Here is a 57,336-nt window from a genome sequence, read left to right as displayed (position 1 = left end):
GAATGCTGTTGTGGCCGGGGCTAGCGCCCGGAGCCATTCACCAATGAGAACGGATGGAACCTACGAATAATTAGTCGGCAGCCTGAATCGTCAACGGGGCCGGGTGCCGCAAGCGGGTGCGTCAGCGTGTCGCAGTTCTCACTTTGCACTTTCGCGGATCATTAATTCTCTTTCTCAATTGACAATCATTATCATTCAACATAATTTGTCGCTCGATGTGTAGGACGCCTCAGCCCCCCGTGCCGTCCCACGACCCCATTTGCAGCAAGGTGATTTCCATGACGGAACAAGTATCCACAAGCAGGTGCGATTCACCGCTACTTCAGGCATTCGTCGACAATCGACTGATTCTGGTCAAGATTGCCGCGCGCATTACCGGTTGCCGGTCACGTGCCGAGGATGTGGTTCAGGATGCGTTCTTCCGCCTGCAATCGGCACCGCAGATCACGTCTTCGATCAAGGCTCAGTTGAGCTACCTGTTCCAGATCGTGCGCAACCTGGCGATCGATCACTACCGCAAACAGGCGCTGGAGCAGAAGTATTCGGGGCCTGAAGAGGAAGGGCTGAATGTGGTGATTCAGGGCGCTTCGCCGGAAACCTCGCATATCAATTTCTCGACCCTGGAACACATCGCCGACGCGCTCACCGAACTGCCCAGCCGCACCCGTTACGCCTTCGAGATGTACCGCCTGCATGGCGTGCCGCAAAAGGACATCGCCAAGGAGCTCGGCGTTTCACCGACCCTGGTGAACTTCATGATTCGCGATGCGCTGGTGCACTGCCGCAAAGTGTCGGGGAGTCGGGCGGATACGTTTGCCCGTCGCTAGGATCCGAAATGTCATTGCCCCTTTCGCGAGCAGGCTCGCTCCCACAGGTACAACGCTAACCCTGTGGGAGCGAGCCTGCTCGCGAACGCTTCACTCAAGGCAAGCACACACCTTGAGCCAAACTCGTTACGCCAACCCACACCGCTCAAAAAAGCGCTCGCGCCCCAGCACCATCAACGCCGCGCGCTTGTGCGGAAAGTCGAACTCTTTCTCGCAATGAAAACGCTGACCCTGCATGTACCCGATCATCTTCGCGTTGTCGGCGCGCGGCTCGGCGACGATGCGCTGAGTGCGTGGATCGTCCAGAAACAGGTAATGCGTCAACGCCGATAACCAGCTCGCCACCTTGTGCGGACCCCGATGGTTTTCTTCGCCGACCAGCATGTGAATGCCACGGTCGTAATCGCCCGCCTCATAGAACGGCGCGATGCGGTCTTCCTTGGCCCAGTAGGCTTCGAAATAAGCAAAAGGCTGATCATCGAAACAGCCGATCAGCGGCAGGGTGTGGGGATCGGCTTCCAGTTTGCCCAGGTACTCGCGATGCTGTTCGAGACTGCCCTCCTCCTGCCAGAAACGGGCGACCCGTGCGCTGTTCTGCCAGCGGTTGAACCGCGGCAGATCTTGCTCGATGTCCACGGTACGCAGGGAAATCCACGCGCCCAATTGCGCATCGAAACGCCGATACACTTCACCTTGGGGTTTCATCGCACGCAATGGATGACGCTTGCCGGCGCTGATCACCATTAGCTGAGGATAACTGCTGGTCAGCGACGCCCCCAGCCAAGGTTGCGGCAATTGCCAGAACAGCGTGCGCTCGCTGTGATACTGGCCGGCGATGTCGGTCGGGACGAGCAATCCGCTGAGCACCGCTTGCATTGGCACTTCTTCCAGGTACCAGGTCAGGCGTTGGCAATCCGCGTCTCGGGCGAACAGCCAATAAGCGGCGGCCCACAATGCCTGAGCGTCGTAACCCGGTTCGGCGCGCAACTGCAGTTGCGGTTCGCGCACCAGCTGCAGCGTAATCAGCGGCTGGGCGTCGAGGCTCAGGCTCAGTCGGCATTGAGTTTCATCAGCGACAAGGCGACTGCCGGTCGGCAATGCCAAGGCAGTCAGGTCATTCAGATTGGGCATGGGTCGGGCTCACGATAATCGTCGACAGTTCAACAATGTGACGTGAGTCAGCGCGGGAAATTTAACCGAATCGGCAAATGTGCGACCTGTGGCGCGAAGTCAGCTCCCCGGCACCGGTACTACCGCAATTTTGTAGGGATCGAAAATCTTCAGCATCTGCCCGTTGTCGCGCAACCTTTGCAGCAGCGTGCCGAATGCCTCGCCACTGATCGGCGCCGTGGGACGCAAGATGGCGTAGTGGTGATAGACCTGATCGATGCGCGCAGACACCAGCAACTGATCGGCGACTTTCTCGTTGCGCAGCAGGTAATCGCTCAGGTAGGAGCGGGTCACCAAGGCAATGTCGGCACGCCCGCGCAGCACCATCAGCAGGTTGCTGTCGTGGGAATAAGTCAGCGTGGCGTTGTAGTTTTGCGCGAGGAATTTCGGGTCGGCATTGAAGTTGGCGAATTCGTAGTGATAACCGCTGAACAGCGCCAGACGCTTGCCGACGAGCTCGGCGAAGTAATTCTGCTGACGGTTTGGCAGGCGTTGTGCGACAAAAATCTCGGCGTCTTCCAGGCCCATGTCGACGGTGGTGTGAGGGATGTCCTTCCAGCCCCAGTTCGGGTTCTCGAAAATCGCCATGTCCACCCGGGCCTGCTTGAAATCACCGAAGCGTCGCGGGATGGAAGTCGGCACCAGCACGAATTGGTAGTCGCTTTGCAAGGCATTGAGCGCTTCGACCAACTGCGGCAGCAAACCGGTGTCGGCCCCGGACTCCGGGCGCACGGTATAGGGCGGGAAATGCGCAGCACCGACCCGCACCAGTTGCGCGGCCGCAGACGGCAACACCCACAACGCCGCAAGTGCAGCCAGCAAAAGCCCCGAGGCCGTCCGAATTGGCGAAGACTTCAAAACCACCACTCCCCAGAAAGTACGCTTCAATCCATTCAAGCTAGGTGGTTTCGGCCACTTAGCCAGTTTCCTGCCACCATCGGCAAATTATTGTTTTTCTTCGAGCACCAGAATCAACGCCTCATCGGCCAATTGATCGAGACTCATGCTGCCACCGGGCCGAAACCAGGTGGTGGTCCAGGACAGCGCACCGGTCAGAAAACGCCGGGTCACAAAGACATCCCCGCGGATCAAACCGCCGTCCTTGGCCTCTCCCAGCACTTGCAGCCAGAGGTCTTCATAGATGTCACGCAATGCCAGGACCTGCGCCTGTCCCTCTTCGGACAGCGAACGCCACTCGTACACCAACACCGCCATGGCTTCGCCACTGCCGCCCATGATTGACTGCAATTCGCAGCGAATCAGCGCCAGCAACCGTTCGCGCACGTTGCCGGCCTCGGCCAATGCTGCACGCATTAACGCGGTGTTGTAACGAACAGTTTCCTCCATCACCGCCCGCAGGATCTCGTCCTTGCTTTTGAAGTGGTGAAAAATACTGCCCGACTGAATGCCCACGGCGCCCGCCAGATCGCGCACAGTGGTGCGTTCAAAGCCTTTATTGCGAAACAGGTGAGCGGCCACTTGCAGCAATTTGCCGCGAGCGCTGTCCGGGTCGGTCAACTGGCCGCTGTCGACCAGTTCGCGCATGACCTTCAGGGCTGTTTGCTCGTCCACCCGTTCTCTCCTACAGTCCAGTTCACCGCTGAAAACAGCGGGGTTGCGCGGGCAATTTAAGCTGGCGAAGGCAACCAAGCAAGCGCTCGGGAAGAAGTTATTCAAGGCATTTACAAACCAAGCGCTTGCTTGGTAGTCTCGACGCACTTCTGTCGGAGGTGGCTATGGACAAGGCTGTGCCTGAAACGATTCGCATCGGTTGCGCCAGCGCCTTCTGGGGCGACACTTCCACCGCCGCCGCGCAACTGGTGGAAGGCGGACGCCTGGACTACCTGGTGTTCGATTATCTGGCCGAGATCACGATGTCGATCATGGCCGGCGCACGGATGAAAGACCCGCAGGCCGGGTACGCCGGCGACTTCATTGAAGTCCTCAGCCCCCTGCTGGGGCAACTTGCCGAACAGAACATCCGCGTCATCAGCAATGCCGGCGGGATCAATCCACAGGCCTGCGCCGCCGCGCTGCAAGCCGCCTGCGACAAGGCCGGTGTGGCGCTGAAGATCGCCGTGTTGCTGGGCGATGATCTGCAACCGCAATTCAAACAGCTGAGCAGCCACGGCATCCACGAAATGTTCAGCGGCGCGCCTTTGCCGCCGATGTGCGTCTCCACCAACGCCTACCTCGGCGCACCGGGCATTGTCGAAGCATTGCGCCTGGGTGCGGACATCGTGATCACCGGCCGCGTGGTCGACAGCGCCGTGGTCAGCGCAGCGCTGGTGCACGAATTCGGCTGGTCCTGGCACGACTACGACAAACTCGCGCAAGCCGCCCTCGCCGGCCACATCATCGAATGCGGCGCCCAGTGCACGGGCGGTAACTTCACCGATTGGCGCGACGTGCCGGACTACGAGCACATCGGCTTTCCCATCGTCGAAGTCAGCGCCGACAGCCAATTCATCGTCAGCAAACCCGCAGGCTCCGGTGGCCTGATCACGCCACTGACCGTCGGCGAGCAGATGCTTTACGAAATCGGCAACCCGCAGGCCTATCTGCTGCCCGATGTGATCTGCGACTTCACTCAGGTCAAACTTCAACAACAAGGCAAGAACGCGGTGCAGGTGCATGGCGCCAGAGGCCTGCCGCCGACGGATCAATACAAGGTCAGCGCGACGTATCCAGACGGTTTCCGCTGCACCGCCAGTTGCCTGATCGCCGGGATCGACGCGCTGGACAAGGCGCGGCGCGTCAGCGAAGCGATCATCAACAAGACTTCTGAAATCTTCAGCCAGCGCGGCTGGCCACCCTACAGCGAAGTGAACATCGAACTGCTGGGCAGCGAGGCCACTTACGGCCCGCACGGGCAACGTCAGGACAGCCGCGAAGTGGTGATCAAGCTCGCCGTGCGGCATTCGAACAAGCAGGCGTTGATCCTGTTCTCCCGGGAAATTGCCCAGGCCGCCACCGGCATGGCGCCGGGGTTGACCGGGATCGTCGGCGGACGGCCGACGGTGTATCCGCTGATCCGGCTATTCTCGTTCCTCATCGACAAAAGCGCCTGCACGCTGGACATTGATTTCAAGGGCCAGCGCCATCCGTGCGCCCTGCCCGCCCTCGATACACTCGCCACCGCTGACCTGCCTGTACCGCTCGACCCACCAAAACCCACGGGCCGCGCCGATGCCAGCGTGGCGCTGATCAAACTGGCGGTCGCGCGCTCGGGCGACAAGGGCAATCACAGCAATATCGGCGTCATGGCACGCGATCCCGAGTACTTGCCGTGGATCGCCGAAGCCTTGACCCCGGAAGTGCTCGTCGACTGGATGCGCCATGTGCTCGACCCCATTCATGGCCGCGTCGAGCGCTGGTATTTGCCGGCCACCCACAGCCTGAATTTTCTACTGGAAAACGCCTTGGGCGGCGGCGGTATCGCCAGCCTGCGGATAGACCCGCAAGGCAAGGCTTTCGCCCAGCAACTGCTGGAGATCCAGATTCCGGTGCCACAGCGCATCGCCGACCAGGTCAACTAGAGGACTGCCGCCGTGGCCTACGACTCGATTTTCAAAACCGGTCTGTTTGCCGGTCAAAACATCATCGTCACCGGTGGCGGCAGCGGCATCGGTCGCTGCACCGCCCACGAACTGGCGGCCCTCGGCGCTCATGTCCTGCTGGTGGGCCGCAATGCCGACAAACTCAAAGCCGTGGCGGCCGAGATTGCCGAAGACGGCGGCAAGGCCGATTGGCAAACCTGCGATATTCGCGACGAAGAAGCGGTCAAGCACCTGGTCAGCGAACTGATCCGCAAACACGGGCCGATCAGCGCACTGGTGAACAATGCCGGCGGGCAATACCCGTCGGCGCTGGCCTCAATCAATCAGAAGGGGTTTGAAACCGTGATGCGCACCAACCTGGTCGGCGGTTTTCTGATGGCCCGGGAAGTGTTCAACCAGTCCATGAGCAAACACGGCGGCGCCATCGTCAACATGCTCGCCGACATGTGGGGCGGCATGCCCGGCATGGGCCATTCGGGCGCAGCGCGCTCGGGCATGGACAACCTGACCAAGACCGCCGCGTTCGAATGGGGTTACGCCGGGGTGCGGGTCAACGCGGTGGCGCCGGGATGGATCGCGTCCAGCGGAATGGACACTTACGAAGGCGCGTTCAAAGCGGTGATTCCGACCTTGCGCGAGCACGTGCCACTCAAACGCATCGGCACCGAATCGGAAGTCAGCGCGGCGATCGTGTTCCTGCTCAGCCCGGCGGCAGCGTTTGTCAGTGGCAGTACGCTGCGCATCGACGGGGCCGCCAGCCTTGGCGGGCGGGCGTGGCCGATTCACAAGGCGACGAACAGCGAGTCGTACAACGGTTTCCACCGCGCTTATCTCCCCGACGTCCTCAAGGACAAGGAATAAGCCATGCCGGTGATCCAGACGCAGATCGACCCTTCCAGCGAACAATTCGCCCAGAACCGTGCGGCGATGCTGGCCGGTATCGAGCACGTCCGTCAGCTCGAGCAAAACCTGCTGAACAAGGCCGCCGACGCCAAGCCGAAGTTCGACAAGCGCGGGCAATTGCTACCGCGTGAACGGCTCAATCTGTTGCTCGACCCGGGCGCGCCGTTTCTCGAACTGGCGAGCCTGGCCGGCTACAAGTTGCATGACGACAAGGACGGCAGTTCGGCGGGTGGCGGTTTAATCGCCGGGATCGGTTACGTATCGGGCGCGCGGGTATTGGTGGTGGCCAACAACAGCGCGATCAAGGGCGGGACGATTTCCCCCAGCGGCTTGAAAAAATCCCTGCGCCTGCAACAAATCGCCATGGAAAACAAACTGCCGGTGATCACCCTCGCCGAGAGCGGCGGCGCCAACCTGAATTACGCGGCGGAGATTTTCGTCGAAGGCGCGCGCAGCTTTGCCAATCAGGCGCGGATGTCGGCCATGGGTCTTCCGCAGATCACCGTGGTCCACGGGTCGGCCACGGCAGGCGGCGCTTATCAGCCGGGGCTGTCGGACTACGTGGTGGTCGTGCGCGGTAAAGCCAAGCTGTTTCTCGCCGGCCCACCGCTGCTCAAAGCCGCGACCGGCGAAGTCGCCACCGATGAAGAACTGGGTGGCGCCGAGATGCACGCGCAAACCGCCGGCACCGCCGAATACCTGGCCGAGAACGATGCCGATGGCGTGCGCCAGGTGCGGGAGATTGTCCGGATGCTGGCGTGGAATGATCAGCTGTCCTGGTTGCCCGAGCGCCACTGGGAAGAACCGCTCTACCCGATCGACGAGCTGCTGGGGTTGATTCCGGATGACCCGAAAAAGCCCTATGACGTGCGCGAAATCATCGCGCGGATCGCAGACGGTTCGAACTTTCTCGAATTCAAAAGTGAATTCGATCAACAGACCGTCTGCGGCCATGTGCAGATTCAGGGTCGCGCCTGCGGCTTCATCGGCAACAACGGTCCGATCACGCCCAAAGGTGCGAGCAAAGCCGCGCAGTTTATCCAACTGTGCGACCAGAGCCGCACGCCACTGCTGTTTTTCCACAACACCACTGGCTTCATGGTCGGCACCGAATCCGAGCAACAAGGCGTGATCAAACACGGCGCCAAGATGATTCAGGCGGTGGCCAATGCGCGGGTGCCGAAACTGACGATCGTCGTCGGAGGTTCTTATGGCGCCGGCAACTATGCCATGTGCGGCCGGGGCCTCGACCCGCGCTTCATTTTCGCCTGGCCCAACAGCCGGACCGCGGTGATGGGCGGCGCTCAGGCCGGCAAGGTGTTGCGCATCGTCACCGAGGCCAAACAGCTCAAGGACGGTCTGGTCCCCGACCCGAAAATGCTCGACATGCTCGAGCAGGTGACCGCGCAGAAACTCGACAGCCAGTCCACCGCGTTGTATGGCAGCGCCAGTCTGTGGGACGACGGTTTGATCGACCCGCGCGATACCCGGACCTTGCTCGGTTACTTACTGGACATCTGTCATGAGGCCGACGTGCGGCCGCTGCAAACCAACAGTTTTGGCGTAGCCCGGTTCTGAACCGGCCAGAGGAGAACAATAAAAATGATCTTCACCCAGGAACACGAAGCACTGCGCCGCACCGTCCACCAATTCGTCGATCACGAGATCAATCCGCACGTCGAGGCCTGGGAAAAAGCCGGGCGTTTTCCGATCCATGAAATCTTCCGCAAGGCCGGTGCACTGGGCCTGTTGGGGATATCCAAACCGGAGAAATTCGGCGGCATGGGTCTGGACTACAGCTATTCCATTGTCGCCGCCGAAGAATTCGGCACCATTCATTGCGGCGGCATTCCGATGTCCATCGGCGTGCAGACCGATATGTGCACCCCGGCGCTGGCGCGTTTCGGCTCTGATGAACTGCGCGAGGAATTTCTGCGGCCGGCGATCACCGGCGAGCAAGTCGGCTGCATTGGCGTCTCCGAAGTCGGCGCCGGTTCCGACGTGGCCGGTTTGAAAACCACGGCGCGCAAAGATGGCGATGACTACGTGATCAACGGCAGCAAGATGTGGATCACCAATTCACCGAGCGCCGACTTCATCTGCCTGCTGGCCAACACGTCGGACGACAAACCGCACATCAACAAGTCGCTGATCATGGTGCCGATGAACACGCCGGGCATCAGCCTCAGCTCGCACCTGGACAAGCTCGGCATGCGCAGTTCGGAAACCGCCCAGGTGTTTTTCGACAACGTGCGTGTCCCGCAGCGCAACCGCATCGGCCATGAAGGCGCGGGGTTCATGATGCAGATGCTGCAGTTCCAGGAGGAACGCCTGTTCGGCGCGGCCAACATGATCAAGGGCCTGGAATACTGCGTCGACAGCACCATCGAGTACTGCAAGGAGCGCAAAACCTTCGGCAATGCGCTGATCGACAATCAGGTCATTCACTTTCGTCTCGCCGAGTTGCAAACCGAAATCGAATGCCTGCGAGCGCTGGTTTACCAGGCGACCGAGCAATACATCAGAGGCCAGGACGTCACGCGCCTGGCGTCGATGGCCAAACTCAAGGCCGGGCGACTGGGCCGCGAGGTCAGCGACAGTTGCCTGCAATATTGGGGCGGCATGGGCTTCATGTGGGACAACCCGGTCGCCCGCGCTTACCGCGACGTGCGGCTGGTCTCGATCGGCGGCGGCGCCGACGAAATCATGCTGGGGATCATCTGCAAACTCATGGGCATCCTGCCGGGGAAAAAGAAATGAGCACCCTGCCGGTTTGCCAGACGCTATTGCTCGAAGCCCATAACGGCGTGCTGCACATCACCCTCAATCGACCGGAAAGCCGCAATGCCATGAGCTTGCAGATGGTCGCCGAATTGCGCTCGGTGCTGACGGCAGTGCGCGATGACCGACAGGTTCGCGCCTTGGTGATCGGCGGTGCCGGCGGGCATTTCTGCGCCGGTGGCGACATCAAGGACATGGCCAATGCCCGCGCGCAAGGACCCGCCGCCTACCGCGATTTGAATCGCGCATTCGGCGCGCTTCTGCAAGAGGTACAACACGCCCCGCAAGTGGTGATCACCGTGTTGCAAGGGGCGGTGCTCGGCGGCGGGCTGGGTTTGGCTTGCGTCAGCGACGTGGCGTTGGCGGATCACCAGGCGCAATTCGGTCTGCCGGAAACCAGCCTCGGATTGTTGCCCGCGCAGATCGCCCCGTTTGTGGTTCAGCGCATCGGCTTGACCCAGGCACGCCGACTGGCCCTGACCGCCGCTCGCTTTGATGGCACCCACGCGCGACGCATGGGGCTGGTGCATTTTGTCGAGCACGACGCGCAGGCGCTGGCCGAGCGCCTGGATGAAATCCTCGCGCATGTGCTGTGCTGCGCGCCGGGGGCGAATGCGATGACCAAAAAGCTGTTGCTGGCGAGTGCCGGGCAGCCGTCGGATGCATTGCTGGATGAGGCAGCCGAGTGGTTCAGCGAAGCGGTGACCGGGGCTGAAGGGGTCGAGGGAACCATGGCGTTCGTGCAAAAACGTAAACCGGGGTGGGCGCCTTAAAGCTTCTCGAACAAACCCGTTCTGCGTCGTTCACAAAACCTGTGGGAGCGAGCCTGCTCGCGAAGAGGCCATCACCTTCACCGCAAAAACAAGAGAACAACCCATGCCCGGACTCAGCAAAATCCTCATCGCCAACCGCGGTGAAATCGCCTGCCGCATCCAGCGCACCGCCCAGGCCCTGGGCTACCGCACCGTGGCCGTGTTCAGCGATGCCGACGCCGATGCCCTGCACGTGCAGATCGCCGACGAAGCCGTCAACATCGGTCCAGCCCCGGTGCAGCAGTCCTACTTGAACATCCCGGCCATCCTCGACGCCGCCCGCCGCACCGGCGCCGACGCGATCCACCCCGGTTATGGCTTCCTTTCGGAAAACGCCGAATTCGCCCGCGCCTGTCAGCACGCCGGCATCACCTTCATCGGCCCCAGCGCCGACGCCATCGAACTGATGGGCAGCAAACGCCTGTCAAAAATAGCCATGCTTGAGGCCGGTGTACCGTGCATCGAAGGCTATCAAGGCGCCGGGCAGGACGACGCCACGCTGAGCCGTGAAGCCGGGCGCATCGGCTATCCGCTGATGATCAAGGCGAGTGCTGGCGGTGGCGGGCGTGGCATGCGTCTGGTGCAGGATGCCGCTGATCTGTTGGCACAGATTCGCACCGCCCGCTCCGAAGCGTTGCACGGGTTTGGCAGCGACGAACTGATCCTCGAACAGGCGCTGATCGATCCGCGCCATGTCGAGGTGCAGTTGTTCGGCGACCAACACGGCAACCTGATCTACCTCGGCGAGCGCGACTGTTCGATCCAGCGCCGCCACCAGAAAGTCATCGAGGAGGCCCCCTGCCCGGTGATGACCGCCGAGTTGCGTCAGGCCATGGGCGAAGCGGCGCTCAAGGCCGGTCGAGCGGTGAACTACGTCGGCGCCGGCACCGTGGAATTTCTGCTGGATGCGCGCGGGCAGTTTTACTTTCTGGAAATGAACACCCGGTTGCAGGTTGAGCACCCGGTGACGGAACTGATCACTGGCCTCGATCTGGTGGCCTGGCAACTGCGCGTCGCCGAAGGGCTGCCGTTGCCGCTGCGCCAGGAACAGGTGCAACTCAACGGCCACGCCATGGAAGTGCGCTTGTATGCCGAAGACCCGAGCCAAACGTTTCTGCCACAAACCGGGCGGATCACTGCCTGGGAACCGGCCTCACAGGGCGGCGTTCGGATCGATCATGGCTTGATCGAAGGCCAGCACGTCAGCCCGTTCTACGACCCGCTGCTGGGCAAGATCATCGCCCACGGCGCCACTCGCGAAGAAGCCCGACGCAAATTACTGCGAGCGGTACAGGACAGCGTGCTACTGGGCCTGCCGAGCAATCAGCGCTTGCTCGCCAGCCTGCTCGAACATCCGCATTTCATCAGCGGCGACTTCAGCACCGGATTCATCCCCACGCATTTCGCCGACCACCCTTGCCTGCATACGCACATACCCAGCGCAGAAGAGCTGGCGATCGCCGCCGCGCTGTTCTATCAGGCTTCAGCGCAGGCTCATTCCGCCGCACTGGCCGGCTGGCGCAATAACGCAAGTGTGCCGCTGCACTTTCGCATCGGCCTGGAGGATCAGGACTGGCCGGTGCAATTGAACGCGGTGCCAGGCGAACCGTACCGAATCCAAGTCGCCGCGCAGCCTGTCGAACTGAAGGTCATCCAGTGCGACGGACGCTGGGCCACGCTGGAAATCGATGGCGTCCGCCAGCGTCACGCCTACCGCCTCGACGCCGGGCAACTGTGGCTGTTCACCCGTCCCGGCAGTGTGCGTCTGGTGGACCGTACTCAGGTGCCGGTCAGCGGCCAGGCCGCCGTCAGCTCCGGCACGTTGAAGGCACCGATGGACGGCGCGATCGTCGATGTGCTGGTCACTGAAGGCAGCCCGGTCAGCAAAGGTCAGCTGCTGGTGGTGCTGGAAGCGATGAAGATGGAGCACCCGCTGAAATCCGGCATAGACGGCGTGCTCAAACGTTTGCAGGTCCGGGTCGGCGATCAGGTGAAAAATCGTCAGATTCTGTTGGAAGTCGAATAAGCCGCTAGGCGGATCCGCCGGGTTTGGCTACGCTCAAGCCCTATCACGACGCGGATACCAGGAACCCTGCAATGCCTCATTGGCTGGTGATAGATCTGGAAGCCACCACCGATGAGGGTGGCTGGCCAGTGACGGAAATGGAGATCATCGAAATCGGCGCCACGCTGGTGGACCGGGCGGGTCGGGAACTGGACCATTTCCAGCGCTTCGTGCGACCGTTGCGACGGCCGCTGCTCACGCCGTTCTGCCGGGAACTGACGCACATAACCCAGGCCAATATCGATACCGCGCAACCGCTGACCGAGGTCTGGCCGGCCTTCGAACGCTGGCTCGGCCAGCATCATTCGCGACTGGAGGGCTGGGCCAGTTGGGGTGATTACGACCGTAAACAACTGCTTCAGGAATGGCAGCGTCTGCAACTCGACAGCCAACTGAGCCGCGTGCCGCACATGAACCTCAAGCAGCGTTTTGCCAAGGCCCGACGCCTGGAACGCCCGCTGGGACTCAATGGAGCGCTGCAACTGGCGGGCATGCAGTTCAGTGGCCAGCAGCACCGGGCGCTGGAAGATGCGCGAAATACAGCGCGTCTGTTACCGCTGGTTCTTCCGCTCTAGAAAGGTGACGACGACAAGGGCCTTGTGCATACTGGCCGGCCCTTTTCAGCCCTTTTCGAGGAATCGCCCATGTTTAAAGTCAACGAGTACTTCGACGGCACCGTCAAGTCGATCGCTTTCGGCACTGCTGAAGGTCCGGCGACCATTGGCGTCATGGCCCCGGGCGAATACGAATTCGGCACCAGCCAGCGTGAAATCATGCACGTAGTAACCGGCGCCCTGACCGTCAAACTGCCAGACAGCACCGACTGGGAAACCTTCGCTGCCGGCAGCCAGTTCAACGTGCCGGCGAACAGCAAGTTCCAGCTGAAAGTGGCCGTCGACACCGCTTACCTGTGCGAATACCGCGGCTAAAACCACGGGTTTTCACAGCGCAAAAAAATGCCCGTGTCCAAGGACACGGGCATTTTTCATTGTGGGTTCTTTACTCGAGGACCGTGACCGGCATGCCGATTTCGAGCTGGCCATAACCGTCATTGACCAGATTCTGTCCAAACATCGCACCCTCTTCCTGAGCGCGGTATTTCTGCAACGTCGCCAACGGTTCACGGTCGTCGCTGCGCAAACCGGTTTGCGGATCGACGGTGGTCAGGATGCAACGTGAGCATGGCTTGACCACGCGAAATTCGACGTCGCCGATCCGGATACGTTTCCACTGATCCTCGGCAAATGCTTCGCTGCCCTCGATCACCAGATTCGGCCGAAAACGCAACATTTCCAGGGGCCGGCCGACCTTTTGTGATAAATCCTGCAGCGACGCCTGGCCGATCAGCAGCAACGGGAAGCCATCGGCGAACGCTACCTGATCGTCATCCTTGCCGTAGCCGGCCTGAGTGGTGCGCGCACGATCCAGAGGGATCTGCACCAGTCGAGTCGGCTTGCCGATGAACTCACTGACCCAGGCACCCGCCTCGTCACCGGCATCGGGGACTCGCAAACTGTCCTTGAAGATGGTCACGCCGCGCAGTTCAGCGTCGCTGGCGGGCATGGCGACATCGACCGCCGCGTAGCCGGGGGCGCTGAGGGTCAAGCCACCGTCGGCATTCCACAACGCCGACAACTGACTCATCTTTCCCGCCACACGCTGGCTCAGGAAACGCCCGCTGGCCTCGTCCACCAGCATCCAGCGTCGGTCTCCGTCCAGCCCCAGTTTGTCGAGGCCGGCCTGCCGCAGCGGCTCGCCCTTGCAGGATTTCAACGGATAACGATAAAGCGCGCTCAGACGCAGCATGGACAGCTTCCTGATGGATAAAACGCCACCCTATACGAGCTTGTCCAGCGAATCAAAGATTGAGAACGGGACCGTATCCCGTGTGGGAGCGCGCCTGGGTGGCGAGGGGATTTATCCCCGTTGGGCAGCAGAGCTGCCCCCAGAGCGTTTGCGCTGACTATCAGTTGGGAATCATGTGCAGTTTTACGACTGCTTCGCAGCCGAACGGGGTGATGCGGCATTCCGATAAATCCCCTCGCCACACTGGCCCGCACAGGGTCTGCATCGTTATCAGGCAGGCACTTCGTCCAGCATCAAGCGCTGACGCACCACGTCCACCAGTTTGTCCGGCTGGAATTTGGAGAGGAAGTTGTCGCAGCCGACCTTCTTGACCATCGAGTCGTTGAAGCTCCCGGACAGCGAAGTGTGCAGCACCACATACAGCCCACGCAGACGCGGATCGTTGCGGATTTCGGTGGTGAGACGGTAGCCATCCATTTCCGGCATTTCCGCATCGGTGAACACCATCAGCAGTTTGTCGGTCATGTTCACGCCGGTATCGGCCCAGCCCTTGAGCATGTTCAGCGCCTTCAGGCCGTCGCTGGCGATGTGCATTTTCACCCCCAACTGGCCGAGGGTGTCGCGCAATTGCGAGAGGGCCACGTTGGAATCGTCTACCAGAAGCACTTCGCGGCCCCGGGCGCGCTCCAGCACCGGGTCGTCAAGTTTGTCGCGGGAGACCTTGGCGTTGTAAGGGACGATTTCCGCCAGGACTTTTTCGACGTCGATGATTTCCACCAACTGATCGTCGACCTTGCTGATAGCGGTCAGGTAGTGCTGGCGGCCGGCGCTGGCAGGCGGCGGCAAAATGGCTTCCCAGTTCATGTTGACGATGCGATCCACACCACCCACCAGGAACGCCTGCACCGAACGGTTGTATTCGGTGACGATGATCGTACTGGTCGGGCTTGGCACCAGCGGGCGCATGCCGATGGCCTGGGACAGATCGATCACCGGCAACGTCTGGCCGCGCAAGTTGACCACGCCGCAGACAAACGGATGGCGCTGAGGCATGAGAGTCAACTTCGGCAGTTGCAGCACTTCCTGCACCTTAAACACGTTGATCGCGAACAATTGACGTCCAGCCAGCCGGAACATGAGAATTTCCAGGCGATTCTCACCCACCAGTTGTGTGCGTTGGTCTACCGTGTCGAGAATGCCGGCCATCAATGACTCCTGTGCTTGTTCTGATGAATTCACTAAAGAGGGTTATCGGCGGTAATTGCCGGACCTTGACCCCCGGACAAAATGCAACGCTCAAGCATTGATGTCACATTAACATCATGCTTTACTGAACTACATCAGCCAATTTGATGTTTTCCGGCGGCGCGACCACAGTTCGCACGTTAGGTTCCCGCACGTAAGGGATTCCCCTAGTAACAATCAGGCCCAACCTGATATTCGCAATATCCAATAGCCATTAATGTGACGCCATTCTCATTGCATGAACGGAGTCAGGCTTTTGTGTGCGATCGCAGGTCAGTGGCCATCCACCCTCTCGAGTTCCCCCGCCTGCATCCGGGCGCGCCGGAGCGCGATCTCACCTCGGCATGGCAACGCCATGACGCAGAACATTCTCGCCGACACACACGACATTCCCTCATTTGACATGACGTTGTGGAGATAGACATGCCGTACGACCATAAGGATTGGGCCCAGCGGCTCCCGGAGTTTCTCGTCGAGGCTGAAACGCTCCTGGCCAAATCCGAGGAATGCCTGAGTCACTTGCAACTGATCAGCAATGACAGGGACGCCATCGACTGCATGCTGAGTTCCCTGCTCAAACTGGCCAGCAAGGCCGATGCTCTTGCGCTTGTCGCCGTGTCGGAGTTTTCGCTGCACATCCATGGCTTGCTTAACCATGCCCAAAACCGTGTCGACCTGCATGATCAGGCATTGGGCGCCTTAAAAGACTGTTTCACATTAATGGCCTGGCAGCTCGAGCTGATCGATCAGAGCACCGGGCAACTCGGTCTGGATAACACTGAACAGACCTCCCTGATCGAAGCTTTCGCCTACCAGGTCGGGCAAAGCCAGTTTCAGGCACCTGTTAATTCGAGACCGTTCAGGCTCGTACCCTTTTCCGAAAAGCAGGCTTGAGTCCCGTCTGAAAGCTATCCCGCGATTCATATTCTTACTGCCGCAAGGGCGTGCTGATAACTTGAGCACGCACATGTCGCAATTGAATACCTCATACCTGTCACCGACAGCTCTCTACAAATAACTTCATATCTCCGACTTTTTCCATTGTGGAACTAACGTCCAGAATCCCCATGTCTGCATGTATAGACATATATACCGAGCGCGACCGACGGTATGTTAGGTGTTAGTATGCCGACCATTAGTTGACGTCAATTAATACACAGTGACTCAGACAGAGACCCGTCGGCTTGACCGGTCTGCCCCCAGCGAACATCTATTGGCTCCATCCGCTATGTACGCCAGCCTCAAGTCAATCACCCTGTGGCCCCCCTCCCGAGAAAACGCGCGTCGGTTCACACTGTTGCTGTGTACCTGTTCGGCGCTGGGCAGCCTGCTGGTGTACAGCCTTTCGACTCATCTGCCACTCAGTCTGCTGCTGCTTAATATGGCCGCGCTGAGCTGTGTGTGGGCGCAGCATTGCCTTTCGCGCAAATCGATAAAGTTTGAGCCTCAAGAGCTGGCAGACCGACTATTGAAGGTTCAGGAAAACGAACGTCACCGGCTAAGTCGGGAATTGCATGACGATATCGGCCAATTACTGACCGCGGCAAAACTGCAAAGTGATTGGCTTAAACGCCGTATCCCCGAAGAGCTGCAAGAGCAATGCTCGGTCCTCTGCGCCACGCTCGAAGAGACCCTGGCCAAAGTGCGTGATGTATCGGCCATCCTCAATCCCCGGCAGTTGACAAGCCTGGGGTTGGAAGCCAGCTTGCGTGCGCACTTGCTCAAGACACTGAGTAACACACCGGTGCACTGGAGCCTTGAATGTCACTCACGCCTGACGGGAATCCCGGAAGAAATGGCGGTGGCGGCTTTTCGAATTACCCAGGAAGCGGTGACCAACATGCTGCGTCACGCCGAAGCGAAAAACCTGTTGGTCCGCCTGCAGCGACAGCCCGAGGGTCTCGCACTGTTGATCAGTGATGACGGCCTGGGATTCGCGCCGGCGACAGACCCTGGTCGGGAGGGCCAACGCGGTATGGCCGGGATGTCGGAACGCATCGATCAGTTGGACGGCACCCTCGTCGTGACCAGCGAACCGGGTAAAGGCACTCAAATCGAAGCTCTTTTCCCGTGGGCGCCGCGCGCGCTCGAGCGGGCCAGCACCCATAAGGTTATGCGTTGACTTGTAACTTACTTTTGGTGGATGACCACTCGCTTATCAGGGCTGGCGTACGCGCTCTGGTACTGGATATTCCAGGCTACGCCGTCGTGGGTGAAGCCAATGACGGCTCGCAGCTGCTCGAGATGGTCGAGCAACTGTCCCCGGATATCGTGCTGCTGGATATTTCAATGAAAGAAACCGGCGGGCTGGAAGCATTGCAGCGGCTCAAACGAGTACGCCCGCAAAGCAAAGTGCTGATCCTGTCGATGCACACCGACCCGGCGCTCATCATGCAGGCACTGGAATCCGGCGCCCACGGCTATCTGCTCAAGGACACTACGGCGACCGAGCTCGAACACGCCCTGGAGGCCCTGCGCAACAACGAGCGTTACCTGAGCCCGGCCATCGCCCATACGGTCATCACCCAGGCACTGACCCGAAATCAGAAACACCAGCCGGAACCCGCCGATTCGCACAACCTGACGGCACGCCAGCTGGAGATCCTTCGCCTGATTGTCCGCGGAAAATCCACCCGGGAAATCGCCAACGGCTTGGGGCTGAGTATCAAGACCGTCGAAACCCATCGCTCACAGATCATGAAACGCCTGCAAATCTACGACGTTGCAGGCCTGGTGCTGTTTGCCGTGCGTGAGCACATCATCAGTCTGGATGATTGATAGCAACTGTCGCGCTCAGCAACGGCGAGTTTTCGGGCAAATGCACCCGCAATGCCGCCGGCCGCGCCGAGAAACGCAAGTTGTCGCCCTCCATCGGCTCGCCATCGAGGTTGATGGAAAGGCCTTCAGACACCTTGATCTCGACCCATGGCAGGCGTGCGCGGACAAACATGTTGTCGATGCCGAAGCCATCCGTCAGCAGGCTCTTCAGCGTACCGACCACTTCCTGCGGTGCAGGCAGAATGCTGATATCCAGCAGACCGTCGTCAACCAGCGCCTGCGGACACAATAGTTGACCACCGCCCGCTTGCCGCCCATTGCCTATCCCCAGCGCCAGCAGGTCGCCGCTCCACTGAAAATCCGGTCCATGCAACTCCCCATAGGCCGCATGCAACTCGCTGAACCGTGTTAAACCGGTGAACAGGTAAGCCGCACCGCCGAGCACTTTCTTCAAGTCCTCCGAGGTATTTGCCGTGACCTGGCTACCGAAGCCGCCCGTGGCCATATTCAGAAACACTTGCCCGCCGACCTCACCCAGATCAATCGCCTTCGGTTCAACCTCCAGAAGATCCAAAGCCTGATCGGGTTCCAGAGGGACGCCCGCCGCCCGGGCGAAATCGTTGGCGGTGCCCAAAGGCATCAGCACGAGACTGGCTGGCGTCGAATGTGCAGCCATGGCCTCGGCAATATCGCGCAGCGTCCCGTCACCGCCGCCAGCAATAATCTGCTGATAGCCCGCAGCCAGTGCTTCACCTACCAGCCGTTGGGCGTCGCCGCCTTCCCAGGTCAGTCGCACCGCCAAGTCCCAACCCTGCGTGCGCTTGCCCTCAACGGCGGCCCGGACCTCATCGTTGAGCGCCTGCTTGCCATGCAGAATCAACAGCGCCTTGCGATCGCTCATTGTGGTCACTCCCATAAATGAATGCTTTCTGGGAGATGTGGACCTCGTGGCGCCCAATAAAAGTCGCAGGAAATTGAAATATTTCCGACGGCTGTGCGTTGGGGTCCTACAGGGTGGGATTTTTTCTTACAAAACGTGAGGAATCGGCTCAATTGACCCCTCCATGGGATTGGTACACCTTGGGGCTGCGGTTTATCAGCCATCCGCAGGATTACAGGGACGTACGATGCAAAGCCATGTCAGCAGAGCCCAACAGCACACCGAATTCAATAACAGCGCAACACCCACAGGAGCAGTTGAAATGGAACCTCGCGTCGTTGAACTGGAAACGCACCTCAAAAACATCCGCAGGGAAATGGAGGAAGTGCGCAGGGACGTCAAATCCATAAGACACAGGCTCGCCTACTCAGCAGGCGGAACAGCCGTGGTGCTTGGGCTTCTGGCGTGGATTTCCAATAGCCGGTTCGACCAGCTCGTGTCACTTCTTCTGCGTTGAGACGCTGCCCGTACTGTAACCCCGGTTCCATCAACCGGGTTTACGTGCCGACCGCGACGCAGGGATCAACCCAGGACTTCGCTCAACGGAATGAAGCTCACACTGTCACCTTCAATCAACGTGCGATCTTCCAGGACTTCGACCAGACCATCAGCCCAGGCGGCGCTGCGCAGGACACCCGAACTCTGGTTTTTGTAGATGATCGCCCGGCCATTCTCCAGACGGCCACGCAAATACTCGCGTCGATTGCCGGCTTTGCGCCAGGCAAACCCCGCCGGCACCTGAAACTTGAGGGGAGCAACCTCTTTTACGCCTTGGCGGCGCAAGAGATAGGGCCTTGCCAACAACGCAAAGGTCACCAGAGTCGATGCCGGATTACCCGGCAACCCAATCACTGGCACGCCTCGAAAATGCCCAAACGTCAGCGGCTTGCCCGGTTTGATCGCCAGTTTCCACAACGTGAGCTCGCCCTCCTCGCGCAGTGCAATGCCCAGGAAGTCAGCCTCCCCGACGGATACGCCACCCGTTGAAAGAATCAGGTCGACATCCTTGAGCTCACCCAGGCGGGCACGCGTGGTCTCAAGGTTATCCGCAAGAATACCGGCGTCGATCACCTCACAACCCAAGCGTTGCAACCAACTGCAGAGCAATACCCGATTACTGTTGTAGATCTGGCCTGGCCCCAGTGTTTGACCTGGCTCAACCAATTCGTCACCGGTGGACAGTACCGCGACGCGGACCTTGCGGATGACGTCCAGCTCCGCGCATCCCAGTGATGCAGCGAGGCCTTGCTCAATCGGCCCAAGGCGGGTGCCTGCCGGCAGAATCAGTTCACCCACCGTGGTTTCCTGTCCCTGCGTACGGATATTGTTTCCGGGCGTCAGGGTTTCAGTGAAACGCACGCGACCATCCGCCTGGACTTCGGCGTTTTCCTGCATCTCGACACAATCGGCCCCTGCGGGAACCGGAGCGCCAGTGAAAATTCGCGCACAGGTACCCGGCTTTAACGGATCGGGGGCGCTGCCGGCAAAAATCTTCTGACTGACCACCAACGGCTCACCCGTCCAGTCCGCCGTGCGCAAGGCGTAACCGTCCATTGCGCTGTTAGGCCACGGAGGCAGATCCAGCGTCGAGATCAGGTCGTCGGCCAGCACACGGCCCTCCACTTGCGCCAAGGGCAAGCGTTCTCGCTCAACTATGGGCGTCGCTTCGGCCATTTCCAGCAAGCGCGCCAGTGCTACCTCGACAGCCATCAGCGTGGATGTCTTGCCTGGCTTACCCGCGGGATTCACAGGGTGCCGCCTGTTTCAGGTGAGGTACGAAATTGCAGGGGCGGTGCCGTGAGTCCAGCTGTTCCGCCAAAATGCCATCCCAACCGGTGCGCACGGCATTGGTCGAACCCGGCAAGCAGCAGACCAAGGTGCCATTGGCGAGCCCCGCCAGGGCACGGGATTGAACGGTGGAAGTGCCGATATCGGCCACCGAAATCTGCCGGAACAGCTCACCAAAACCATCGACCTGCTTGTCCAGCAAGCAGCTCACCGCTTCGGGTGTGCTGTCACGTCCGGTAAACCCGGTGCCGCCGGTGATCAATACGACCTGCACCACATCATCGGCAATCCAGTTGGCGACTTGCGCGCGGATTTTGTAGAGGTCATCTTTGAGCAGAACCCGGGAGGCCAGGTTGTGCCCGGCCGCAGTCAGCCGGTCGACGAAGACCTGGCCTGATGTGTCGGTTTCCAGCGTACGGGTGTCACTGACAGTCAACACCGCAATGTTGAGCGGTGCGAAAGGTACATCAGCCTTGGCTTTCATAGGCTCGTCCAGTTGTAGGAGAAACAGCCCGGTGTTATATCACAGCGCCTGCTTTTTTCACCGCCCCCATGGAGACCGGCCATGACCTTGAATACACATTTGTCGCCCTGCTCGATTCTGCTGCTGGCGGGTGGTCGCGGCCAGCGCATGGGCGGTCAGGACAAAGGCTTGATCGAGTGGCACGGTGAACCGCTGATTGCGCATTTGCATCGAAAAACCCGCCCGCTGAGCGATGACTTGATCATCTCCTGCAACCGCAATCCGGAAAAATATGCACCCTATGCCGATCAACTGGTGCATGACGACGAAGGCGACTTCCCGGGCCCCCTGGCCGGTATGCGTGCGGGCCTGAAGGCGGCTCGGCACGCTTATTTGATGGTGTTGCCGTGTGATGTGCCGCGAGTCGATGCGGCACTGCTCCACAGCATGCGCGAAACCGCCAGCCAGCATCCGGACAAACCGCTGATGCTGCGCCACGATGAACACTGGGAACCCTTGCTGTGCATCATTCCCGTCGCCCTGCGTGAAGCATTCGACACTGCCTGGCATGAGGGTGAACGCAGTCCGGGTCGTCTGATGCGCAAACTGGGTGCAACCGCCCTGCAATGTCCCGACAACGACCCTCGACTGGCGAACCTCAATACCCCGGAGCTGTTGAACATTCACCCGCATGTGTCAGAGTGACACTAGCCAAGGAACTTGCGCGCGTTGTATACGTCTCACGCTCAGTAACTAAAAGAATTTCTATTCGGAGACACACTCATGACTCAACGGACCCTCGCCACTCTCATGCTCGCACTGGGCCTCGCTACCCTCGCCGGTTGCTCGTCGCCTACAGTGATCACCTTGAATGACGGTCGCGAAATCCAGGCCGTCGACACCCCAAAATATGACGACGAAGCTGGCTTCTACGAGTTTGAACAGCTGGATGGCAAGCAAACACGCGTCAACAAGGATCAGGTTCGTACCGTTAAAGAGCTGTAATTCTTGCGGCGACACCGGATACGAAAAAGCCCGCTTTAAGCGGGCTTTTTCGTGGCTAAAAAACGACGGCTACCATTGCAGGGTGATAGCGCTTTCAAAGTTTCTGTCCTCCCCGGTGACGGGGTCCACAAACCGCAGCCCTTGCGCGAGTAACTTCAAGGGATTGGCGTAGTCATCCTCAACATCCTTGAGCACGTGGGGATAAAACGGGTCATTGCAGATACTGGCGCCCAATGCGGTCATGTGCACGCGCAACTGGTGCTTTTTGCCGGTTACCGGGTAGAGCGCATAGCGCCAGAGCTCACCGTTTTTCTCCCGGACTTCGACCGCCGTCTCGGTATTGCTGACGCCAGGCCCTTCCTGCATGCGGAAGAAAGGTTCGCCATCAACAAGTCGACTCTTATGGACCAGGGGAAAGGCCAGATCTGGCAGTGCCCGGGCGATGGCCTCGTAGCGTTTTTCTATCTGACGCGTGGGAAATAACGACTGATACGCCGAACGGCTTTGAGGGTTGGCTGAAAACAACACCAGCCCCGCCGTATGCCGGTCGATACGATGCAGAGGCACCAGGTGCGGGTTATCCAGCCTGCGGATCAATCGCCGCAGCAGCGTCTGCTCTACGTACTCACCGGCGGGTGTCACGGGCAGGAAATGCGGCTTGTCCGCCACCACCAGATGCTCGTCCGCATACAGAATCGATTCGGTCACCGGAATCGGCTTTTCATCCGGCACTTCGCGGAAATAGTGAATTCGCAGACCTTCCTTGTAGGCAAGATCAAGGGTGATGGGCACGCCGTGCCCGTCAAGAACGCGGCCACGAGCGATTCTGTCCAGCCATTGTTCACGATCGATAGCGCTGAAATGTTCACACAGGCAATCGAGTACCGTTTGCCACGGGCCAGGTGGCAGGTAAAGCGTGCTGGCCTGGCTGTGTGCAGCAGAAAAAGATGAAGTGGACATACGAAGCTCTGACTCTTGATACAGGGCGGCATTATCAAGCAGCGGCCGGAACGAACCTAGCAGAGAATCCTCAAGCCGGTATCGACTGCGCACGCGCCGCGGCTTCGGTGAACTCCTTGAGCCAGCGCAACACATCGACGGCTTCCCAGCGCCCCGGATCATAAAGTGCGTATAACAACCCCTGATAACCCACCACATCCAGTTGCCGGTGATAACCCGCGCGCTGGAACAGTGCTTCAATCTCGGCAAAGCAGGTATTGAAATGCAGTTTGTTGAAGGGGGTTTTTCCTTCCGTGACCAGGCCATCCAGACGCAACTCGGTGACGGCCTCACGTACCACGTCCACCGACATCCGGTTCACGCTGTTTTTTAATTGTTCGACATTGACCAATGGTTCATCCCTCTGACTTTCGGGATACCCTGCCCAACCCCGAGCGAAGGGGAAAGCATGACAGGCAATCCGGGAAACTGTATGAACATACAGTAACCGAATAACCTGTGTTTCGCCAATGGATGAAACTTACACCGCGACGGGTGGAGCCTCGGGTCAGCGCAAGAACGCCACAACCTGGTCCGCATCGAAAGGCCAGTCCAGCTCGGCGCCGGTGTCCAGACGCCGTAGAACCGGTATGCGTAAACCGTAGTCTTCGACCCAGTCCTCGCTTTCTGCGATATCGACCAGCTCCACCATCAAACCGTGCTCGACAAACTCCATCAGCATGGCTTCGGCCACTTCACAAAGATGGCACCCAAGGGTGCCGAACAGCTGACATTCAGGAGGCATGAGCACAGGATCCGGCAAAGTAGGCGTACATTCTAGGCCCACGATCCGAAGCAGTCGAGCCACTGAACCGGCGGAAAGACGAGGGTGCAATTCAAAATATTTGCGCAAACTCCTGACTCAAATCATTCGCGCTTAATGACATTTGCCCGATGCTCGCGGCTTTTTTGCTTCTACGCTTGAGTAGTTCGCCCCATCACCGGAGTTTTCAGTGTTCGCCAACCTGTTGATCATTCTCGCCTCCTCCCTGGTGGTGATTGCACTGTTCCAGCGCCTGCGTCTGCCGCCCGTGCTGGGCTACCTGTGCGTGGGTCTGATGATCGGGCCGACGGCCTTCAACTGGGTGAATGAAAACGAAGATTTGCCTGACCTTGCCGAACTTGGGGTGGTGTTTCTGCTGTTCTCGCTGGGTCTCGAGTTTTCCCTGACGAAAATGATCGCGTTGCGCAAAGTGGTGTTCAGGCTGGGAGGCCTGCAAGTGCTGCTCACCGCGATCCTGCTGGGCAGTCTGTTGATGCTGTCTGGCATGGCCACCACGCCTGCGTTGCTGCTCGGCGCCGGTCTGTCACTGTCTTCGACTGCGATTGTCAGCAAGGAACTGGGCAGCCTTGGGGAAATTTTCAGCAGCCACGGCCAGAATGCAATTGCCGTGCTGCTGTTCCAGGACGTCGTTGCGGTGTTGCTGCTGACCTTGGTGCCGGTGTTCGCCGGCAGCAGCGATCAGGCCTGGTATTGGGCGCTGCCCTTGACGCTCGGCAAGACCGTTGTGTTGTTCGTCGGCCTGCTGTTGGCCAGTCGCTTCTTGCTGCCGCGTTTGTTTCATGAAGTGGCTGCCGCCCGCTCCCCGGAACTGTTTGTCCTGCTGGCGCTGGTGATCGTTTTACTGACGGCCTGGCTGACTCATCTGCTGGGACTGTCCCCTGCCCTGGGTGCCTTTCTCGCCGGCATGCTGCTTGGAGAAAGCCACTATCGCCATCAGATTGAAGCGGACATTCGCCCGTTTCGCGACATCCTGCTCGGGGTGTTCTTTGTCAGTATCGGCATGCTTATCGACTTGCAACTGTTCGTCAGCCACGGGGTGCTGATCGTCGGCCTGACCTTGGGGTTACTGTTGATCAAGGGTTGCGTGGTCGCGTTGCTGGTGAAATGGCGCGGCAGTGATGGCGAAACTGCCTGGCGCAGCGGTCTGGCATTGGCTCAGGGCGGGGAATTCTGCTTTGCGCTGATGGCGCTGATGCAGCAAAACAAACTGATGCCCGCAGACGTCGGCGGACTGCTGCTGGCAGCGACCTTCTGTTCGATGTTGGTGACACCGCTGCTGCTACGCGCGGCACCGCGCATCGCGGCCCGGTTGCATCGCAAGCCAAACGAAGAAGCGAAACTCGAGGAAATCAGCGCCCTTAATGCCGGCCTGCACGGCCACGTGGTGATTTGCGGCTACGGCCGCGTCGGTCAGTCTATCGGCCGCTTTCTACAGCGCGCGCAGCAAGCCTATGTTGCTCTGGACAGCGATCCGGTGAGGGTTCAGGAGGCCGCCGTCGGTGAAACCTGCGTGCATTACGGTGACTCCCGGCGTGGTGAATTGCTGGTCGCCGTAGGACTGGAGCGCGCCAGGCTGCTGGTGATCGCCGTGGACCAGACGGACATTGCCCTGGTGATCCTCAAGGAAGCACGCCGGTTCAACCCGGGCGTGCCGATCCTGGTTCGTACCCGGGACGACAGCCAATTGGCCGAGTTGAAAGCGGCAGGAGCCAATGAAGTGGTACCCGAGGTGCTGGAGTCCAGTCTCATGCTCGCCTCTCACGCGCTGATCATGCTGGGCTTCCCCGGGCAGCAGGTGCAAGACCGTGTCGATCTGGTGCGACGCGACCGCTACCGCTTGCTGCACGACTTTTACCCGGGTGCCGACGATGAGGAAAAGTGATCTAGTCCTGGCTCACGGCGCCAATCTTGTGCACCGACAGGTCTGCACCGTAATACTCTTCTTCCTGACTCAGGCGCAGACCATGCAGCGCCTTGATCGAGCCATACACCGCGAAGCCACCGACCAGCGCCACGACCACGCCCAGCGCGGTCCCGATCAACTGGCTGATCAAGCTCACACCCCCCAGGCCGCCCATTGCACTCTGGCCGAAGATGCCGCAGGCAATTCCCCCCCAGACGCCGCACAGGCCGTGCAATGGCCAGACACCCAGGACGTCGTCGATGTGCCATTTGCCTTGAGCGGCGGTAAAGCACCAGACAAACAGTGCCCCGGCGATTGCGCCGGTCGCCAGCGCGCCGACCGGATGCATCAGATCAGAGCCGGCGCAGATCGCCACCAACCCGGCCAGCGGACCGTTATGCAGGAATCCTGGGTCGTTGCGCCCGACGATCAGCGCCGCCACCGTGCCACCCACCATGGCCATCAACGAGTTAATCGCGACCAGTCCGCTGACACCCTGCAAGGTTTGCGCACTCATCACGTTGAAACCGAACCAACCCACGATCAGGATCCACGACCCCAGCGCCAGAAACGGGATGCTCGACGGGGCGAACGCCACCAGCTTTCCTTCGCGATAACGACCTTGCCTCGGCCCGAGCAACAACACCGCCGCCAGCGCCAGCCAGCCGCCCATGGCATGCACCACTACCGAGCCTGCGAAGTCGTGGAAACTGGCGCCAAAGCGCTCGAGGAGCCAGGCTTGCAGGCCAAAATTGCCGTTCCAGACCACGCCTTCGAAGAACGGGTAGATGAACGCGACGATAAACGCCGTCGCGCACAACTGCGGAACGAACCGCGCACGCTCGGCGATGCCGCCGGAAATGATCGCCGGGATCGCCGCCGCGAACGTGAGCAGGAAGAAAAATTTCACCAGACCATAGCCGTGATCGGCGTTGATCACCGCTGCCGGTTGCATGAACGTGACGCCGTAGGAAATCCAGTAGCCGATAAAAAAATAGGCGAGGGTCGAAATCGCGAAGTCGCTGAGGATCTTCGACAACGCGTTCACCTGGTTCTTTTGTCGCACCGTGCCGACTTCGAGAAAGGCAAAACCGGCGTGCATCGCCAGTACCATGACCGCGCCGATCAAAATAAACAGCGTATTGGAGCTGTGGACCAGACTGTCCACAGCGCTTTGCAGATTTTCCATGGAGTGGCAGACCTGAAGGCTGAAAAAGCACCAAAGCAGTTCGCGGAGGCGATTCACGCACCAAATTGCGCCTCGTCAGGATCAACATGCTGATCACCTGGAGCCACTTTGGCGCACAGGTTTGAACCTTCGCGCGGGTTTTCATTATTTGAGATAAGGTTTCGCTCGATTCATGCCCGGCTACAGCGCATAAACCCGGGATGACGCACCACGACATAGCAAAAGTTGTACCAGTCATTTGTACTGAACCTTCGCGCAAGGCTCATACTCGAATGCAACAGAAGCCACTTACGGAGATCACCAATGGCCAGCATCAAGGCAAAGACTGCTCAAGAAATCCTGATGAACGACTTCCAGACCCTGGTCAGCGATACCGAAAGATTGCTGGAGCACACGGCAACATTGGCCGGTGATCAGGCCGACGAGTTGCGTGAACAAATTCACGACAGTCTGCTGCGTGCACGGGAAACCTTGAAGCTGACCGAAGACTCCCTGCGTGAACGCGGCCAGGCCGCCGTTACCGCTACCGAAGACTATGTGCAGGCCAACCCATGGCAATCGGTCGGGATCGCGGCCGGCGTGGGTTTCCTGATCGGTCTGCTGGCAACCCGGCGCTGATTATGGCGATCGGTGAATCCGGCTCGGGCCCAAGCTCCTCACCGCGGCGCCTGGGTGCCGCTTTCCTTGGACTGTTGCACAGCCACGTCGAACTGTTCGGCATCGAGTTGCAGGAACAAAAAGCCCGCACCGTAAGCCTGCTGCTGTTTGCAGGCCTGGCGTTGGTGTTTGCCTTGCTGCTGCTGGTGGGATTGTCGACGCTGGTGCTCATCCTGTTTTGGGACACCTATCGCCTGCCCGCGATCATCGGCCTCTGTGTCTTCTACACCCTCGCGGCAATCTTCTGCGCGATGCGTTTGAAAGCGGCGATTTTTGATGAGTCCTCGCCCTTCCATGGCACCCTGGAAGAATTGGCCAATGACCGGGAGCGCCTGCTGCCATGAGCCTGCCTGAACTGCCCCACAACAGCTCGCGCGCGGAAATGCGCAAGGCGTTGATCCGCCTGCGCATGGAAATGCATCGTCAGGAAATTCGCCAGGAATCCGCGCAACTGCTGCAACCCTTGCAACGGATGCGCGGAATGTCACAGAACCTGCATGATGGGTTCGGCATCAAGCATGCCCCGCTCTGGGGCATGGCAGCCGTGACCTTGCTGGGCTTTCTGACCGGCAAGGGTGCCAAGAGCGGCGGCGTCAGCAGCGTGACTCGACTGGTCAGACTAGGCACCACACTGGGCCCGTTGATCAAACTGGTGATGCAAGGCTCTTCGCGCAAGCACTAAGCCACTATCTGGCTGCATTCTTGCAATATCCCCGGGATGAACCTCTTTATCGAGAGGTTCAAACCTGCGTGCCTACCCGGCTTCAGGTTTTTCCAAAAACAAGACCTAACTAAGGAGGCCTCGTGATCGAGGGGCAACCGCTCGCCTGCTTTCAACCTTTCATCGATACCGCCACCGGCCGTATCGCCGGGGTCGAAGCATTGGGCCGACTGCGTCAGGCCGACGGTCAATTGACCTCAGTGGGGCCGCTGTTCGCCGACCCGAGAACGCCCGCTGTCGCGCTGCGGCGTCTGGACCGGCAGATCCGTGACAATGCCATCAGCCGTTTACATGAAGCGCCCCAGGACTGGTTTCTCAGCCTGAACATTTCACCGCGCTGGATCAGTCGCTTGCGCGCGGATCAGGCCTTGCCCAGTCTCAAGCAACTCAGCCGGCATGGCGTCGACCCGCAGCGAATCGTTTTCGAGATCACCGAACTGGGCGGCGACATTCAGCGTCTGGCAGACGTGGTGGCGCGATATCGGCAAGCCGGCGCGCGGATCGCCATTGATGATTTTGGCGCTGGTTACTCCCAGCTCGATCGCGTGCTCGCGCTGCAACCGGACATTCTCAAGCTTGATATGCGCCTGTTTCAGGCCGCCGCACTGGGCGGGCCGAGCAGCGATGTGGTCAAGGCCCTCGCGCAAATGGCAGAAAAAACCGGATGCTGGATTATTGCCGAAGGCGTGGAAACCGACGCCCAACTGAATTTTGCCCTGGAGTGCGGTTCGCGCTATGTGCAGGGCTTCCTGTTCGCCCGGGCACAAGCGCAGTTTTTTGCGGGTGACGCGTTCGTCGAGCGCTTCGCCGAACTTCGCCAGCGCTATGTCCGGCAAAAACTCGCCGATCGCGGGCGCCTGATGATCATGCGCCAGCAACTCTGCGAACTGATGGCCATCCTGCAATCCTGGGCTCAGGCACGCGCGCCGCTCAGCGCCTTGCCGCAACTGGACGCGTTCCCCTGGTTGCTGCGCTTCTATCAGTGCGACCGCCACGGCACGCAATTGACGCCCAACCTTGAATGGCGCAATAACCGCTGGGAGGCCGACGATCGCTACCTGGGTCACAACTGGTCATGGCGTCCATACTTCTATCACCTGCTGGCGGAAGGCTGGGAGGAACGCCGGCTGACCCTTTCCAACACCTACCGCGATGCCACCAGCAACCAGTATTGCCTGACCGCCGGGCAGTTCTTTGATAGCGGCGAACGACTGCTGCTCATCGATATCGACGCCGCCGGGCTCTAGTAGCGCTTGCAGGTCCGGACGCGAACCGGGAAGCTTGGGGAATCAGTCACCAGACGGAGAGAATCAGCCTTGGATTGGCAAACCCTGCTTACTCGCGAACGCCTCGGAAAGCCGCTGCACAGCCCGGAAGAACTCGGCCGCAGCCCTTTCCACAAAGACCACGACCGCATTATTTTCTCGGGCGCCTTTCGTCGCCTCGGGCGCAAGACCCAGGTTCATCCGGTCACCAGCAACGACCACATCCACACGCGCCTGACCCACTCGCTGGAAGTCAGTTGCGTCGGCCGTTCGCTGGGCATGCGCGTCGGCGAAACGATCCGCGGCGCCCTGCCCGACTGGTGCGAACCCAGTGACTTGGGGATGGTGGTGCAATCGGCCTGCCTGGCCCACGACATTGGCAATCCACCCTTTGGCCACTCGGGCGAGGACGCGATTCGGCACTGGTTCCAGCAAGCCGCCGGGCGTGGCTGGCTCGACGCGATGAGCGAAGTCGAACGCAATGACTTCCTCAATTTCGAAGGCAATGCCCAAGGCTTTCGAGTCCTCACTCAGCTTGAATACCATCAGTTCGACGGCGGCACCCGACTGACGTACGCGACCTTGGGGACTTATCTGAAATACCCGTGGACGGCCAAGCATGCCGACTCACTGGGCTACAAAAAGCACAAGTTTGGCTGTTATCAGAGCGAGCTGCCGTTGCTGGAGCAGATCGCCCATAAACTCGGGCTGCCGCAACTTGAAGAGCAGCGCTGGGCGCGTCATCCACTGGTGTATCTGATGGAAGCCGCCGACGACATCTGTTATGCGCTGATCGACCTGGAAGACGGCCTGGAAATGGAGTTGCTCGAGTACGCCGAAGTCGAGTCGTTGCTGCTGGACCTGGTGGGCGACGATCTGCCGGAGACCTACCGTCAGCTCGGCCCGCTGGATTCGCGTCGACGCAAACTGGCGATCCTGCGCGGCAAAGCTATTGAACACCTGACCAACGCCGCCGCCCGCGCCTTTGTCGAGCAACAGGACGCGTTGCTGGCGGGCACACTGCCCGGCGATCTGGTGGAACACATGCACGGTCCCGCCAAGCGCTGCGTTTTGAATGCCAAGGACATGGCGCGCAAAAAGATCTTTCAGGACAAGCGCAAGACCTTGCACGAAATCGGCGCCTACACCACGCTGGAAATCCTGCTCAACGCCTTCTGCGGTGCGGCGCTGGAACAGCACAACGGTCGCACGCCGTCCTTCAAAAGCCGGCGCATTCTGGACCTGTTGGGTAACAACGCGCCCGACCCTCACGGCCCGCTACACAATTCATTCCTGCGCATGATCGACTTCATTGCCGGCATGACCGACAGCTACGCCAGTGAAATGGCACTGGAAATGACCGGCCGGTCAAGCCACTGATAGTCCCTGGCTACTCAGTCATTACGCCGTCTGTAATGGCTGAACAGCCTCAGAGTGCCCAAGTACATTCAACCCTCGCGGAAATCCCCTACATGTCACGCTGAGCAAACTGATCGATTGTTCGCAATGCTCGCGAAATAATCACCAATTCCTCGGTTCGAGATCAGAAACGTGAGCAATCCTGAATTCAAAGATGATATGCGCATTTTGCTGGTGGAAGATCACCCCTTTCAACTTTGGGCTACTCAGTATCTGCTGGAAAGTTACGGCTTCACTCAACTGACCACTTCCGACAGCGCCAAAAGCGCGATGCAACATATGCTTACTTCGGCACAACCGTTTGACATTCTATTATGCGATCAATGTCTACCTGACCTTCCTGGACTTGATCTGGTCCGACTCGCCAGTCAGCGCGGGATGTTCCGCCAGGCAATATTGCTGAGTAGCCTGACCAGACCAGAACTTGACCGACTTGAAAAAATCGCTAATACACATGGTTTACCCTTATTGGGCTACCTGACAAAACCGCTGCAACAATCCGAATTTAGAAGTCTGTTGACCTCTATATAAATAGACAAAACAAATCTCCACACCCGCCATCCACACATAATTCGAAACTTGTAAATCCGGACCTTAAAATAAGGACAAACCACCCACAAACTTCATCCTTCCTCATGCAAAACCTAGTTGATTCGTAGTCCCATTCTTCTTCGGTTGTAGGAGTATTCCTATATTGCTGCTAGAGGTCGGTGAGTTCATGCGTCCCGTCAGCTATCTAAGCTAAGGTGCGCGCTTTATTTGAGCTCGCATGGGATTTGATTATGAACTCCGTTTTTATTGTCGACGATCACCCTGTCATCCGCCTTGCCGTGCGAATGTTGCTGGAGCACGAGGGCTACAAAGTAGTTGGCGAGACCGATAATGGCGTCGATGCCATGCAAATGGTTCGGGAATGCATGCCCGATCTGGTCATTCTCGATATCAGCATTCCCAAACTGGATGGCCTCGAAGTGCTCGCACGGTTCAACGCCATGAGCACACCGCTGAAAACATTAGTATTGACTGCACAATGCCCGACACTTTTCGGCATACGCTGCATGCAATCTGGCGCGTCAGGATATGTATGTAAACAAGAAGACCTGAGTGAACTGGTCAGCGCAATCAAAGCGGTTTTATCAGGTTACAACTACTTTCCCAGCCAGGCCTTGAACCCTGTCCGCGGTGACGATGTTCGTTACGCAGAATTAGAATTGTTCAAATCGGTTAACGATAGAGAACTGATGGTCTTGCAACTTTTTGCACAGGGCCGTACCAACAAGGAAATTGCCAAAGGCATGTTTCTAAGCAACAAAACAGTCAGCACTTATAAAAAACGACTCATGCAGAAACTAAAAGCCCAGTCCCTGGTTGAACTTATCGAGATGGCAAAACGTAACGCATTGGTGTGAGGCTCAGGATGCCCCGTCATTTAAAGGATTATCTGATACTCATGGCTGCCGGTTTATGCCTGAGCACCACCGCGCCGGCTGCGCATACCGACAGCGAGCACTACGCCCTGCTCAGTCGTTCAACCGCCGGACATCTGGACGTCCATTTGACCCCATCGCAACACCAATGGATCTCAAGTAAAAGAGAGCTGATCCTCGGCACGTCAGCGCCGGATTATCCGCCGTTCGACCTGACTGTCAGTGGTCGGGATTACGAAGGCTTCACTGCCGACTACGCGGGTCTTCTCGGCGAAACCGTCGGTTTACCGGTGCGGGTTCACCGCTTCGCATCCCGTGGGGCTGCGATCAAGGCGCTCGAAAGGGGCGAGGTTGATCTGCTCGGCACGGCCAACGGGTTTGAGGCTCACAACGCCGCCATCGTGCTGTCGACACCCTATGCCGTGGACCAGCCGGTTCTGGTGACACGCGAAGGAGAAACCCGATCCCTGACCGAAGGCCTCGCCGGGTTGCGACTGAGCATGGTGTATCACTATCTGCCACTGGATGAAGTCAGGGCCCTGTACCCCAAAGCGACCATTACGTCTTATCCGTCTTACCAGAACGCGATCAACGCCGTGGCTTTCGATCAGGCCGACGTGTTCCTCGGCGACACCATTTCCACCCATTACATGATCAACAAGGGCTACCTGAACAACATCCGCATGGCCAACTTCGGTAAACACGAGGCCCACGGTTTCAGTTTTGCCGTGCACAAGAACAACCCGCAATTGCTCGGCATCATCAATGCCATGCTCGAGGCCATCCCGGCCAGCGAACGACAGAACATCGCCGAGCGCTGGAGTGCCGGCAGCGACATTCTGCTCACCGATCAAAAACTGCAACTCACCGATCCTGAGGAACAGTGGCTGGCACGCCATCCGGTGGTGCGCGTGGTGGTCAATGAAGCGCTTGCGCCGTTATCGTTTTTCGACAGCAACGGCAACTTTCGCGGCGTTACTGCCGATCTGCTTGAACTGATCAGACTGCGTACCGGTTTACGGTTCGACATCCATCGCAGCCGCAGTGACGACGAGATGATCGCCCAGGTCAAGGAAGACAAGATCGACGTGATCGTTGCCCTGCTCCCCAGTGCCGAGCGTGAAACTACGCTGACCTTTACACGTCCCTTTCTGCAAAACTCCTTTGTCCTGTTGACTCGCAAAGGCGCCAACAGCCCGGCGAACCTTGAGCAGTTGCAGGGAAAACGCCTGACCATCGCCCAAGGCAGTCCGCTGGTGGATTACCTGCGCCGCGAGTATCCGCGAATCAGGCTGATCGAAACGCCGGACACGTTCAGTGCCGTGGAATTGCTCGCCGAAGGCAAGGCCGAGGGGGCGGTGAACTCACTGGTGATAGCCAACTACTTTATTTCGTCGCGGCTTTTTGAACACACGCTGCAGATCAGCACCACCATCGGCACCCAACAGGCGGCGTTCTCCCTCGCCACCGGGCGAGAGGCCAAAGAACTGAATGCCATCCTCAACAAGGCGCTGCTGAGCATCGCACCGGAAGAACTGGGCATCATCAACAGCCGCTGGCGTGGCTATTCGGCGTCCTCGCAAAGTACCTGGCGCAACTACCAACGATTGTTCTATCAAATTGTGATCGGTGCCGGCGTGCTACTGCTGATCTCCACCGCGTGGAATGCGTACATGCGCCGTCAGATCAAGCAACGGCAGGCAGCCGAACGCGCGCTGAACGAGCAATTGACCGAACGCCGGCAACTGTTCGATGAGCTTCGCTGTGCCAAAGAGCGCGCTGATGAAGCCAACCGGGCTAAAAGCACGTTTCTGGCAACCATGAGCCACGAAATCCGTACGCCGATGAATGCCGTGATCGGCATGCTGGAGCTGACACTCAAGCGCATCGAAAGCGACCATCCGGATCGGCCGGCCATTGACGTGGCGTACAACTCGGCGAAGGACTTGCTGGAGCTGATCGGCGATATTCTCGACATTGCGCGGATCGAATCCGGGCGCCTGAGCCTGAGTCCGGAGCGGGTGAATCCGAATGAGATTGTGGGGTCGGTCGTACGAATATTCGAGGGCCTCGCCCGTCAGAAAAACCTCAAACTGCAGCTGGAGGTCGACCCGGCCAATCCAGCCATCGACGTGATGCTCGACCCCACGCGCTTCAAACAGGTGCTGTCGAACCTGGTCAGCAACGCGATCAAATTCACCGAGCACGGGCAGGTCCGGGTCAGCGTTGAACTGCTCCCGACCGATGCGCCCGAGCAGGTCCGGCTGCTGTTACAGGTTCAGGACAGCGGCATCGGCATCAGCGAAAGGGATCAACAACGGCTGTTCGAACCTTTTGCCCAGGTGGACGAAACCGGACAGGCAGGCAGAGGGGGCGCCGGCCTGGGCCTGGTGATCAGCCGCAGCCTGTGCGAAATGATGGGGGGCACGTTGCGTCTGGGAAGTCAGCCGGGTGTCGGTACTCAGGTTCAGGTTTCACTGCTTCTGGCCACACTGCCGGTCGAGCGAAAGGCGCCAACCGCCGAAGTGCCACTCCACCCGACCACGATGCCGTTGAAGATTCTGGTGGTTGATGATCACCCGGCCAATCGCTTGCTGATGTGCCAGCAACTGGAATTTCTGGGACATCGATTCAGCGTCGCCGAGGATGGTGAAGCGGGCTTCAGGGTGTGGAACACCGGGCGCTTCGATCTGGTGATCGTCGACTGCAACATGCCGGTCATGAACGGATACGAGCTCGCACGCGCCATTCGCCGTCATGAACAGCAATCCCGGCGTGCGCCCTGCACGGTCCTGGGTTTCACCGCCAACGCGCAGCCGGAAGAATTGCAGCGTTGCAAAGACGCCGGGATGAACGACTGTCTGTTCAAGCCTCTGACGCTGACCGCCTTGAGCCAATGGGTTGCAGGCATCGAACCGACTGCCCGCGGTCCCGCGTTCAGCCTGGAAGGGCTACACCTGCTGACAGGGGGTAACCCGGCGATGGACCTGCGATTGTTGACCGAACTCCTGAAAAGCAATCGCCAGGACCGGCAGGCATTGCAGGCGCTGTCCCGATCAAAAGACCCCCAGGCATTTCTCGATCTCGCGCACAAAATCAAGGGCGCCGCGCGAATTGTCCAGGCGAACCGCTTGATCGACAGCTGTGAGGCACTGGAGCAGGCCTGTCATGAACGCTTCACGGACGATGAGGCCGACGAGTGCAGCGCAGCCGTAGAACGCGCCATGTTTGAGCTGGAGAAAGCCTTGCAGCAACAAATTGCTCAACACCACGAAAGCAGAATCATGGAGCCTTAACTATGCTTGGTCGCTGAGCAGTGTGTTAACCCTCATGGAGTGACCTCGCAATGCCCAGCCCACTGCGCCCGGATCAACGGCGGTTTCCCCTGCACGTGCACATCAGCGTGATGTTCACCCTGCTGTTGCTGCTGACGGGCGTGGTATTGGGCCTTTTCAACTATCGGCAAACCACGCAGATCATCCTGTCCAGCAGTGAAAAGCTCTTCGAACGCATCGAGCAGGATGTCCGGGTGGACCTGCACGGCACCTATGAACCGATCCGTCATCTGCTCAGCCTGCTGGTGCACAATCCGGCAACCCGGGCGCCGGACCTCGAACAACGCCTGCCTATGCTCCAACCCTTCAGTCAGGCGCTCAAGGACAACCCTGATCTTGCTTCGTTGTATCTGGGTTACGACAATGGCGATTTCTTCATGGTGCGGCCCCTGCGAACCGCCGCCCTGAAAACCCTGCTCAACGCCCCGGATACTGCGGCCTGGCAGGTGTGGAGCATCGAGCGAAACGCCGGCCCGGTGCAGTCGCGGTCATTGTTCTTCGATCAGGACCTGAACCCTGTCAGCGAGCAGGACAACCCCGACGACACCTACGATCCGCGCACCCGCGACTGGTTCACCAGCGCGCGTCGCGGCAGCGATCAGATCACCACTGCGCCTTACCTGTTTTTCTCCACCCGCAACGTCGGCACCACCCTCGCCCGTCGCGCTGGCGAGCACGCCATCATCGGCGCCGACCTGACGCTGGCGGCACTGTCCGCCACCCTGGCCCGACACGTCGTCACCCCCGGTACCGAAATCGTGCTGTTCGATGCCGAAGGCAACGCCGTTGCTTATCCCGACAGCAGCAAACTGATCGTCGACGACCAGTCGGCCCACCTCAGCAAGGCCGCTGACCTGAGCCCCGCGCTCGGTGCCCTGCTTAACCACCCGCCCCCCGGCACCAGGCTAGACGCCGTCGGTCGCCAATGGATCGTTGCCCGCAGCAGCATGCAGGAGGGCGGACCTCAGGGATTGGAACTGGCGTTGCTGGTGCCGGAGGACGAATTGCTCGCCAATGCCTACCGAATACGCTGGCAAGGCGCGCTGATTACGCTGGCGACGTTACTGTTGTGCCTGCCGCTGGGGTGGCTGACCTCGAGAATTCTGGTCAAACCCCTGCGTAAACTGGTGGAGGAAGCCGATGCTATCCGCAGTTTCAATTTCAACTTTCCGGTCTCTCGCCGCTCACTGGTGCTCGAAGTCGACCAATTGAGCGTCTCCATGACGCGCATGAAAGACACCCTGGCGAGTTTTTTCCAGATCACCGACAGCCTCAGCGCCGAAACCCGCTTCGCTCCGCTTCTGGAACGGGTGCTGTTCGAAACCGTGAAGATCGGCCAGGCCCAGGCCGGCCTTATTTACCTGCGGGAAATGGACAGTGATCGCTTGGAGCCACACGGCCTGGTCATCGACGGCATTTCCCAAGCATTGCCAGCATTCGACATTCGTGGCCACGAACTCCTGGACCCGAAAAGCCCGGCGTGGCTGCGGCAGCTGTCAGAGGCGGACAATGTGGTCGCCAGTCTCGGCTTCGAACAGGCGGAGGATTTGCAAAAAGTGTTGCATGCAATGGAGTGCCCGCGGGTGCACCTGATCGGTATCCGCCTGCACAATCGTCATAACGAAACGGTGGGTTTGCTGATTTTGTTGCTGGCGGACAGCGGCACCGAAAGCGATCTGGAAAAACTCCGTCCGGACCGCATTGCGTTCCTTCAAGCGTTGTCCGGTGCCGCCGCCGTGAGTATTGAGAGCCAGCGCCTGCAAGCCAAACAGAAGCAGCTGCTGGATGCCTTCATTCAATTGCTCGCGAGTGCGATCGATGCCAAAAGCCCTTACACCGGAGGGCATTGTCAGCGGGTACCGGCGCTGACCTTGATGCTCGCCCAGGCTGCCGCCGCCAGCGAAGATCCTTCCTTCAGCGACTATCAACCGACCGAAGATGAGTGGGAGGCGCTGCACATCGCCGCGTGGCTGCACGACTGCGGCAAGGTCACCACCCCGGAATATGTGGTGGATAAAGCCACCAAGCTCGAAACCCTGAACGATCGCATCCATGAAATCCGCACCCGCTTCGAAGTGCTCAAACGCGATGCGTGGATCAACTACTGGCAAGCCATCGCCCTGGGTGGCGACGCGCATCATCTGGCCGAACTGCGCAACGCCAGTCTGGCCGAACTGGACGATGATTTCGCCTTCGTCGCCCGCTGCAATCTGGGCGGCGAGGCGATGGCCGAGGCTGACTTGCAACGCCTGCGCGGCCTGGCTCAACGGACCTGGAGCCGAACCCTGGATGACCGTCTGGGCGTGTCTTGGGAAGAAAACCGGCGCCAGGCGCGAACGCCAGCGCCGACCCTGCCGGTCAGCGAGCCGCTGTTGGCGGACAAACCCGAGCACCTGTTCGAACGCGCCGAGAGTGAACTGATTCCTGACGACAACCCGTGGGGGTTCAAACTCGACGTGCCGCGCTACAAATACAACCGCGGCGAGCTCTACAACCTGAGCATTGCCCGAGGCACGCTGACCCGCGAGGAGCGCTACATCATCAATCACCACATGGTGCAGACGATTCTGATGCTCCGTCACCTGCCCTTCCCCGACCACCTCAAAAACGTCGCGGAAATAGCCGGCGGCCACCACGAAAAAATGGACGGCACCGGTTATCCCAAGCGGTTGAAGCGCGAAGAAATGAGTCTGCCGGCGAGAATGATGGCGATTGCCGATATTTTTGAAGCGCTGACCGCTGCGGATCGACCCTACAAGAAAGCCAAGTCCTTGAGCGAAGCGCTGGGCATCATGGCCTTCATGTGTCGCGATGCCCACATCGACCCGCAGCTGTTCGAGTTGTTCATCAATGCCGGGATTTATCGGCAGTACGCCGATAAATTCCTTGATCCACAGCAGATCGATGCGGTGGATCCGTCAAGCCTGTTGCTCAAGGCAGGCTTGAGGGAATGATCAGCAGTCGGTCAGGCGCAGGAAAATCGCTGCCAGCTGTTCGATACCGGCCTTGTCTTCAGCCGTAAACCGCGCGAGTTTGGGGCTGTCGAGGTCAAGCACGCCGATCAATCGACCCTCCTTGACCAGCGGCACCACCAGTTCGCTGTTCGACGCGCTGTCGCAAGCGATGTGCCCGGGAAACGCGTGTACGTCTTCGACCAACTGGGTCTGCAACGTCGACGCCGCCGTCCCGCACACACCGCGTCCAAACGGAATCCGCACACAGGCGATCTGCCCCTGGAACGGGCCGAGGACCAGTTCTTCGTTGCGATTGAGGTAGAAACCGGCCCAGTTCAGGTCATCGAGCTGGTTGTACAGAAACGCCGAAAACTGCGCGGCGTTGGCAATGAAATCCCGCTCGTCAGCCAGCAACGACTCTAGCTGCGCATGCAGCATGCCGTAGCCTTCGAGGCCTTGGCCGGTGTGTTGTAAATCGATCATGCCTTGTGCTCCAACAGCTTCAGCCCGACCCAATAGCGGGCAAATTGATAGGCGCATCGTCCATTGCGATTGCCCCGGCCAGTGGCCCAGCGCACGGCGAGGATGTCCAGTTCTTCATCACGCTGCCACTTCAGGCCGGACTTGTCGGCGAGTTGTCCGATCCAGTGCTCGACCACGCTGAGAAAGTGATCCTGGGTGAAGGGATAGAACGACAGCCACAGACCGAACCGGTCCGACAGTGCGATCTTGTCTTCAACGGCCTCGCTGGGGTGCAGCTCGCCGTCGACCCGCTTCCAGTTTTCGTTATCGCTGTCCTTTTCCGGCACCAGGTGGCGGCGGTTGGAGGTGGCGTACAGCAGAACGTTATCCGGTGCCTGTTCAAGCGAACCGTCGAGCACACTCTTGAGCACGCGATAATCACCCTCGCCCGACTCGAACGACAAGTCATCGCAGAACAGTACGAAACGCTGGGGCAACCTGGCGATCTGCTCGACCACACGCGGCAAGTCCGCCAAGTGATCACGTTCGATTTCGATCAACCGCAGACCGGCCTTGGCGTGTTCGGCAAGCAAGGCGCGCACCAGCGACGACTTCCCGGTGCCACGCGAACCCCAGAGCAATGCGTGGTTGGCCGGCATGCCGTCGATGAATTGTTGGGTGTTGCGCCCCAACTGCTCGACTTGGCGGTCAACACCGATCAGGTCGGACAAGCGGGTATCGAGGCTGACGTGCAGGGGCAACAGAAAACCGCTGCGTCCCTCGCGCTGCCAGCGCGCGGCCAAGCATTGCGTCCAGTCGATGGCTTGCCGAGGTGCGGGCAAGAGCGGTTCGATCCGGGCCAGAACGGCATCGGCGCGTTCAAGAAAAGCATTCAATCGGGAATCCACGTCTTCTCCTCGGGCACGTTCACAGTAATGATGGCGGTACAGCGCTGAAACACGGCGGTCGGTGCCCGGTTCATACCTTGTTGCACACGGGCTCGTGAGAACATCGGCATCCATACATGATCGACTATGCTTGAGCAGCGAAGGGAAACGGAAGTGGTTCGACACCCCATGGACATCAAGTTCACCAACCGGCTGTCCTACAAGCAGGCCCGGCTTACCGTGCTGGTCGGTTTCATTCTGGGCACCCTGCTCAGTCTGCTGCAAATCGGCATCGATTATGCCAGTGAAGACGCCTCTATCAACCGTGAAATACAGTCTTTACTGGAAATCAGCCACAACCCCGCCTCGCGTATCGCCTACAACATCGACGCCGAACTCGCCCAGGAATTGACCCTGGGTCTGCTGCGCTCACCCGCCATCATCGGTGCGCAATTGATCGACAACAACGGTTCGGTGCTGGCCAACGTCAAGCGCCCCGGCGTTCAGAGCAGCTATCGGCTGATCAGCGACGTTCTGTTTGGTGCCAACCGGGTGTTCGAAGACCGTCTGTATCTGGATCACTTGCCGACCGAATCCCTCGGCACTCTGCGCCTGGAAGTGGACACTTACTCATTCGGCAACCGTTTCCTGCGACGGGCCGAGATCACGTTGCTCAACGGGTTCGCCCGCAGTCTTCTGCTGACCGGCATCCTGTTAGCGCTGTTCTATGTGATGCTGACCAAACCCCTGGTGCGGGTCATTCGCGAACTCAGCAGTCGCGATCCGCGCAGCGTCGAACCGACCTGGCTCGAATACCCGGCGGGCCATGAAAACGATGAAATCGGTGTGCTGGTCAAGGTGGCGAACCAACAGTTTGAAAACATCGCGACTGAAATCCAGCAACGCCGCAACGCTGAAAACCGTCTGACGGACTACCTCGGCCAATTGGAAAACATCGTTTCCGCCCGCACGGCGGAACTCAAGGCGATCAACACCCGGCTCAGCCAGTCCAACCAGGAACTGGAGATGGCGCGAAGCACGGCGCTGGACATGGCCGAAGCGCGCTCGGTGTTCCTCGCCAACATGAGTCACGAAATCCGCACGCCGCTCAATGGTCTGCTGGGAATGATCGCGCTGTCCCTCGACGGCCCGCTCAATGCCGAGCAACAGCAACAACTGTCCATCGCGCATGACTCGGGCAAAGTGCTGGTGGAATTGCTCAACGATATTCTTGACCTGTCGAAGTTCGATGCCGGCCAGCTTGAACTCGAACACATTCCGTTCGACCTTGGCGCACTGGTCGAGGACACCGCCAACCTGCTGTCGCAAAACGCCGCGCCCAGTGTTGAATTGACGTGCCTGATTGACCCGACCTTTCCGGCACTGGTGCTCGGTGACCCGACCCGGGTGCGGCAGATTGTCAGCAACCTCTTGTCCAACGCGCTCAAATTCACCCGTTTCGGTCGAGTCGATGTGCGCCTGTCGACGTTCCAGGAAGGTGTCAGAATCGAGGTATGCGACACCGGCATCGGTATTGCCCAGGACGCCCAGGTCAAGATCTTCCAGCCCTTTACCCAGGCCGGTGCCGGCATTACCCGGCAGTTCGGCGGCACCGGGCTGGGGCTGGCCCTGACCTACAACCTATGCGAAGCCATGCGGGGACGCCTCACGATCAGCTCGGAAGCGGGCTTCGGTAGCCAGTTCTGTGCGGATCTGCCGCTGCCTTGTCACACCCGCGCGCTGCATCCGGTCACGTTGCGCGGCAAGGTCATTGCCATTACCGCCGCCAGCAGTGGCCTGGCCGAATTATTGAAGAGTCTGCTACCGGGTTGGGGGCTGGATTATCAGCAGCGCTCGATCGATGACTCGCTGATCGGCCTGAATCCTGATGTGGTCATCACCGACTGTCCCGAGTGCCTGTTCGGCCTGCGTCCCACGTGCACCGCGCCGATATTGCTGGTGACCGCCTACGGCAGTTTCATGCCCAGCGAAGAAGCCAGTGCCCTGGCGCCCCTGCAACAGCAGGCGCGACCACTGGCGCGCAATGCCTTGTACCAGACGTTGCGGCGAGTCCTGCTGCCGGAAATCAACACCCTCAACGATGCCCGACTCGAAGCGCTTACCCCCCAGCGACGCGGGCGGGTGTTGTTGGTCGAGGACAACCCGGTCAACCAACTGGTGGCCAAGGGCATGCTCGGAAAACTCGGCTGCGAGGTGACTGTCGCGGCGCACGGCGCAGAAGCGCTGGATCAGTTGGAGAGCCATGAGTTTGATTTGGTGCTGATGGACTGCAACATGCCGGTGATGGACGGTTACGAGGCCAGTCGACAAATCCGCCGCAGCGGACGCTGGCCACAGTTGCCCATCGTTGCGCTGACCGCCAACGCCATGTCCGAGGAACGCGAACGCTGTCGGGCGGCGGGCATGAGTGACTACCTGGCCAAACCGTTCCGTCGCGAAGAACTGGCGGCGCTGCTGGATGTGTGGATGCCGACTATGACAGTGCGTTGATCTGCCCCAACAAGTGATCGAGGCCGTCGCGCAGATCGCTCAGGCGATCCAGATCGACGCCGCTGTCGCACAACAGACGAGCCTTGAGCGGTCCGACTTGCTCACGCAACGCCTTGCCGGCAGGCGACAGACTCAGGTGCACCTCGCGCTCATCCCGGGTCGACCGCCGACGTTGAACCAGTTGCAGCTGCTCAAGCCGCTTGAGCAACGGCGTCAACGTGCCGGAATCCAGCGCCAGGCGCTCGCCCAGCGCCTTGACGGTCGGCTGCTCCGGTGGCGCTTCCTGCCATTCCCACAACACCAGCATGGCCAGGTATTGCGGGTAAGTCAGGCCGAGCTGATCAAGCATTGGCTTGTAGGCACGGATCACCGCCCGGGACGCAGCGTACAACTTGAAGCACAGCTGGCTGTCGAGCTTCAGGGAATCGATGGACAAGCTGTTCATTTGAGCAGGGCTTCGATCTCGCGGCTCAGGTCCTGCGGTTTGGTGGCCGGCGCGAAACGCTTGACCATCTGGCCATCCTTGCCGATCAGGAACTTCGTGAAGTTCCACTTGATACCCTGGGAACCGAGCACGCCCGGTGCGCGTTTTTTCAACTGAACGAACAGCGGATGGGCGCCGGCGCCGTTGACATCGATCTTTTTGAACAGCGGAAAGCTGACACCGAAGTTCAGCTCGCAAAACTCGGAAATCGCCCCTTCGTTCCCCGGCTCCTGCTTGCCGAACTGGTTGCACGGGAAACCGAGCACGACCAACCCCTGGTCCTTGTAGGTTTGCCACAGTTGCTCAAGGCCTTTGTACTGTGGAGTGAAACCGCATTTGCTCGCGGTGTTGACCACCAGCACGGCTTTACCGGCAAAATCGGCCAGAGTCTTTTGCTCGCCCTTGATCGTGGTGCACGGGATGCTCAGCAGGTTATCGCTCATGATTCAGGCCTCGGTGTAAGGAAGAGAATCCAAACATAGCGAGCAATTGAATTGTGTGCAATTCAATAAATCAAATCTCTTCGTTAACTGTAGGAGCGAGCTTGCTCGCGAAGAGCGTAAACGATAACGCGTGCATTCAGGATTGACACCGTGTCCTTGAAATCTTCGCGAGCAAGCTCGCTCCTACAGGAGTCGAGGTGAATCAGCGACGAATCGCATAAGCAGGTTACCCCCGCGGTACAAGATCCAGGCACACCGAGTTGATGCAATACCGCAGCCCCGTCGGCGGCGGACCGTCGGGGAACACGTGGCCCAGATGCGCGTCGCATTTGCCGCAGACGACTTCGGTGCGAATCATGCCGTGACTGATATCCCGGATCTCGACCATGGCGCTGTCGCCAATCGGCGCGTAGAAGCTCGGCCAGCCACATCCGGAATCGAACTTCGTGCTGGAGTCGAACAGCGGCTCACTGCAACAGATGCAGTGGTAAACACCGTCGACCTTGCTGTCATTGTATTTGCCGGAGAACGGCCGCTCGGTGCCCTTGAGGCGGCACACGTTGTACTGCTCCGGATCGAGCATCGCTCTCCATTCTTCCAGGGTTTTTTCCAACTTTTCCATCATCACACCTCAGCAGTTGAAAAAGCCCGATCTGTACCTTTTCCACGGATCGGGCGGCACGTATGATTGCGCCTCGTCAAACGCCAGTCTGGCAGCCCGACCACGCGCATTCAAACGGATTTATGGGTGCTGCCTCTCAAGGCGTCAGGCCTGTGTGAATACGCAGGATTCCCAGCACGGTGGTCATACGCCGCCTGGATCGTTCATTTTCGGGAACACATCGCCATGCAGGTCAGCAAATCGAACAAGCTCGCCAACGTCTGCTACGACATTCGCGGCCCAGTGCTCAAGCACGCCAAACGCCTGGAAGAGGAAGGCCATCGCATCCTCAAGCTGAACATCGGCAACCCGGCGCCCTTTGGTTTCGAAGCGCCGGATGAAATCCTCCAGGACGTCATCCGCAACCTGCCGACCGCTCAGGGCTACAGCGATTCCAAAGGCCTGTTCAGCGCCCGTAAAGCCGTCATGCAGTACTACCAGCAGAAGCAGGTAGAAGGCGTGGGCATCGAAGATATTTACCTGGGCAATGGCGTTTCCGAACTGATCGTGATGTCGATGCAGGCCCTGCTGAACAATGGCGACGAAGTGTTGGTGCCGGCCCCGGACTACCCGTTGTGGACCGCAGCCGTGAGCCTGTCCGGCGGTAACCCGGTGCATTACCTGTGCGACGAGCAAGCCAATTGGTGGCCGGATCTCGCTGATATCAAGGCCAAGATCACCCCGAACACCAAAGCGCTGGTGATCATCAACCCGAACAACCCGACTGGCGCCGTCTATTCCAGAGAAGTGCTGCTGGGCATGCTGGAACTGGCGCGCCAGCACAACCTGGTGGTTTTTTCCGACGAAATCTACGACAAGATTCTGTACGACGATGCCGTGCACATTTGCACCGCATCATTGGCGCCGGACTTGCTGTGCCTGACCTTCAATGGCCTGTCCAAGTCCTATCGCGTGGCCGGCTTCCGTTCCGGCTGGATCGCCATTTCCGGGCCGAAACATCACGCCCAAAGCTACATCGAAGGCATCGACATGCTGGCGAACATGCGCCTGTGCGCCAATGTGCCGAGCCAGCACGCGATCCAGACCGCCCTCGGTGGCTACCAGAGCATCAACGATCTGGTGTTGCCGCAAGGTCGTCTGCTGGAACAGCGCAATCGAACCTGGGAACTGCTCAATGACATCCCCGGCGTAAGCTGCGTCAAGCCCATGGGCGCGCTGTATGCATTCCCGCGCATCGACCCGAAAGTCTGCCCGATCCACAACGACGAGAAATTCGTTCTCGACCTGCTACTGTCGGAAAAGCTGCTGGTCGTGCAAGGAACCGCTTTCAACTGGCCATGGCCGGACCACTTCCGCGTCGTGACCCTGCCGCGCGTCGATGACCTCGACATGGCCATCGGGCGGATCGGTAACTTCCTCAAATCCTACCGCCAGTAACCGTCTGGCCGCGTGCGATTTCTGGTGGGAAGTCGCACACGGATTAATTCAGCAACATTTCTTCATGCCTCGACGGGCATCCCCTCTTCTACTGCCATGCACCCGTCCATTTCGCCGCCGCGTCTAACAACGACGGGACCTGCGACGCGAATCGGCTGACAAACGCTTCCCCTGCGCGCGTCGGAAATACCCTTCAACCGACTAGACTCTTGCTGTAGGACACAGTTTGAAATAGTCACCCGGTTGAATAGCCCGGTGCGGCACCTTATATACCCCGCAGTAAGCTACATCTTTAGCGAAAGGAGATTTCTACAACCATGATGCGCATCCTGCTGTTTTTGGCCACTAACCTGGCGGTCGTGCTGATTGCCAGCATCACCCTGAGCCTTTTCGGCTTCAACGGGTTCATGGCGGCCAACGGGGTTGACCTCAACCTCAATCAGCTGCTGATTTTCTGTGCGGTCTTCGGTTTCGCCGGTTCGCTGTTCTCGCTGTTCATCTCCAAGTGGATGGCGAAGATGAGCACCAGCACCCAAATCATTACCCAACCGCGCACACGTCATGAGCAATGGCTGCTGCAAACGGTCGAGCAATTGTCCCGGGAAGCCGGGATCAAGATGCCGGAAGTCGGGATTTTCCCGGCCTACGAAGCGAACGCCTTCGCCACCGGCTGGAACAAGAACGACGCACTGGTCGCGGTCAGCCAGGGCCTGCTCGAGCGGTTCTCGCCGGATGAAGTGAAAGCCGTTCTGGCCCATGAAATCGGCCACGTGGCCAATGGCGACATGGTCACCCTGGCCCTGATCCAGGGCGTGGTAAACACCTTTGTCATGTTCTTCGCACGGATCATCGGCAACTTTGTCGACAAGGTGATCTTCAAGAACGAGGGAGGCCAGGGCATCGCCTACTACGTGGCGACCATCTTCGCCGAATTGGTCCTGGGTATTCTGGCAAGCTCCATCGTCATGTGGTTCTCGCGTAAACGTGAGTTCCGTGCCGATGAAGCCGGTGCAAGACTGGCGGGCACCAACGCGATGATCGGCGCCCTGCAACGTCTGCGGGCGGAACAAGGTCTGCCGGTGCACATGCCGGACACCTTGAATGCGTTCGGCATCAACGGTGGCATCAAACAAGGGTTCGCCCGCATGTTCATGAGCCACCCGCCGCTGGAAGAGCGTATCGACGCACTGCGTCGTCGCGGCTGACAGGTTCGGCACCCAAAGAAAAGGCCCGCAGCGATGCGGGCCTTTTTTTTGTCTGCTTTATTTTTGCGTTTCTTTTCAGGACCTCATCGTCGGAACGCCGCCCGGGGCAAGCCCGCTCCCACAGGATTTTGTAATCTGCCATAGAGTGCAATCACACCTAAAACCCTGTGGGAGCGGGCTTGCCCGCGATGAGGTCAGTACAGACAAACATCAATTACCGGGCAGAAACCCGGTACACCCGCTCTTCAAGCCGAGTAACGCCACTCTCGACAAACTTCCAGCTCTCCCCCAAAACATCCTGGTCTTCCAGTACCTTCAGCGCCCACATGTTGCCAAACAACCGCTGCACCTCGTCATCAAGCACGGCAAACGGCGGGCCATCTTTTTGGCTCTGGTCGTAATCCAGCGTGATCAACAACCCCAACGAATCCTTCGGCAGGATCCGGTTCAGATGCGCCGCGTACTGCTCGCGCATTAGCGGCGGCAGGGCTATCAACGCGGCACGGTCGTATAACGCGGTGCAATCGGCCACATCGCCGGCGGTCAACGCGAAGAAATCACCACACCACAACTCGATCGACCCTGCGCGATAGACCTTGAACGGCCCCTGCTCGCTGACGTCCGGGTCAAATTGGTGCTCGTCGAAGAAGTCTTCAACGGCCTTTTCCGACAGCTCAATCCCCAGGACTTCATGACCCTGATGCGCCAGCCACAACAAATCCAGACTTTTCCCACACAACGGCACCAACACACGGGCGCCGTCTTCCAGTGCCAATTGTGGCCAGAAACGTTGCAGATAAGGGTTCACTTCCGGCAAGTGGAAGCCGATCTGATTCGACTGCCACCGCTTGTGCCAAAACTCCGGCTGCATACATATCTCCGAAAATTCGATCAAAACACCCTAAAACTTATATTAGATTTAGATCAATGATCTGACTGAAGATGACGCCATCTTAACTCTCAGGAGCTCATTCATGTTCCCCAGCCTGTATATATCCCATGGTTCCCCCATGCTGGCATTGGAACCCGGTGCCAGCGGGCCGGCCCTCGCGCGTATTGCCGGCGAAATGCCGCGACCCAAGGCTATCGTGATGGTCTCCGCGCATTGGGAAAGCCACGAACTGCTGGTGAGTGGTCATCCGCAACCTGAAACCTGGCATGACTTCGGGGGGTTTCCCAAGGCGTTGTTCGAGGTGCAATACCCGGCGCCCGGCGATCCGCAATTGGCGACAGAGGTTGTCGATCTGCTGAAAATCGCTGGCCTGCCGGCACGCATCGACGCCAAGCGGCCGTTCGATCATGGCGTCTGGGTGCCGTTATCGTTGATGTATCCACAGGCTGATATTCCGGTGGTGCAGGTTTCCCTGCCAACACACGGCGGCCCTGCCCTGCAAACCCGTGTCGGGCAGGCGCTGGCGATACTGCGCGAACAGGGCGTTCTGTTGATCGGCTCCGGCAGCATCACCCACAACCTGCGCGAACTGGACTGGCATGCCGGCCCGGAAAGTGTCGAGCCGTGGGCCCTGGAATTTCGCGACTGGATGATCGAGACACTTGAGGCCAACGACGAGGCCGCGTTGCACGACTATCGCCGGTTGGCACCGAACGCCGTGCGCAACCACCCAAGTGATGAACATTTGTTGCCGCTGTACTTTGCGCGCGGCGCCGGTGGAACGTTCAGCGTGCGCCACACGGGTTTCACCCTGGGCGCGCTGGGCATGGATATCTACAGCTTCGGATAATCGACGGCCAGGTTTAAACCACGTCAACACCGACATGAATGGCATCGTGGCGCCAAAACTCCAGATCACAGTCGATCAAGCGCTCGTGTTGATCGTAATTGACCCGGGCAATGCGCAGGCCCGGGCTGCCGACCGACACCCGTAACGCCGCCGCGGCATCCACCGACAACGCCGTCGGCACGATCTCGAACCGCACCCGCCCGTAATGCAAGTCGTAGTGCCGCGCGTACAGTTCGGTGATCGATTGATTCAAATCGAACTCGAGAATCCCGGGAAAGTATTGCGGATTCAGATAGTGCTCCACGTACAACACCAGTCGCTCGTCGATCCGCCGCGCCCGGCAGATCTGAATCACGCTCGACAGCGCCGGCAACTGCAACCAGGCACAAACCGCCGCCGATGCCGGTTGCAGCCGCGCCGAAATCACCTCGGTGGACGGCACTCGGCCTTGCGCGCTGACCATCGCGTGAAAGTGACTGCGCTGCATCAAGTTGTAGGCCAGGCGTGGCGGCGACACGAACCAGCCCCGGCGCTCCTCGCGATAGATCTGCCCTTGGGCCTCCAGTTGCAACAACGCTTCGCGCACCGTGATTCGCGTGGTGCCGAACAACTCACTGAGCTTGCGCTCCGCCGGCAGTTTGCTGCCCGACGGCAACAGCCCGTGGTCGAGCTGTTCCTGAAGCACCTGCCCGATCGCTGTCACCGCTTTGGTTGTTTCGATGCGCATCAACGTTACCTATCTGGACTAGACCAGCACTGATTCGGGGCGAACCGAGCCACTAAAACGGCTCCAGCCACTCAGTGCAAGCCTAGGCACTGCGCATGACTGGCAGATGACAACGCCGCTGAACAGTTCAGCAAACCGACTGCCCATTTACCACCAGGCCCTGTCATATCGGCTCCTTGGGCATGGTCTACGCTTACTCCGAAGCCTGAGCATAGATGTGCGAAACATAATATGCGCCGCTGGTCGACATCAAAATGTCATCAGCCGCAACTAGATTGGCTCAGGTATTGCTGACCTAGACCAACACCACCGCAATCGCAGCGTTGAAAACGCCCAAAGGAGCTTCGGAATGAAACAGTTTTTCCTGGCATCACTGTTAGGCTCGACCATTGCCCTGTGCACCGCCGCAATGGCAGCGGATACCGATTTGAAAACCCTGGAAGCCGCGGCGAAAGCGGAAGGTGCGGTCAACAGCGTCGGCATGCCCGATGACTGGGCCAACTGGAAAGGCACTTGGGCAGACCTGGCCAAGACGTACGGCCTGAAACACATCGACACCGACATGAGCTCGGCGCAGGAAATCGCCAAGTTCGCCGCGGAAAAAGACAACGCCAGCGCTGACATCGGCGACGTTGGTGCAGCGTTCGGTCCGATCGCGGTCAAGCAGGGTGTGGTGCAACCGTACAAGCCAAGCACCTGGGATCAGATTCCGGACTGGGCCAAGGACAAGGACGGCAACTGGGCGCTGGCCTACACCGGCACCATCGCATTCATCGTCAACAAAAAGCTGCTGCACGGCTCCGAAGCACCGACCAAGTGGGCTGACCTCAAAACCGGCAAATACAAAGTGTCCATTGGTGACGTGAGCACAGCGGCACAGGCTGCCAACGGGGTACTCGCCGCGGCATTGGCCAACGGCGGTGACGAGAAGAACCTGCAACCGGCGCTGTTGCTGTTCGCAGACATTGCCAAACAGGGTCGACTGTCCATGGCCAACCCGACCATCGCCACCATGGAAAAAGGTGAAATCGAAGTCGGCGTGGTCTGGGATTTCAACGGTCTGAGCTATAAAGCCAAGATGGCAAATCCGGATGACTACACCGTGCTGATTCCTTCTGACGGCTCAGTGATCTCCGGCTACACCACCATCATCAACAAATACGCCAAGAACCCCAACGCCGCCAAGCTGACCCGCGAATACATCTTCAGCGATGCAGGCCAGATCAACCTGGCGCGCGGCAACGCCCGTCCGATCCGCTCCGAACACCTAAAACTGCCGGACGACGTCAAGTCCAAACTGCTGCCGAACGAACAGTACAAAGGCGTGACGCCGATCAAAGACGCGGACGCCTGGGAGAAGACCTCCAAGGCCCTGCCGCAGAAGTGGCAGGAAGAAGTCATTATCAATATGCAATAACGCGGTAAATCCCACATTGGATACTCATTGGAGATCCAATGTGGGAGCGAGCCTGCTCGCGAAAGCAGTAGGACATTCACCTTCTTCGTTGAATGCTCAGCCGCTTTCGCGAGCAGGCTCGCTCCCACAGGGGATGGCTTGCGTGTATGAATTATGGGTCTTCGCGGAGTTCCACCTTTATGAAGCACAACGTCATCCTGGTCGTGCTCGACGGTCTCAATTACGAGGTTGCGCGCCACGCCATGGGGCACTTGCAGGCTTACGTTGGCGCAGGACGCGCAGCGCTCTACAAACTGGAATGCGAACTGCCCGCCCTGTCCCGCCCGTTGTACGAATGCATCCTGACCGGCGTCACGCCGATTGAAAGCGGGATCGTTCACAACAACGTTTCGCGCCTGTCCAACCAGCGCAGCATCTATCACTACGCCACCCAGGCCGGCCTGAAAACTGCCGCCGCGGCCTATCACTGGGTCAGCGAGCTGTATAACAGTTCGCCGTTCGTGGCGGCGCGGGATCGCCACACTGACGATCCGCAATTGCCGATCCAGCACGGTCATTTCTACTGGAACGACCACTACCCGGATTCACACCTGTTCGCCGACGCGGAAAACCTGCGCCTGCGCCATGCGCCGAATTTCCTGCTGGTGCACCCCATGAACATCGACGACGCCGGGCACAAGCACGGCCTCGACACTGCGCAATACCGCAACAGCGCCCGCTCGGTCGACATCATCCTCGCCGACTACCTGCAAGGCTGGCTCGACGCCGGATATCAGGTGCTGGTGACCGCCGATCACGGCATGAACAATGACCGCTCCCACAACGGTCTGCTGCCGGAAGAGCGCGAAGTGCCGCTGTTTGTCCTCGGCAACGCCTTCAGCTTCAACGCCAATGCCGCACCGAAACAGACTGAAATCTGTGGCACGGTCTGCGAACTGCTGGGCGTGGCCCACGACAAACCCGTCTGCCGGGAGCTGCTCAAGTGAACGCCATGACGCGCGGCAAATGGCTGGCCGCCTTATGCCTGGTGCCCTTCGCCCTGTTCTTTATCGTGTTCGAGATCGCCCCCCTCCTCTGGGTGATGATCAACAGCCTGCAATCGGAAGAGTTCGGCTGGGGCCTGGCCAACTTCAGCAAAATCTTCAATTCGAAGTTCTATCTCCAGGCTATCCAGTACAGCCTCGAGATCAGTTTCTGGTCCAGCGTGTTCGGGATCATCATCGCCGTGCTCGGCGCGTACTCTCTGCGCCGGGTCGACTCCAGGCTGCGCAACTTCGTCAACGCCTTCGCCAACATGACCAGTAACTTCTCCGGCGTGCCGCTGGCCTTCGCGTTCATCATCCTGCTGGGCTTCAACGGCAGCTTCACGATCATGCTCAAGCAGGCCGGGATCATCCAGGATTTCAACCTGTATTCAAAAACCGGGCTGATCATTCTCTACACCTATTTCCAGATTCCACTGGGCGTATTGCTGCTCTACCCGGCGTTCGATGCATTGCGCGAAGACTGGCGTGAATCCGCCGCGCTGCTCGGCGCCAACGGCTGGCAGTTCTGGCGGCACATCGGTTTGCCGGTGCTGACGCCTGCGCTGCTCGGCACCTTCGTCATTCTGCTGGCCAACGCCCTCGGCGCCTACGCCACGGTCTACGCCCTGACCACCGGCAACTTCAACGTGCTGACGATCCGCATTGCGGCGATGGTTTCCGGTGACATTTCCCTGGACCCGAACATGGCCAGTGCCCTGGCGGTGGTGCTCGTGGCGTTGATGACCCTGGTGACCATCGTGCATCAGCTGCTGCTGAAGAGGAGCTACCATGTCTCGCGTTGAACTGGGCCCCGTCGGCATCTACCACCGAGTCGTGGTGTATCTGCTGTTTGCCATCCTGCTATTGCCGCTGCTCGGCACTTTGATCTACTCAATTTCCAGCAGTTGGTCGGCGACCATCTTGCCCAGCGGCTTCAGTTTGAAATGGTACGTAGCGTTGTGGAGCGACCCGCGCTTTCTGCACGCCTTCGGCCAGTCATTGCTGGTCTGCGTCGGCGCGCTGATTCTGTCGGTGGTGCTGATTCTGCCGCTGCTGTTCGTGGTGCATTACCACTTTCCGAAACTCGACGCGCTGATGAACATCCTGATCCTGCTGCCTTTTGCGGTGCCGCCGGTGGTGTCGTCGGTGGGCCTGTTGCAGCTCTACGGCTCGGGGCCGTTCGCAATGGTCGGCACGCCGTGGATTCTGATCGGCTGTTACTTCACCGTCGCCCTGCCGTTCATGTACCGGGCGATCACCAACAATTTGCAAGCGATCAACTTGCGCGACTTGATGGATGCCGCCCAATTGCTCGGTGCCAGCACTTGGCAAGCGGCATTCCTGGTGGTGCTGCCAAACCTGCGCAAGGGATTGATGGTGGCGCTGCTGCTGTCGTTTTCGTTTCTGTTCGGTGAATTTGTGTTCGCCAACATCCTCGTCGGTACGCGCTACGAAACCCTGCAGGTCTACCTCAACAACATGCGCAACAGCAGCGGCCACTTCACCAGTGCACTGGTGATTTCCTATTTCTTCTTTGTGCTGGTTCTGACCTGGGCGGCCAATATCTTGAACAAGGACAAAAGCGAATGAGCTATGTCAGCGTCCAACATCTACAAAAAAGCTTCTCTCAATTAGGGCAGGCCAGCACGACGGTGTTCAGCGACATCAATTGCGAAATCCGCAAGGGTGAATTTGTCACGTTGTTGGGCCCGTCCGGTTGCGGTAAATCCACGTTGCTGCGTTGCATTGCCGGGCTGACGTCGGTCGATGGCGGCAAGATCCTGTTAGAGGGTCAAGACCTTGTACCGCTGAGCCCGCAAAAGCGCGGCATCGGCATGGTGTTCCAGAGCTACGCGCTGTTTCCCAACATGACCGTGGAGCAGAACGTCGCCTTCGGTTTGCGCATGCAAAAGGTCAATAGCGATGACAGCCAAAAGCGCGTCGCCGAGGTGTTGAAACTGGTGGAGCTCACCGATTTTGCCGCGCGGTATCCGCATCAATTATCCGGCGGTCAATGTCAGCGGGTTGCACTCGCCCGCTCGCTGGTTACCCGGCCAAGACTTTTGTTGCTCGACGAACCGCTGTCGGCCCTTGATGCGCGGATTCGCAAGCACCTGCGCGAACAGATCCGCCAGATCCAGCGCGAACTCGGCCTGACCACGATCTTTGTCACTCACGATCAGGAAGAAGCGCTGACCATGTCCGACCGGATTTTCCTGATGAATCAAGGAAAGATCGTACAGAGCGGCGACGCAGAAACCCTGTACACCGCGCCGGTGGACGTGTTCGCTGCCGGTTTCATAGGCAACTACAACCTGCTGGACGCCGACAGCGCCAGCAAGTTGCTGCAACGGCCCATCACCCATCGCCTGGCCATTCGCCCGGAAGCCATCGAACTGAGCCTGAACGGCGACCTCGACGCACAAGTGCGCAGCCACAGCCTGCTGGGCAATGTGATTCGCTATCGGATAGAAGCACGCGGTGTGGAATTGGTCGTCGATGTGCTCAACCGTTCGGCGGCAGACCTGCATCCCGATGGTCAGCGACTGGCGCTTTCCATCGATCCGACGGCCCTGTGTGAGGTAGCCTGATGACTTTGCTGATGTTAAAGAGAGAACTGCACTGATGGCCCTGGCAATTTTTGATCTGGACGAAACCCTGATCCACGGCGACTGCGCCACCCTCTGGAGCGAACAGATGGGCCGCCTGGGCTGGGTCGATCCCGAGTCGTTCATGCGGCAGAACAACGAATTGATGGACGCTTACAGCCACGGCAAATTGCGCATGGAGGACTACATGACCTTCAGCCTCGAACCGATGATCGGGCGCACGCCGCAAGAGGTCGAGCATTTGGTAGCGCCCTGGGTGGAGGATTTCATCGAGCCGATCATCTTCAGCGATGCGACCAAAACCATCGCCGCCCATCGCAAGGCCGGCGACCGGATCCTCGTGATCTCGGCCTCGGGGACGCACCTGGTCAGGCCGATTGCCGATCGTCTGGGCATCGACGAGATCCTCGGCATCGAACTGGAAGTGGTGCACGGGGTTTATAGCGGCCACACCGTCGGCACGCTGACTTACCGCGAAGGCAAGATCACGCGCTTGCTGGAATGGCTGGATGCCGAAGAGGAGAATCTGGAAGGCGCGAGTTTCTACTCGGATTCACGCAACGATTTGCCGCTGCTGTTGAAGGTGGATTTCCCACACGTGGTGAACCCGGATCCGGTGCTGCTCGAACACGCCGAAAAAGCCGGCTGGCCTATCCATCTCTGGAAATAAAAGCAAAAGATCGCAGCCTTCGGCAGCTCCTGCATTGGCGTGGTGTACACCCTGTAGGAGCTGTCGAAGGCTGCGATCTTTTAAAGCAAACCCGACCTCAGGTCAGGCTTTCGTCGATCACCAACACCAATTTCCCCGCCACCTTATTGCTTGCCAGCTCGGCAAACGCCGCTTCGGCATCCTTGATCGCAAATGTTTTCGCCAACTGCGGACTCAACCGCCCCTCGGCAAACAGCGGCCAGACATGCTGGCTCAGGTCACTGAACAAATCCGCCTTGAATTGATCATCACGACTGCGCAAAGTCGAACCCAGCAGTTGCACGCGCTTGGCCAGGACCTGCGCCAGGTCCAGTTTCGCCTCACGACCACCCATCAGGCCAATCAGCACCCACCGGCCATCGCGGCCCAGCAGTTTAAGATTCAGCGCGGCGTAGTTTCCACCGACCGGGTCGAGAATTACATCGAACGGTCCCAGATCGCTCAGGCTGTCCAGATCGTCGGTGCGCACCACCCCACCCTGAGCACCCAACGCTTCGCAGTAAGCCAGACGTTCGGCAGAACCGACGCTGACCCAGCACGGGTTGCCAAACGCCTTGCACAGCTGAATGGCCGCTGAACCGATCCCACTTGCTCCGGCGTGCAGTAGAACTTTCTCACCGGGTTTGAGCGCAGCCAGTTGATACAAATTCAGCCAGACGGTCGCATAGACTTCGGGCAACGCTGCCGCCTCGACAAGGGACAATCCTTCCGGCACCGGCAGCACGTGCCGTCCGTCGACTACCACCTCTTCGGCCATCCCGCCCCCGGCCAGCAAGGCGCAAACCCGGTCGCCGACCTGCCATGACGATCCCGCACCGACCTCGCTGATCACTCCCGAACACTCAAGACCCAGTACCTGACTGGCCCCCGGCGGTGGCGGATAGAGACCGGCCTTCTGTAACAAATCGGCGCGATTGAGGCCCGCTGCCGCCACACGAATGCGAACTTGCCCTACATCACACACAGGACTGGGCTCTTCAAGCCACTCCACTTGACCTTCCACGCCTTGCAATGCCTTCACAGTGCCTCCATAGTGAGTCTGGACTGAGCCCGTAGCTGTAGCGCCGGGCTTTCTTGCATTATGTGACCGGCCCTTTGTGGAACCGGCGACTTCAAAGACGGCCTAATATGCGTGATCAATTGTCCCCGCGTCGAATCAGCATGAAGCATCTGTTCCCCAGCACCGCCCTCGCCCTGTTCATTGGTATCGGCCTGATGCCGATGTCGAGCAACACGTTCGCAGCCAATAGCTGGGACAAGCTTCAGCCTGATCGTGACGAAGTGATCGCCAGTCTGAATGTCGTCGAGTTGCTCAAGCGTCATCATTACAGCAAGCCGCCGCTCGATGACGCGCGCTCCGTGATCATCTACGACAGCTACCTCAAGCTGCTGGACCCGTCGCGCAGCTACTTCATGGCCAGCGACATTGCAGAATTCAACAAGTGGAAGACCCAGTTCGACGACTTCCTCAAAAGTGGCGACCTCAATGCCGGGTTCATCATCTACAAGCGCTATCTGGACCGCGTCAAGGCGCGTCTGGACTTTGCCCTTGCAGAGCTGAACAAGGGCGTCGACAAGATCGACTTCAACACCAAGGAAACCTTGCTGATCGACCGCAAGGATGCCGCCTGGCTCAAATCCACCGCAGAACTCGACGACCTGTGGCGCAAACGCGTCAAGGACGAAGTGTTGCGGCAGAAGATCGCGGGCAAGGATTCCAAGCAGATCCAGGAAACCCTGACCAAGCGCTACAAGAATCAGCTCGCGCGTCTGGATCAGACCCGTCCGGAAGACATCTTCCAGGCGTACATCAACACCTTCGCCATGTCCTACGACCCGCACACCAATTACCTGTCGCCGGATAACGCGGAAAACTTCGACATCAACATGAGCCTGTCCCTCGAGGGCATCGGCGCCGTGTTGCAGAGCGACAACGACCAGGTCAAAGTCGTGCGTCTGGTGCCTGCGGGACCGGCCGACAAGACCAAGCAGGTCGCACCGGCCGACAAGATCATCGGCGTTGCCCAGGGCAACAAAGAGATGGTCGATGTGGTGGGCTGGCGCCTCGACGAAGTGGTCAAGCTGATCCGGGGCCCGAAAGGCACCGTGGTGCGCCTGGAAGTGATCCCGGCGAGCAATGCGCCAAACGACCAGACCAGCAAGGTCGTGCCGATCACCCGTGAAGCGGTGAAGCTTGAAGACCAGGCGGTCAAAAAGTCGGTCCTCAACCTGAAACAGGACGGCAAGGACTACAAGCTCG

Annotated in this window: 56 protein-coding genes (1 of these 56 cut by a window edge); 36 read left to right on the top strand and 20 right to left on the bottom strand. The window is 59.2% G+C overall.

The window, feature by feature from the left end:
- Window positions 1–278 precede the first annotated feature (278 nt).
- The gene (locus tag F8N62_RS24765) at window positions 279–827 is read left to right on the top strand and encodes an RNA polymerase factor sigma-70 (RefSeq protein ID WP_150713131.1); all 549 of its coding nucleotides are present in this window, start codon (window positions 279–281) and stop codon (window positions 825–827) included.
- 126 nt (window positions 828–953) lie between these two features.
- On the opposite strand, the gene F8N62_RS24760 is transcribed toward F8N62_RS24765, so the two are convergent.
- From F8N62_RS24760 to F8N62_RS24750, 3 genes are all read right to left on the bottom strand, one after another.
- On the bottom strand, window positions 954–1,958 hold the full coding sequence (locus F8N62_RS24760; protein ID WP_150713130.1) for a GNAT family N-acetyltransferase: 1,005 nt from the start codon (window positions 1,956–1,958) through the stop codon (window positions 954–956).
- A gap of 99 nt (window positions 1,959–2,057) precedes the next feature.
- Entirely contained in the window at window positions 2,058–2,855 is a 798-nt protein-coding gene (locus tag F8N62_RS24755; protein WP_150713129.1) for a substrate-binding periplasmic protein, read from the bottom strand.
- Window positions 2,856–2,942: 87 nt separating this feature from the next.
- The gene (locus tag F8N62_RS24750) at window positions 2,943–3,569 is read right to left on the bottom strand and encodes a TetR/AcrR family transcriptional regulator (protein ID WP_150713128.1); all 627 of its coding nucleotides are present in this window, start codon (window positions 3,567–3,569) and stop codon (window positions 2,943–2,945) included.
- A gap of 176 nt (window positions 3,570–3,745) precedes the next feature.
- Here F8N62_RS24750 and F8N62_RS24745 point away from each other — a divergent pair, with 176 nt between their 5' ends.
- The 8 genes from F8N62_RS24745 (at window position 3,746) to F8N62_RS24710 (ending at window position 13,047) form a co-directional block, all read left to right on the top strand.
- Window positions 3,746–5,536 carry an acyclic terpene utilization AtuA family protein gene (locus F8N62_RS24745; protein ID WP_191632435.1) on the top strand — a complete coding sequence of 597 codons (1,791 nt, stop codon included), beginning with the start codon at window positions 3,746–3,748 and terminating at the stop codon, window positions 5,534–5,536.
- Between the two features lie 12 nt (window positions 5,537–5,548).
- Window positions 5,549–6,418, top strand: coding sequence for an SDR family oxidoreductase (locus F8N62_RS24740; RefSeq protein WP_150713126.1), 870 nt, complete (start codon window positions 5,549–5,551; stop codon window positions 6,416–6,418).
- 3 nt (window positions 6,419–6,421) lie between these two features.
- Complete coding sequence (gene atuC / locus F8N62_RS24735) at window positions 6,422–8,038, top strand: geranyl-CoA carboxylase subunit beta (protein ID WP_150713125.1); 1,617 nt, start codon at window positions 6,422–6,424, stop codon at window positions 8,036–8,038.
- 24 nt (window positions 8,039–8,062) lie between these two features.
- On the top strand, window positions 8,063–9,220 hold the full coding sequence (atuD, locus tag F8N62_RS24730) for a citronellyl-CoA dehydrogenase (RefSeq protein WP_150713124.1): 1,158 nt from the start codon (window positions 8,063–8,065) through the stop codon (window positions 9,218–9,220).
- Window positions 9,217–10,014 carry an enoyl-CoA hydratase/isomerase family protein gene (locus tag F8N62_RS24725; RefSeq protein ID WP_150713123.1) on the top strand — a complete coding sequence of 266 codons (798 nt, stop codon included), beginning with the start codon at window positions 9,217–9,219 and terminating at the stop codon, window positions 10,012–10,014. The genes atuD and F8N62_RS24725 overlap by 4 nt, the downstream gene beginning before the upstream one ends.
- A gap of 103 nt (window positions 10,015–10,117) precedes the next feature.
- Entirely contained in the window at window positions 10,118–12,079 is a 1,962-nt protein-coding gene (locus tag F8N62_RS24720) for an acetyl/propionyl/methylcrotonyl-CoA carboxylase subunit alpha (RefSeq protein WP_150713122.1), read from the top strand.
- Between the two features lie 71 nt (window positions 12,080–12,150).
- Window positions 12,151–12,693 carry an exonuclease domain-containing protein gene (locus F8N62_RS24715; protein WP_150713121.1) on the top strand — a complete coding sequence of 181 codons (543 nt, stop codon included), beginning with the start codon at window positions 12,151–12,153 and terminating at the stop codon, window positions 12,691–12,693.
- A gap of 69 nt (window positions 12,694–12,762) precedes the next feature.
- On the top strand, window positions 12,763–13,047 hold the full coding sequence (locus tag F8N62_RS24710; protein ID WP_010461229.1) for a pyrimidine/purine nucleoside phosphorylase: 285 nt from the start codon (window positions 12,763–12,765) through the stop codon (window positions 13,045–13,047).
- A 70-nt stretch (window positions 13,048–13,117) separates the two neighbouring features.
- On the opposite strand, the gene F8N62_RS24705 is transcribed toward F8N62_RS24710, so the two are convergent.
- Together F8N62_RS24705 and F8N62_RS24700 are read right to left on the bottom strand one after the other, a co-directional pair.
- The gene (locus F8N62_RS24705; RefSeq protein WP_150713120.1) at window positions 13,118–13,924 is read right to left on the bottom strand and encodes an MOSC domain-containing protein; all 807 of its coding nucleotides are present in this window, start codon (window positions 13,922–13,924) and stop codon (window positions 13,118–13,120) included.
- 270 nt (window positions 13,925–14,194) lie between these two features.
- Entirely contained in the window at window positions 14,195–15,130 is a 936-nt protein-coding gene (locus F8N62_RS24700) for a chemotaxis protein CheV (protein ID WP_150713119.1), read from the bottom strand.
- Between the two features lie 462 nt (window positions 15,131–15,592).
- Here F8N62_RS24700 and F8N62_RS24695 point away from each other — a divergent pair, with 462 nt between their 5' ends.
- The 3 genes from F8N62_RS24695 to F8N62_RS24685 all read left to right on the top strand — a co-directional run bounded on the left by F8N62_RS24695 (window position 15,593) and on the right by F8N62_RS24685 (window position 17,947).
- Window positions 15,593–16,063 carry a hypothetical protein gene (locus F8N62_RS24695; RefSeq protein ID WP_150713167.1) on the top strand — a complete coding sequence of 157 codons (471 nt, stop codon included), beginning with the start codon at window positions 15,593–15,595 and terminating at the stop codon, window positions 16,061–16,063.
- Window positions 16,064–16,397: 334 nt separating this feature from the next.
- Window positions 16,398–17,291, top strand: coding sequence for a sensor histidine kinase (locus tag F8N62_RS24690; RefSeq protein ID WP_150713166.1), 894 nt, complete (start codon window positions 16,398–16,400; stop codon window positions 17,289–17,291).
- Window positions 17,288–17,947 carry a response regulator transcription factor gene (locus F8N62_RS24685; protein WP_150713118.1) on the top strand — a complete coding sequence of 220 codons (660 nt, stop codon included), beginning with the start codon at window positions 17,288–17,290 and terminating at the stop codon, window positions 17,945–17,947. The genes F8N62_RS24690 and F8N62_RS24685 overlap by 4 nt, the downstream gene beginning before the upstream one ends.
- Here the strand turns inward: F8N62_RS24685 and yegS are convergent.
- Entirely contained in the window at window positions 17,931–18,848 is a 918-nt protein-coding gene (gene yegS / locus F8N62_RS24680) for a lipid kinase YegS (RefSeq protein ID WP_150713117.1), read from the bottom strand. The two genes, F8N62_RS24685 and yegS, sit on opposite strands and share 17 nt — an antisense overlap.
- 226 nt (window positions 18,849–19,074) lie before the next feature.
- Between yegS and F8N62_RS24675 the strand changes: the two genes are divergently transcribed.
- Window positions 19,075–19,344: a hypothetical protein gene (locus F8N62_RS24675; protein ID WP_224791409.1), complete on the top strand. Its 270-nt coding sequence runs from the start codon at window positions 19,075–19,077 to the stop codon at window positions 19,342–19,344.
- 65 nt (window positions 19,345–19,409) lie between these two features.
- Here F8N62_RS24675 and glp read toward each other — a convergent pair whose 3' ends face one another.
- A complete protein-coding gene (gene glp / locus F8N62_RS24670) occupies window positions 19,410–20,636 on the bottom strand; it encodes a gephyrin-like molybdotransferase Glp (RefSeq protein ID WP_150713115.1) in 1,227 nt (408 codons plus the stop codon).
- Window positions 20,620–21,159 (bottom strand): molybdenum cofactor biosynthesis protein B, encoded by a 540-nt coding sequence (gene moaB, locus F8N62_RS24665; RefSeq protein WP_096509798.1) that lies wholly within the window; start codon window positions 21,157–21,159, stop codon window positions 20,620–20,622. Before moaB ends, glp begins: the two co-directional genes overlap by 17 nt.
- 81 nt (window positions 21,160–21,240) lie before the next feature.
- Here moaB and mobA point away from each other — a divergent pair, with 81 nt between their 5' ends.
- On the top strand, window positions 21,241–21,843 hold the full coding sequence (mobA, locus tag F8N62_RS24660) for a molybdenum cofactor guanylyltransferase MobA (RefSeq protein WP_150713114.1): 603 nt from the start codon (window positions 21,241–21,243) through the stop codon (window positions 21,841–21,843).
- Between the two features lie 78 nt (window positions 21,844–21,921).
- On the top strand, window positions 21,922–22,143 hold the full coding sequence (locus F8N62_RS24655; RefSeq protein WP_150713113.1) for a YgdI/YgdR family lipoprotein: 222 nt from the start codon (window positions 21,922–21,924) through the stop codon (window positions 22,141–22,143).
- Between the two features lie 69 nt (window positions 22,144–22,212).
- On the opposite strand, the gene F8N62_RS24650 is transcribed toward F8N62_RS24655, so the two are convergent.
- From F8N62_RS24650 to F8N62_RS24640, 3 genes are all read right to left on the bottom strand, one after another.
- A complete protein-coding gene (locus F8N62_RS24650) occupies window positions 22,213–23,103 on the bottom strand; it encodes a pseudouridine synthase (RefSeq protein WP_150713112.1) in 891 nt (296 codons plus the stop codon).
- A gap of 70 nt (window positions 23,104–23,173) precedes the next feature.
- Window positions 23,174–23,494: a transcriptional regulator gene (locus F8N62_RS24645; protein WP_150713111.1), complete on the bottom strand. Its 321-nt coding sequence runs from the start codon at window positions 23,492–23,494 to the stop codon at window positions 23,174–23,176.
- A 156-nt stretch (window positions 23,495–23,650) separates the two neighbouring features.
- Entirely contained in the window at window positions 23,651–23,887 is a 237-nt protein-coding gene (locus F8N62_RS24640; RefSeq protein WP_150713110.1) for a glutaredoxin family protein, read from the bottom strand.
- Window positions 23,888–24,095: 208 nt separating this feature from the next.
- On the opposite strand from F8N62_RS24640, the gene F8N62_RS24635 reads away from it, so the two are divergent.
- The gene (locus tag F8N62_RS24635) at window positions 24,096–25,808 is read left to right on the top strand and encodes a cation:proton antiporter (RefSeq protein ID WP_150713109.1); all 1,713 of its coding nucleotides are present in this window, start codon (window positions 24,096–24,098) and stop codon (window positions 25,806–25,808) included.
- A gap of 1 nt (window position 25,809) precedes the next feature.
- Here the strand turns inward: F8N62_RS24635 and F8N62_RS24630 are convergent, their stop codons facing one another.
- Window positions 25,810–27,018 carry an ammonium transporter gene (locus tag F8N62_RS24630; protein WP_150713108.1) on the bottom strand — a complete coding sequence of 403 codons (1,209 nt, stop codon included), beginning with the start codon at window positions 27,016–27,018 and terminating at the stop codon, window positions 25,810–25,812.
- Between the two features lie 303 nt (window positions 27,019–27,321).
- Between F8N62_RS24630 and F8N62_RS24625 the strand changes: the two genes are divergently transcribed.
- The 9 genes from F8N62_RS24625 to F8N62_RS24585 all read left to right on the top strand — a co-directional run bounded on the left by F8N62_RS24625 (window position 27,322) and on the right by F8N62_RS24585 (window position 38,796).
- On the top strand, window positions 27,322–27,636 hold the full coding sequence (locus F8N62_RS24625) for a DUF883 family protein (protein ID WP_150713107.1): 315 nt from the start codon (window positions 27,322–27,324) through the stop codon (window positions 27,634–27,636).
- Between the two features lie 2 nt (window positions 27,637–27,638).
- Window positions 27,639–28,019 carry a phage holin family protein gene (locus F8N62_RS24620; RefSeq protein WP_150713106.1) on the top strand — a complete coding sequence of 127 codons (381 nt, stop codon included), beginning with the start codon at window positions 27,639–27,641 and terminating at the stop codon, window positions 28,017–28,019.
- A complete protein-coding gene (locus F8N62_RS24615) occupies window positions 28,016–28,357 on the top strand; it encodes a hypothetical protein (RefSeq protein ID WP_150713105.1) in 342 nt (113 codons plus the stop codon). Before F8N62_RS24620 ends, F8N62_RS24615 begins: the two co-directional genes overlap by 4 nt.
- A 122-nt stretch (window positions 28,358–28,479) precedes the next feature.
- Window positions 28,480–29,643 (top strand): EAL domain-containing protein, encoded by a 1,164-nt coding sequence (locus F8N62_RS24610; RefSeq protein WP_150713104.1) that lies wholly within the window; start codon window positions 28,480–28,482, stop codon window positions 29,641–29,643.
- A gap of 69 nt (window positions 29,644–29,712) precedes the next feature.
- Complete coding sequence (locus F8N62_RS24605) at window positions 29,713–31,041, top strand: deoxyguanosinetriphosphate triphosphohydrolase (RefSeq protein ID WP_150713103.1); 1,329 nt, start codon at window positions 29,713–29,715, stop codon at window positions 31,039–31,041.
- A 171-nt stretch (window positions 31,042–31,212) separates the two neighbouring features.
- Window positions 31,213–31,611, top strand: coding sequence for a response regulator (locus F8N62_RS24600; RefSeq protein ID WP_412071984.1), 399 nt, complete (start codon window positions 31,213–31,215; stop codon window positions 31,609–31,611).
- Window positions 31,612–31,862: 251 nt separating this feature from the next.
- Window positions 31,863–32,489 (top strand): response regulator transcription factor, encoded by a 627-nt coding sequence (locus F8N62_RS24595; protein WP_150713102.1) that lies wholly within the window; start codon window positions 31,863–31,865, stop codon window positions 32,487–32,489.
- A gap of 8 nt (window positions 32,490–32,497) precedes the next feature.
- Window positions 32,498–35,803: a transporter substrate-binding domain-containing protein gene (locus F8N62_RS24590; protein ID WP_150713101.1), complete on the top strand. Its 3,306-nt coding sequence runs from the start codon at window positions 32,498–32,500 to the stop codon at window positions 35,801–35,803.
- A 50-nt stretch (window positions 35,804–35,853) separates the two neighbouring features.
- A complete protein-coding gene (locus tag F8N62_RS24585; RefSeq protein WP_150713100.1) occupies window positions 35,854–38,796 on the top strand; it encodes an HD domain-containing phosphohydrolase in 2,943 nt (980 codons plus the stop codon).
- Here the strand turns inward: F8N62_RS24585 and F8N62_RS24580 are convergent, their stop codons facing one another.
- Both F8N62_RS24580 and F8N62_RS24575 read right to left on the bottom strand, forming a co-directional pair.
- Window positions 38,797–39,279 (bottom strand): GAF domain-containing protein, encoded by a 483-nt coding sequence (locus F8N62_RS24580; RefSeq protein ID WP_150713099.1) that lies wholly within the window; start codon window positions 39,277–39,279, stop codon window positions 38,797–38,799.
- A complete protein-coding gene (locus F8N62_RS24575; RefSeq protein ID WP_150713098.1) occupies window positions 39,276–40,166 on the bottom strand; it encodes an ATP-binding protein in 891 nt (296 codons plus the stop codon). Before F8N62_RS24575 ends, F8N62_RS24580 begins: the two co-directional genes overlap by 4 nt.
- Window positions 40,167–40,334: 168 nt before the next feature.
- Between F8N62_RS24575 and F8N62_RS24570 the strand changes: the two genes are divergently transcribed.
- Window positions 40,335–42,656 (top strand): response regulator, encoded by a 2,322-nt coding sequence (locus tag F8N62_RS24570; RefSeq protein WP_318181639.1) that lies wholly within the window; start codon window positions 40,335–40,337, stop codon window positions 42,654–42,656.
- Here F8N62_RS24570 and F8N62_RS24565 read toward each other — a convergent pair.
- The 3 genes from F8N62_RS24565 to msrB form a co-directional block, all read right to left on the bottom strand.
- Window positions 42,640–43,101 (bottom strand): MarR family winged helix-turn-helix transcriptional regulator, encoded by a 462-nt coding sequence (locus F8N62_RS24565; RefSeq protein ID WP_150713096.1) that lies wholly within the window; start codon window positions 43,099–43,101, stop codon window positions 42,640–42,642. The two genes, F8N62_RS24570 and F8N62_RS24565, sit on opposite strands and share 17 nt — an antisense overlap.
- On the bottom strand, window positions 43,098–43,583 hold the full coding sequence (locus F8N62_RS24560) for a glutathione peroxidase (RefSeq protein WP_150713095.1): 486 nt from the start codon (window positions 43,581–43,583) through the stop codon (window positions 43,098–43,100). The genes F8N62_RS24565 and F8N62_RS24560 overlap by 4 nt, the downstream gene beginning before the upstream one ends.
- Before the next feature lie 226 nt (window positions 43,584–43,809).
- Entirely contained in the window at window positions 43,810–44,205 is a 396-nt protein-coding gene (gene msrB / locus F8N62_RS24555; protein WP_150713094.1) for a peptide-methionine (R)-S-oxide reductase MsrB, read from the bottom strand.
- A gap of 225 nt (window positions 44,206–44,430) precedes the next feature.
- Here msrB and F8N62_RS24550 point away from each other — a divergent pair, with 225 nt between their 5' ends.
- A complete protein-coding gene (locus F8N62_RS24550; protein WP_090188845.1) occupies window positions 44,431–45,642 on the top strand; it encodes a pyridoxal phosphate-dependent aminotransferase in 1,212 nt (403 codons plus the stop codon).
- A 317-nt stretch (window positions 45,643–45,959) separates the two neighbouring features.
- Entirely contained in the window at window positions 45,960–46,847 is an 888-nt protein-coding gene (gene htpX / locus F8N62_RS24545; protein WP_028620675.1) for a protease HtpX, read from the top strand.
- Window positions 46,848–47,061: 214 nt separating this feature from the next.
- Here the strand turns inward: htpX and F8N62_RS24540 are convergent, their stop codons facing one another.
- Window positions 47,062–47,718 carry a thiopurine S-methyltransferase gene (locus tag F8N62_RS24540; protein WP_150713093.1) on the bottom strand — a complete coding sequence of 219 codons (657 nt, stop codon included), beginning with the start codon at window positions 47,716–47,718 and terminating at the stop codon, window positions 47,062–47,064.
- 103 nt (window positions 47,719–47,821) lie between these two features.
- Between F8N62_RS24540 and F8N62_RS24535 the strand changes: the two genes are divergently transcribed.
- Complete coding sequence (locus F8N62_RS24535) at window positions 47,822–48,589, top strand: DODA-type extradiol aromatic ring-opening family dioxygenase (RefSeq protein ID WP_150713092.1); 768 nt, start codon at window positions 47,822–47,824, stop codon at window positions 48,587–48,589.
- Window positions 48,590–48,602: 13 nt separating this feature from the next.
- On the opposite strand, the gene F8N62_RS24530 is transcribed toward F8N62_RS24535, so the two are convergent.
- Window positions 48,603–49,316 carry a UTRA domain-containing protein gene (locus F8N62_RS24530; protein WP_150713091.1) on the bottom strand — a complete coding sequence of 238 codons (714 nt, stop codon included), beginning with the start codon at window positions 49,314–49,316 and terminating at the stop codon, window positions 48,603–48,605.
- A 349-nt stretch (window positions 49,317–49,665) separates the two neighbouring features.
- Between F8N62_RS24530 and F8N62_RS24525 the strand changes: the two genes are divergently transcribed.
- The 6 genes from F8N62_RS24525 (at window position 49,666) to F8N62_RS24500 (ending at window position 55,037) form a co-directional block, all read left to right on the top strand.
- Window positions 49,666–50,733 (top strand): ABC transporter substrate-binding protein, encoded by a 1,068-nt coding sequence (locus F8N62_RS24525; RefSeq protein ID WP_150713090.1) that lies wholly within the window; start codon window positions 49,666–49,668, stop codon window positions 50,731–50,733.
- Window positions 50,734–50,912: 179 nt separating this feature from the next.
- The gene (locus F8N62_RS24520) at window positions 50,913–51,719 is read left to right on the top strand and encodes an alkaline phosphatase family protein (protein ID WP_150713089.1); all 807 of its coding nucleotides are present in this window, start codon (window positions 50,913–50,915) and stop codon (window positions 51,717–51,719) included.
- A gap of 5 nt (window positions 51,720–51,724) precedes the next feature.
- Window positions 51,725–52,561 carry an ABC transporter permease gene (locus F8N62_RS24515; RefSeq protein ID WP_191632434.1) on the top strand — a complete coding sequence of 279 codons (837 nt, stop codon included), beginning with the start codon at window positions 51,725–51,727 and terminating at the stop codon, window positions 52,559–52,561.
- Window positions 52,548–53,348 carry an ABC transporter permease gene (locus F8N62_RS24510; RefSeq protein ID WP_150713087.1) on the top strand — a complete coding sequence of 267 codons (801 nt, stop codon included), beginning with the start codon at window positions 52,548–52,550 and terminating at the stop codon, window positions 53,346–53,348. The genes F8N62_RS24515 and F8N62_RS24510 overlap by 14 nt, the downstream gene beginning before the upstream one ends.
- Window positions 53,345–54,349 carry an ABC transporter ATP-binding protein gene (locus F8N62_RS24505; RefSeq protein ID WP_150713086.1) on the top strand — a complete coding sequence of 335 codons (1,005 nt, stop codon included), beginning with the start codon at window positions 53,345–53,347 and terminating at the stop codon, window positions 54,347–54,349. Before F8N62_RS24510 ends, F8N62_RS24505 begins: the two co-directional genes overlap by 4 nt.
- Before the next feature lie 34 nt (window positions 54,350–54,383).
- The gene (locus tag F8N62_RS24500; protein ID WP_150713085.1) at window positions 54,384–55,037 is read left to right on the top strand and encodes an HAD family hydrolase; all 654 of its coding nucleotides are present in this window, start codon (window positions 54,384–54,386) and stop codon (window positions 55,035–55,037) included.
- Window positions 55,038–55,134: 97 nt separating this feature from the next.
- Here the strand turns inward: F8N62_RS24500 and F8N62_RS24495 are convergent, their stop codons facing one another.
- Window positions 55,135–56,097, bottom strand: a complete 963-nt coding sequence (locus F8N62_RS24495; RefSeq protein ID WP_150713084.1) for a zinc-binding dehydrogenase — start codon at window positions 56,095–56,097, stop codon at window positions 55,135–55,137.
- Between the two features lie 140 nt (window positions 56,098–56,237).
- On the opposite strand from F8N62_RS24495, the gene F8N62_RS24490 reads away from it, so the two are divergent.
- Window positions 56,238–57,336: the 5' portion of a carboxy terminal-processing peptidase gene (locus tag F8N62_RS24490; protein ID WP_191632433.1), read on the top strand. The gene runs 983 nt beyond the window's last position; the window shows 1,099 of its 2,082 coding nt (coding positions 1–1,099); it begins with the start codon at window positions 56,238–56,240; the stop codon falls past the right edge of the window.

This window comes from Pseudomonas fluorescens (assembly GCF_902497785.1).
GTDB lineage: Bacteria > Pseudomonadota > Gammaproteobacteria > Pseudomonadales > Pseudomonadaceae > Aquipseudomonas > Aquipseudomonas fluorescens_BO.
This window is presented reverse-complemented; position numbering and strand designations above follow the sequence as displayed.

Coding starts and splice junctions, on each gene's coding strand:
- F8N62_RS24655 (WP_150713113.1), top strand. CDS start 21,922: ATGACTCAACGGACCCTCGCCACTCTCATGCTCGCACTGGGCCTCGCT.
- atuD (WP_150713124.1), top strand. CDS start 8,063: ATGATCTTCACCCAGGAACACGAAGCACTGCGCCGCACCGTCCACCAA.
- F8N62_RS24585 (WP_150713100.1), top strand. CDS start 35,854: ATGCCCAGCCCACTGCGCCCGGATCAACGGCGGTTTCCCCTGCACGTG.
- F8N62_RS24565 (WP_150713096.1), bottom strand. CDS start 43,101: ATGAACAGCTTGTCCATCGATTCCCTGAAGCTCGACAGCCAGCTGTGC.
- F8N62_RS24715 (WP_150713121.1), top strand. CDS start 12,151: ATGCCTCATTGGCTGGTGATAGATCTGGAAGCCACCACCGATGAGGGT.
- F8N62_RS24505 (WP_150713086.1), top strand. CDS start 53,345: ATGAGCTATGTCAGCGTCCAACATCTACAAAAAAGCTTCTCTCAATTA.
- F8N62_RS24520 (WP_150713089.1), top strand. CDS start 50,913: ATGAAGCACAACGTCATCCTGGTCGTGCTCGACGGTCTCAATTACGAG.
- F8N62_RS24590 (WP_150713101.1), top strand. CDS start 32,498: ATGCCCCGTCATTTAAAGGATTATCTGATACTCATGGCTGCCGGTTTA.
- F8N62_RS24695 (WP_150713167.1), top strand. CDS start 15,593: ATGCCGTACGACCATAAGGATTGGGCCCAGCGGCTCCCGGAGTTTCTC.
- F8N62_RS24620 (WP_150713106.1), top strand. CDS start 27,639: ATGGCGATCGGTGAATCCGGCTCGGGCCCAAGCTCCTCACCGCGGCGC.
- F8N62_RS24710 (WP_010461229.1), top strand. CDS start 12,763: ATGTTTAAAGTCAACGAGTACTTCGACGGCACCGTCAAGTCGATCGCT.
- F8N62_RS24765 (WP_150713131.1), top strand. CDS start 279: ATGACGGAACAAGTATCCACAAGCAGGTGCGATTCACCGCTACTTCAG.
- F8N62_RS24760 (WP_150713130.1), bottom strand. CDS start 1,958: ATGCCCAATCTGAATGACCTGACTGCCTTGGCATTGCCGACCGGCAGT.
- F8N62_RS24690 (WP_150713166.1), top strand. CDS start 16,398: ATGTACGCCAGCCTCAAGTCAATCACCCTGTGGCCCCCCTCCCGAGAA.
- F8N62_RS24515 (WP_191632434.1), top strand. CDS start 51,725: ATGACGCGCGGCAAATGGCTGGCCGCCTTATGCCTGGTGCCCTTCGCC.
- F8N62_RS24550 (WP_090188845.1), top strand. CDS start 44,431: ATGCAGGTCAGCAAATCGAACAAGCTCGCCAACGTCTGCTACGACATT.
- F8N62_RS24525 (WP_150713090.1), top strand. CDS start 49,666: ATGAAACAGTTTTTCCTGGCATCACTGTTAGGCTCGACCATTGCCCTG.
- F8N62_RS24500 (WP_150713085.1), top strand. CDS start 54,384: ATGGCCCTGGCAATTTTTGATCTGGACGAAACCCTGATCCACGGCGAC.
- htpX (WP_028620675.1), top strand. CDS start 45,960: ATGATGCGCATCCTGCTGTTTTTGGCCACTAACCTGGCGGTCGTGCTG.
- F8N62_RS24580 (WP_150713099.1), bottom strand. CDS start 39,279: ATGATCGATTTACAACACACCGGCCAAGGCCTCGAAGGCTACGGCATG.
- F8N62_RS24630 (WP_150713108.1), bottom strand. CDS start 27,018: ATGGAAAATCTGCAAAGCGCTGTGGACAGTCTGGTCCACAGCTCCAAT.
- atuC (WP_150713125.1), top strand. CDS start 6,422: ATGCCGGTGATCCAGACGCAGATCGACCCTTCCAGCGAACAATTCGCC.
- F8N62_RS24535 (WP_150713092.1), top strand. CDS start 47,822: ATGTTCCCCAGCCTGTATATATCCCATGGTTCCCCCATGCTGGCATTG.
- moaB (WP_096509798.1), bottom strand. CDS start 21,159: ATGAAAGCCAAGGCTGATGTACCTTTCGCACCGCTCAACATTGCGGTG.
- F8N62_RS24510 (WP_150713087.1), top strand. CDS start 52,548: ATGTCTCGCGTTGAACTGGGCCCCGTCGGCATCTACCACCGAGTCGTG.
- yegS (WP_150713117.1), bottom strand. CDS start 18,848: ATGAGCGATCGCAAGGCGCTGTTGATTCTGCATGGCAAGCAGGCGCTC.
- F8N62_RS24705 (WP_150713120.1), bottom strand. CDS start 13,924: ATGCTGCGTCTGAGCGCGCTTTATCGTTATCCGTTGAAATCCTGCAAG.
- mobA (WP_150713114.1), top strand. CDS start 21,241: ATGACCTTGAATACACATTTGTCGCCCTGCTCGATTCTGCTGCTGGCG.
- F8N62_RS24560 (WP_150713095.1), bottom strand. CDS start 43,583: ATGAGCGATAACCTGCTGAGCATCCCGTGCACCACGATCAAGGGCGAG.
- F8N62_RS24650 (WP_150713112.1), bottom strand. CDS start 23,103: ATGTCCACTTCATCTTTTTCTGCTGCACACAGCCAGGCCAGCACGCTT.
- F8N62_RS24615 (WP_150713105.1), top strand. CDS start 28,016: ATGAGCCTGCCTGAACTGCCCCACAACAGCTCGCGCGCGGAAATGCGC.
- F8N62_RS24540 (WP_150713093.1), bottom strand. CDS start 47,718: ATGCAGCCGGAGTTTTGGCACAAGCGGTGGCAGTCGAATCAGATCGGC.
- F8N62_RS24570 (WP_318181639.1), top strand. CDS start 40,335: ATGGACATCAAGTTCACCAACCGGCTGTCCTACAAGCAGGCCCGGCTT.
- F8N62_RS24720 (WP_150713122.1), top strand. CDS start 10,118: ATGCCCGGACTCAGCAAAATCCTCATCGCCAACCGCGGTGAAATCGCC.
- F8N62_RS24625 (WP_150713107.1), top strand. CDS start 27,322: ATGGCCAGCATCAAGGCAAAGACTGCTCAAGAAATCCTGATGAACGAC.
- F8N62_RS24725 (WP_150713123.1), top strand. CDS start 9,217: ATGAGCACCCTGCCGGTTTGCCAGACGCTATTGCTCGAAGCCCATAAC.
- F8N62_RS24595 (WP_150713102.1), top strand. CDS start 31,863: ATGAACTCCGTTTTTATTGTCGACGATCACCCTGTCATCCGCCTTGCC.
- F8N62_RS24640 (WP_150713110.1), bottom strand. CDS start 23,887: ATGCCTCCTGAATGTCAGCTGTTCGGCACCCTTGGGTGCCATCTTTGT.
- msrB (WP_150713094.1), bottom strand. CDS start 44,205: ATGGAAAAGTTGGAAAAAACCCTGGAAGAATGGAGAGCGATGCTCGAT.
- F8N62_RS24530 (WP_150713091.1), bottom strand. CDS start 49,316: ATGCGCATCGAAACAACCAAAGCGGTGACAGCGATCGGGCAGGTGCTT.
- F8N62_RS24675 (WP_224791409.1), top strand. CDS start 19,075: ATGCAAAGCCATGTCAGCAGAGCCCAACAGCACACCGAATTCAATAAC.
- F8N62_RS24700 (WP_150713119.1), bottom strand. CDS start 15,130: ATGGCCGGCATTCTCGACACGGTAGACCAACGCACACAACTGGTGGGT.